The sequence below is a fragment of the Paraburkholderia diazotrophica genome (assembly GCF_900108945.1).
Classification (GTDB): Bacteria; Pseudomonadota; Gammaproteobacteria; order Burkholderiales; family Burkholderiaceae; genus Paraburkholderia; species Paraburkholderia diazotrophica.
On sequence record NZ_FNYE01000021.1, the window covers coordinates 1 to 57671 of the forward strand.

Below are 57671 nucleotides of genomic sequence, written 5' to 3' on the forward strand. Positions count from 1 at the left end.
CGGCTGATGGCCTCGCTCGGCTCGATGCTGCTGTACTGGTATCACTATTCGCACAACGGCAAGCGGATCGAAGTCGAAACCGACGACGATTCGATCGGCGGCCACTTCCTGCATCTGCTGCACGGCGTGGAGCCGTCGAAGTCGTGGGTCGACGCGATGCACGTGTCGCTGAACCTGTACGCGGAGCACGAATTCAACGCGTCGACGTTCACGGGCCGCGTGATCGCGGGCACGGGCTCGGACATCTATTCGGCCATCACGGGCGCGATCGGCGCGCTGCGCGGGCCGAAGCACGGCGGCGCCAATGAGGCCGCGTTCGAGATCCAGTCGCGCTACCAGACCCCGGATGAAGCGGAAGCGGACATTCGCCGCCGCGTCGACAACAAGGAAGTCGTGATCGGCTTCGGGCACCCCGTGTACACGATCTCCGATCCGCGCAACAAGGTGATCAAGGACGTGGCGAAGAAGCTGTCGAAGGAAGCGTCGAACATGAAGATGTTCGACATCGCCGAGCGGCTGGAATCTGTCATGTGGGACGTCAAGAAGATGTTCCCGAACCTCGACTGGTTCAGCGCGGTGTCGTATCACATGATGGGCGTGCCGACGGCGATGTTCACGCCGCTGTTCGTGATTTCGCGCACGTCCGGCTGGGCCGCGCACATCATCGAGCAGCGCATCGACAACAAGATCATCCGGCCGAGCGCGAACTACACGGGACCGGAGAATTTGAAATTCGTGGCGCTAAATAGGAGAAAATAGCGTCCGCTGTGCGCTCCGGGGGTGCGTGCAGCCCCCGGCGGTTGAGATGTTGCAGCCGCGCACTGTTTAAACTTTGAAATTCGATAGAAAGGTTCTCTCCCATGAAAAAACTGCTGATCGCTACCGTTATTGGCGCTCTGTCCTCGACGCTGCTGGTGACGGCGCCCAGCGCGTTCGCACAATCGACGACGACGCCTCACGCCAAGCCGAAGGCACCGGCGCCGAAGCGCCTGTTCAAGCGCAAGGCCAACCCTGCCAAGGAAGCGAAGGTCGACCCGGTGCCGGAAGGTGCGGAGAAGTGGTCGTGCAACGAGGGTCTGTCGTTCGACCTGAAGGGCGACATGAAGCGCGACCAGATCGTGACCGTCCACTGGGCCAACAAGAACTACAACCTGCCGCGTGAAAACACGACGACAGGCGCGGACCGATTCCACGACGCAGCAACCGGCATGGACCTCGTCGTGATCCCGACCAAGGCGATGCTGTTCTCGGACAAGGACAGCTCGCGCCTCGCCGACGAGTGCAAGACGGCGGCCATGGTGCAAGGCTCGCCGGCTCCGACGCAGTCGAACGCCATCAACAAGGCCCAGTAAGCGGGTCAAGGGTAATCAGGAAACCTCGATGTCCGCACCGATCTCCAACGTCCGCCCAAAACCGGACACAGTACTGGTCGATATTGTCGACTATGTGCTGAACGAAAAGCTCGAGAGCGATCTCGCGCTGGAGACCGCGCGCAACTGCCTCATCGATACGCTCGGCTGCGGACTCGAGGCCCTCTCCTACCCTGCCTGCACCAAGCTGATGGGACCGCTCGTGCCGGGCACGATCGTCCCGCACGGCGCGAAAGTGCCGGGCACGCAGTTCCAGCTGGACCCAGTACAGGCCGCGTTCAACATCGGCGCGATGATCCGCTGGCTCGACTTCAACGACACGTGGCTCGCGGCCGAATGGGGCCATCCGTCCGACAACCTCGGCGGCATTCTCGCGACGGCCGACTGGCTCTCGCGTACCGCGATCGCGAACGGCAAGAAGCCGCTCGTGATGAAAGACGTCCTGATCGCGATGATCAAGGCGCACGAAATTCAAGGCTGCATCGCGCTCGAAAACTCGTTCAACAAGGTCGGCCTCGACCATGTGCTGCTCGTGAAGCTCGCTTCGACGGTAGTGGTCGGCCAGTTGATGGGTCTCACGCGCGATGAGCTGATCAACGCAGTCTCGCAGGCGTTCGTCGATGGACATGCGCTGCGCACGTACCGCCATGCGCCGAACACGGGCTCGCGCAAGTCCTGGGCAGCAGGCGATGCGACGTCGCGCGCGGTGCGTCTCGCGCTGATCGCGAAGACGGGCGAAATGGGCTACCCGTCGGTGCTGACGGCAAAGACGTGGGGCTTCTACGACGTGCTGTTCAAGGGACAGCCGTTCAGGTTCCAGCGCCCGTATGGCTCGTATGTGATGGAGAACGTGCTCTTCAAGATTTCGTTCCCCGCCGAATTCCACGCGCAAACGGCCGCTGAAGCGGCGATGACGCTGCATGAGCAGATGATCGCGAGCGGCAAGCTTATCGAAGACATCGCGAAGATCACGATTCGCACGCACGAAGCGGCGATCCGCATCATCGACAAGAAAGGGCCGCTCGATAATCCGGCCGACCGCGATCACTGCATTCAGTACATGATCGCCGTGCCGCTCATTTTTGGGCACCTGACGGCCGCCGATTACGAAGACGCTGTCGCGCAGGACCCGCGCATCGATGCGCTGCGTAACAAGATGGAATGCGTCGAAGACCCTCAGTTCACGAAGGATTATCACGACCCGGATAAGCGCTCGATTGCGAATGCGCTGACGGTCGAGTTCAACGACGGATCGACGTTCGATGAAGTGGTCGTCGAATATCCGATCGGTCACAAGCGTCGCCGCGCCGAAGGCATCCCGCTGCTCGTCGAGAAGTTCAGGACGAACCTCGCGCGGCGCTTTCCGGCGAAGCAACAACAAGCGATCCTCGATGTGTCGCTGGACCAGGCAAAGTTAGAAGCGATGCCGGTCAATGAATACGTCGATCTGTACGTCATTTGAGTTCAGAAACGTAGCAACGTCATTTCCTCGAAACCCCAGGACAATTACCATGGCCCACAACCTCCACAAAACGCTCAAGGAATTCGACAGCGGTTCCGGCAAAGGCAAGTTCTATTCGCTGCCGCAGCTCGGTAAGGCACTGAACGTCAAGATCGACCGCCTGCCGGTTTCGATCCGCCTCGTGCTGGAATCGGTGCTGCGTAACTACGACGGCAAGAAGATCTCGGAAGAACACATCGAGCAGCTCGCGAACTGGAAGCCGACGGCTGCACGCGTCGACGAAATTCCGTTCGTCGTCGCGCGCGTCGTGCTGCAGGACTTCACGGGCGTGCCGCTGCTCGCCGACATCGCGGCTATGCGCGGCGTCGCGCAGCGCGCGGGCAAGAACCCGAAGTCGATCGAGCCGCTGGTTCCCGTGGATCTCGTCGTCGACCACTCGGTGCAGGTCGACCACTTCCGCGAGAAGGGCGCGCTGGACCTGAACATGAAGCTGGAATTCCAGCGCAACAACGAGCGCTACCAGTTCATGAAGTGGGGCATGCAGGCGTTCGACACGTTCAAGGTCGTGCCGCCGGGCGTCGGCATCGTTCACCAGGTGAACCTCGAATACCTCGCACGCGGCGTGCACAAGAAGGCTGACAACGGCGACGCCGTGTACTACCCGGATACGCTCGTCGGCACGGACAGCCACACGACGATGATCAACGGCATCGGCGTGGTCGGCTGGGGCGTGGGCGGTATCGAAGCGGAAGCAGGCATGCTCGGCCAGCCGGTGTACTTTCTGACGCCTGATGTCGTCGGCGTGCACCTGAAGGGCAAGCTGCGCGAAGGCGTGACGGCGACGGACCTCGTGCTGACCATCACCGAGCTGCTGCGCAAGGAAAAGGTTGTCGGCAAGTTCGTCGAGTTCTTTGGCGAAGGCACGCGCTCGCTGTCGCTGCCGGACCGCGCGACGATCGGCAACATGGCGCCGGAATACGGCGCGACGATGGGCTTCTTCCCCGTCGATGAAAAGACGATCGACTACTTCAAGGGCACGGGCCGCACGGACGCAGAAATCTCGGCGTTCGAAAACTACTTCAAGGCGCAGGAACTGTTCGGCATTCCCGACGCAGGCGACATCGACTACACGAAGGTCGTCACGCTCGATCTCGGCACGGTCGCGCCGTCGCTGGCCGGCCCGAAGCGTCCGCAAGACCGCATCGAGATCACCAACGTGAAGTCGACGTTCACCGACCTGTTCTCGAAGCCCGTCAACGAAAACGGCTTCGCGAAGAAGGCCGAAGACCTGAACGCGCAATACACGACGAGCAACGGCGTCAATGTGAAGAACGGCGACATCCTGATCGCCGCGATCACGTCATGCACGAACACGTCGAACCCGAGCGTGCTGCTGGCAGCCGGCCTGCTGGCGAAGAAGGCCGTCGAAGCCGGTCTGGAAGTCGCGCCGCACATCAAGACGTCGCTGGCTCCGGGATCGCGCATCGTCACCGAGTACCTGACGAAGACGGGCCTGCTGCCCTACCTCGACAAGCTCGGCTTCACGCTGGCTGCATACGGCTGCACGACCTGTATCGGCAACGCGGGCGATCTGACGCCGGAACTGAACGAGTCGATTACGAAGAACGACATCGTCGCGGCCGCCGTGCTGTCGGGCAACCGCAACTTCGAAGCGCGTATTCACCCGAACATCCGCGCGAACTTCCTGGCATCGCCGCCGCTGGTCGTTGCTTACGCGATCGCGGGCAACATCACGCGCGATCTGATGACCGAGCCGGTCGGCAAGGGCAAGGGCGGCAAGGACATCTACCTCGGCGATATCTGGCCGTCGAGCGAAGAAGTCAACGCGCTGCTGAAGTACGCGCTGGACGCCGACGCGTTCCGCACGAACTACTCGCAGCTCACGAAGAAGGGCGATCTGTGGAGCAAGATCGAAGGCGAAGAAGGCCAGGTCTACGACTGGCCGAAGTCGACGTACATCGCGGAGCCGCCGTTCTTCGGCTCGGACTTCTCGATGCAGCCGGCTTCAAGCATCGCTGCCGTGAAGGGCGCGCGCGCACTGGGCATCTTCGGTGACTCGGTCACGACCGACCACATCAGCCCGGCAGGCTCGATCAAGGAAGATTCGCCCGCAGGCAAGTGGCTGAAGGAGAACGGCGTGCAGAAGGCCGACTTCAACAGCTACGGCTCGCGCCGCGGCAACCACGACGTGATGATGCGCGGCACGTTCGCAAACGTCCGCATCAAGAACCTGATGATCCCGGCGAAGGCAGACGGCACGCGCGTCGAAGGCGGCCTGACGATTCACCAGCCGAGCGGCGAACAGCTGTCGATCTACGACGCAGCGATGAAGTACATCGACGCCGGCACGCCGACCATCGTGTTCGCGGGCGAAGAGTACGGCACGGGCTCGTCGCGCGACTGGGCGGCGAAAGGTACGCAACTGCTGGGCGTGAAGGCGGTTGTCGCGCGCAGCTTCGAGCGCATCCACCGTTCGAACCTGGTCGGCATGGGCGTTCTGCCGCTGCAGTTCAAGGGCTCGGATAGCATCCAGTCGCTGAACATCACGGGCGAAGAAACATACGACGTCGAAGGCCTCGGTGACGACTTCAAGCCGCAGCAGGAAGTCACGCTGGTGATCCATCGCAAGGACGGTTCGGAGCAGCGCGTCCCCGTTCTGCTGCGTATCGATACGCCGATCGAAGTCGACTACTACAAGCACGGTGGTATCCTGCCGTTCGTGCTGCGCTCGCTGCTCGCGGCGTAAGTCATCGCTTTGCAGGTGCTGCGTTCTCGTTGAGGACGCAGTGACTTTTGAGAGCCCGGTTATGCCGGGCTTTTTTTTCGTTTGTGCGGAGTGGGAAATGCGTGGGTCGGCCGATTTCGCCGAGAGCCGCGCATCGGCCTGGTTGTCGAGTCGACCGCCACATCATGACGAGCGCATCCGCTTTAGTTCATCGATACGCAGACGATAGCTGCGTAGCAGACAGGCTTTATCGCCACACACGTTGCGAGAATTGCGAAGCCATGCCCGTTGATCCGCTCGCAAGCGCGTCTTGTTAGCCGATTCTTTTATCTTTTGATGATAGAGCTCTGCCAATGTTTTATCGACGCTGGCAAGTTCCGCATCCCCGCAAACAAGCTGCGCCTGAACAGATATGAGCTTGCTGCAATCAAGGCTATGCATCAATGCTGCCTTCGTCTCGTGGCGGGTTTCCAGCAGCCCCGGCTTGCACAGCCCTTGCAGCGACTTGCAAGCGACGTTGCGTCCGACCCATGCCATGTCTTGTGCGCCATATTGCTTAACGAAACGATTGATGCCTGCGTGGCTTACTCCCCTTTGCATTGCGTTTGCCGCGATGATTTCGTTGCAAAGCGAGTCCTCGGCGTAGGTTCGCCCATCGCGCCGGTAGCAACTGTGAAAACCGAGCAGCGCAGTGCCGATCAGGCTTCGTCGTTCTCCTGAAGCGAACAGGATCGAAGCGCAAGCGGACGCGCATTTGGCCTTATCTGGAACCGTTGTATAGACGCGTATCTTGTCCATCGCATCGACAACGCGGAAAGCGGCCTCGACATTGCCCCCCGGGCTATTCAAAACAAAGACAACGAGTCCTTCTTCATCACGGTCAGCCATTTTGGCGACTGCGAGAAACTTCTCTGCATCACCTTCCTGAATCTTCCCTTCCCCGATAACCATCCTCAGCTCAAGTTGAGGTTGGTAATAGATCTTGAAGTCCATCCCGAGCGCAAGACCGGGAGACATAAGCGCAGTGAAACAAAGCCAGGAAAGCATTCGTTGAATCAAACCCGGCGCCGCTGTGTCCTTGAGCGTTGGGTGTCCGATGCTGCCCATACAGTTCTCCTCGGAATGTCACTGGCTGGCAAGCTCGCCCTACCGCACTATCCGCGAAAGTGACGACGAGCGGAGGTTGTCCGTGATCGTCCTCACGCGGGATCGCGAGACTGAATGGCCCGGACGTGCCGGTCGCTGCTGCCGGAAGCGTTCAGAGTACGCGTGACGGGCCAGAAGGCCTATGATGACTTCATCGGCCCCGGCAAACGACCGCCCCATGAACCGTATCCTGATCATTATCGGCGTGCTGTGCATTCTCGCCGGCCTCGGCTGGCGCTGGCTCGCGCGCATCCCGTTCGGCCGGCTGCCTGGCGACATTCACATCGTCCGTGACGGGCTCGACCTGCATTTCCCGATCGTCACATGCATCGTGATTTCGGTCGTGATATCCGTGCTGCTCTGGTTCTTGCGGCGTTGAGGGCGTGCTAGCCCGAGAGCAGCGGGAAGCGGAACGCGATCACGGATAGCCTCTCAACCGGGGTCATACCCGCATCGCCAGCGCTGACGAAAAAAGCGAAACACTTCTTCTCGGCCTGTCGAATTTGATAGTCTTCGTTCGTCGTCTCTAACGCAGCATGCAGCGTGCGGTTTTGCCTGCGCATCAAGCCAACACCGACAGGAGATTTGCCATGAAGATTCAAAAGATCACGCCGTTTCTCTGGTACTCCAACGAAGCCGAGGAGGCCGCTGCGTTCTATGCGGGTATCTTTCCGGACTCGCGCGTCATCCGGGTCACTGGGGTGCCGAGCGCCGGTTCCACGAAGGTCGTCGAGTTCGTACTCTTTGGACAGCCCTTCATCGCGATGAGCTCCGGGCAGCCCGAGCCGTTCAACCAATCGATATCCCTGCTGGTCAACTGTGACGATCAGGCAGAACTCGACCGCTATTGGGACGCCCTTCTCGAAGGCGGCGGCTCGCCCCAGGCGTGCGGCTGGCTGAAGGACCGCTACGGCATTTCGTGGCAGGTCGTGCCAAACGATCTCATCCCGATGATCGCAGACCCTGATCCCGTCAAGGCGAAGCGTGTTGCAGAGACCATGATGACGATGATCAAGTTCGATGTCGCCGCGTTGAAAGCCGCCTATGCAGGGACGGCGGGCTGACAAACAACAAAAGCCCTCTACATCGCGTGTGAAAGAGCGTCGGCCGGCTTTGCCCACTCCAGCCGACGCTCGTCGCACAGGTTTAGCCGCAAGCGCCGACTACCGCTGATAAAACGCCACCCGTCCCATCACCCGCTCGACATAGCGCCGCGTCTCCGCATACGGCGGAATCCCGCCGCCGAACTTCCGCACAGCCCCCTCGCCCGCGTTATACGCCGCAAGCGCCAGCGACACATCGCCGTACGTCGCAAGCAACGCATCGAGCAAACGCGCGCCCGCCAGAAGGTTCTGCCCAGGATCGAACAGATCGTCCGCACCCCGCTGTCTGCCTGTTTGCGGCATCAATTGCATCAAGCCCGTTGCCCCTTTCGGCGACACAGCAAATGGATTGCCACCCGACTCGACATCGATAACGGCCATCAGCAGCGCTCTGTCGACGCCCACACGCTTCGCAACATCATCGACGAGCGGCGTCCACGCCAGCACCTTCGACAACGCACCGCGCGCGCTCGTTGGCTCCGCATACGACGTATCGAGTTCGATCACCAGTGACTGCCCGGCCGCGTCGCCGCTTTTCAATCCGCCGATCACCATTTCGACACGTCCGGCCGCTCGCGCTTCGTCAGCGTCAGCCATCGCGATGTTCAACAGCAACGCGAGCAATATGACACGCGGCATCAACGCGCCGTCACCGTAGCCGCATCGTTGGCCGCGTCCGCGCGAAACGGCGATTGCATCCGCACGATCGCCTCGGACTCCAGCGCAATCGGCCAGCGCTGGCTCTGCCATCCATCGACAAGCGTAGTCCGGCACAAGCTGTCGGGCCGTCGCGGCGAACCATATGCATCGACGTTCGCATCAGCGGGCTCGCGCGAAAACAGGCCATTCGCCGCGACGTTGCCGATCACATTCGTCGCGTAGTACATGATCTTGTTGACCAGAGGCACGACCAGATCGAAGCAGTAGTGCACGCGCAGCTTTAGCAGATTCGCATCCTGCACATTCACATCCGATTCCGCGCCAGGAGAGGTATCGCGATACATCAGCGTGTCGTTCGGAATCTCTTCGTGCGCGGCGCCTTCGTCGGGATAGAAGCGCGTGCGCGCGAAGTCACGCGTCATCGCCGCAGTCGGGCTGATAATCGCAATCGACGACGCCTTCGTCACCGCGCTTCGTGCCGCAAGCATGGCCGACTGCACGCCCGACGCGTCAGCATGCCGCGCATACAACGGCGCGAGACCGCGAGCGAGACCCGCTTGCATCGCTCGCATCGATCCATGATTCACCGCGCCTTCGCGCGCCGCTTCGAGCACGGCGACATCGAGCGTCGACTTCGCCTGATACAGCAGCACGAACTGCACGGTCGCGAAACCGAAGAACAGCAGCAGCGGCGCGACGATCAGAAATTCCGTCATCGCCTGACCCGTCATGCGTCGCTTGTCCGCGTATTCATACATCACGGCAGCGCCCTCCATGCGAGTCTGTCGCCGATACCGATACCGCACACATGCGCTGCATCCGCGTTCATCTCCAGCACGCTGCGCGCGCGCCAGCAAAACAGCAGGCGCGCGCGTTGCACGTTCCGATGGATCGCCAGCACGCAATTGCGATCGTCGATAAAGACCACATCGATAGGAAAACGCATGCCGAACGTATGCACCGCATTGCACGGTTCGAGCCACAGCGCTTGCGCCGCATCGAGGCATGAGCGGCCGAGCAATCCACGCATGCGCTCGAACGCGTGTTCGGCCACGTCGAGCGCGATGCGCGTCGCCTCGCCGCGATGAATCAGGCGCGCGCGCTTCATAGCAAGCCCTCCTGCATGAACTTCATCGCGATCGGAAACCGAGGCATGATGAACGCGTTGCAGCGAGCAAGCACCGCGCAGCAGCCGGTCGATGGCGGACTGCTCGATGGGCTCGTCGATCAAATGAGAGCGCTAATGGCCGAACTCGACCGTTCCCGCGCGCGCTGGACATTCAGGCGATAAGCGGCGGTACCGACGGGCGACGCGACGCGCGCGACAAAGACGACCCGACCACAAAACGACCAGTGACTGAATGACAAAAGGCCCGCAGAATGCGGGCCTGAAACTCCGCGAATCACGGTGGAGACGATCAGAGAACCGTGTGCGGTCAGCGCGGCTGGTTCATGCAACCTCGGGGAAAGCTGCTCACCCGCGCTAATGACCAGTATAGAGCGGGATTTTGTCTGTGCAGGAGAAAATGCCTGTCTCTGTGCTAACAAGTATTTATTGCTGCACGCGGGATGATAGGCACAACGCGCCCACTCGCCCGTCATGCCTGCGACGTCAACAATCCGCTGAGCTGTTCGTTCAGATGATCGATCGCTTCCGCCACGAATGGAAGCAGCGCGACGATACTCAGCGCATCGCGCTCGAACGCCGCGCGCTCCAGACGGCGCGCCAGCGAGATCTCGCGGCGGCGTTGCAACATGCCCAGCGAACCGGCGAGACGATGGGCGGCGCGGCCCAGGTCGTCCCATGCTTCGCTATGGCGGGCCGCCATCATGAACACGAGCGTTGCGCGATTCGTCTCGATCAGCGCACACGTCACGTCGCGCGCAACGACGTGATCGCCTAGCGCGAGGGCATCGATTTGCGCGCGCAACGTGCAGTCGAATGCAGTGCACATCGGAAGCGGCGTCATTGCTGCGCGGCCGTGATGCCACAACGCCGCGCGAAATCGACCAGCTCGACGAGCGTCTCGACGCCCACCTTGTTCATCAGCCGGGTCTTGTGACTGCTGACCGTCTTGTTGCTGATGAAGAGCGCATCGCCGATCGACTTGTTGGACATGCCTTTGGCCAGCATCTGCAAGATCACGAGCTCCTTGTCGGACAGCATGTCGAGCTTGTCGGCTTCCGCAACGGCATGCGCGGCCCCGGAACCGTTCGCGCAAGGCACGACGGGAAACACGCTATAGCCCGACAACACCGCCTCCACGCTGCGCATGATTTCCTTTACGTCCTGCGATTTGCTGACGAAACCCTGCGCGCCTGCCCGCATCGCGCGAGTAACGAAAGTGGCGGCATCGTGACTCGACAGAATCAGCACGCGCATGCCGGGATGCGCGGTTTTCAGACGGGAAAGAACATCGAGGCCATTTATTCGCGGAATATCCAGATCGAGAATAGTGAGATCCGGCGAAAATTGACGCGCCATTTCCATTGCCGCCTGACCGTTGTCCGCTTCAAATACTTCCTGCGTACCGAGCAATTGCAATAGATGAGTCTTGATAACAAGGCGAAATGCAGGATGATCGTCCACGATTAATATAGAAGCCAACTCCCATTCTCCAGATATCTCTTTGATCGCGCGCTCGTCAATTTCGCGGACTCCTGACAAATCTCCGCACGCCTCTTTACGGGAAGATTCTAATTCATTATTGACGCATCGCGTCTGCGGAATATTCTGCATTCTTGATTGCGTATTCAATTCGAATGAATATCGAGAACGCCAATAAATACCGCGCGCATAAAAAACTAAATCAATCGGGCAAATTCTGGCTCCCGCGGATAAGCGCGCGCGCGTCGGGTCCGAGGCAGCGCGTCGCACTTCAGGTAAACCCGCTTGAATTTAACTAACTCGTCAATTAAGCTTGCGTCTCATGAACCCGAAACGTCCACCGGCCAAACCGCGCGGCCGGCGCCCCGTCGTCGAGAATTTCGACGTGCGCGAGCATCTGCTCGACACGGCCACGCGCCTTTTCTCCGAGCGGGGCATCGCGGCGACCACGGTCGCGCAGATCGCCACGGCCGCAGGCGTCACGTCCGCGCTCGTGCACTACTACTTCACGAATCGCGAAACGCTGCTCGATGCGATCGTCGAAGAACGGCTCGCGCCGTCCATCAGCTTCGTGTGGAGCGTCGCCGGCGACGAGTCGAACGCCGATCCGTTCGTGATGGTCGACGATCTCGTCACCCGTCTTTTCGACGTCACGCGCCGCATGCCGTGGCTGCCGCCGCTGTGGCTGCGCGAGGTCATCAACGAAGGCGGCATGCTGCGCGAGCGCATGCTCACGCGCGTTCCGTTCGACAACATCAAGCGCTTCGGCGCGCGCATCATGCAAGCGCAGCAGGCAGGCGACGTGAACGCCGAGCTCGACCCGCTGCTGATGTTCAACTCGATCCTCGCGCTCGTGATGCTGCCGCAAGCGGCCGCGAAGGTATGGCAAAGCATTCGCGGCTTCCCGCCGATCGAGCGCGAGACGTTGCAGCGGCACGCGACGGCGCTGCTGCTGGGCGGCATGCGTCCGCCCGCAACCACTGCCGACAAGGCGCCTAACGTCCGTACCGCGCGCAAGACCGCGCGGCGCGCCACCACGAGGTCCAGGTCATGATGCCGTCCCGTTCATCCGCGAGCACGCTGCGGCTATTCGTCGTGATCATCGCGTTCGTCGCATGCAGCGCGCTCGTTGCATGCTCGCATCGCAACGACAACACATGGCAAGGCTACGTCGAAGGCGAATTCGTGTATCTCGGCTCGTCGCAATCGGGCAAGCTGACGCAACTCGATGTGGCTCGCGGCGATGAGATCGCCGTGAATGCACCCGTCTTCGCGCTCGAATCCGTGGACGAAGCGGCCGCTCTGCAACAGGCGCAGCAACAGCTCGCCGCGGCCCGCGCGCAGCTCGCCGACATCCAGACGGGCAAGCGCCCGCCCGAAATCGACGTGACGAAAGCGCAGCTCGCGCAGGCCATTGCGAATGCGCGCAAGGCGACGCTGCAACTGACGCGCGACGAAGCGCAGTATCGCGTAGGCGGCGTTCCGAAGGGACAGCTCGACGATTCGCGCGCCGCCGCCGATGCCGCCAACGCCCAGGTCCGCGAGCTCACGCATGAAGTCGACGTCGCGCGTCTGCCTGGGCGTTCGCAGCAACTGGCCGCGCAGGCAGCGCAAGTCGACGCGGCGCAGGCCGCCGTCGCGCAGGCGCAATGGAAGCTCGACCAGAAGCGCGTGAACGCGCCCGCGCGAGGCCGTGTGTACGACACGCTGTATCGCGTCGGCGAATGGGTGCAGGCGGGCAGCCCCGTCGTGCAGATGCTGCCGCCGCAGAACGTGAAGGTGCGCTTCTTCGTGCCGGAGACGCTGGTCGGCTCGCTCCAGCCAGGCCGCGCGCTGGCTATTCATTGCGACGGCTGCGCGTCGGACGTGAACGCGAAGATCACCTATGTATCGAGTTCGTCCGAGTACACGCCACCCGTCATCTACAGCAACGAGAGCCGCGGGAAGCTCGTGTTCATGATCGAAGCGCGACCTTCCGTCGACGATGCGCCGCGCCTGCATCCCGGCCAGCCCGTTTCGGTGAGCTTGCGATGAATACGCAGAACGCAAGGCTCGCCATCGACGTGCACAACCTGAACAAGCACTTCGGCGACAGGCACGTCGTCAACGACGTGACGCTTCAGGTTGCGCGCGGCGAGATCTTCGGCTTTCTCGGGCCGAACGGCAGCGGCAAGACGACATCGATCCGCCTGATGTGCGGACTGCTCACGCCGGACTCCGGCAGCGGCACGTGTCTCGGCTACGACATCGTGCGCGAGAGCGCGCAGATCAAGCGCAACGTCGGCTACATGACGCAGCGCTTTTCGTACTGGGACGACATGACGATTCGCGAGAACCTCGATTTCGTCGCGCGCATCTATCAGATGAAGAACCGCAAGGAGAAAGTCGACCGCGCGCTCGAAACGCTCGGGCTGCAAACGCGCGCGGGCCAGATGACGGGTGCGCTGTCGGGCGGCTGGAAACAGCGGCTCGCGCTGGCCGCGTGCATGTTGCACGAGCCGAGGCTGCTGCTGCTCGACGAGCCGACGGCGGGCGTCGATCCGACCGCGCGCCGCGACTTCTGGGAAGAACTGCATCGACTCGCGGCGCAAGGCATATCGGTGCTCGTGAGCACGCACTACATGGACGAAGCGGAACGCTGCCACAAGCTCGCGTATATCGCGTACGGCAAGCTGCTCGCACAGGGCACCGCGCAGCAGGTGATCGAATCGCAGGCGCTCGCCACGTGGGCGATTCATGGCGAGCGCCTGACCGAGCTATCGGAACAGTTGCGCAACACGCCGGGCGTCGATCAGACCGTCGTGTTCGGCTCCGCGCTGCATGCGAGCGGCCACGATCACGCGGCGCTCGAAAAAGCCATCCGGCAGGCGACGTCCGGCATGTCCGTGCATATCGAGCCGATCGACACGGGCCTCGAAGACGTGTTCATCTACATGATGAGCCGCTCGACTGACAACTACGCACACCCGGGCAAGCCATCGTGAACCGCTTCTTTTCCGTCACGCGCTGGTGGGGCATCGTGCTGAAGGAATTCATCCAGTTGAGGCGCGATCGCATCACGTTTGGCATGATCGTCGGCTTGCCGATTCTTCAGCTTGCATTGTTCGGCTTCGCGATCAACACCGACCCGAAGCATCTGCGCACGGCCGTCATCGTCAGCGACGACAGCCCGTTCTCGCGCAGCTTCGTCGCGGCGATGCAGAACTCCGACTACTTCGACATCGTCGAGACGCTGCCTAACGATGCAGCCGGACGGCATGCGCTCGCGCAAGGCAATGTGCAGTTCGTCGTGTCGATACCCGTCGATTTTTCGCGGCGGCTGTTGCGTGGAGAGCGGCCCGCGCTGCTGGTCGAAGCCGACGCAACCGATCCGACGGCAACGCAAGCGCCCCTCGCCGCGCTGCCCGGTCTCGTGCAATCGGTCGCGGACAAGGACATCACGGGACCGCTTGTGCATCTGAACGGCGCGCCCGCCGCGTTCGACGTGCAGATCCACAAGCTGTACAACCCCGAAGGCATCACGCAATACAACGTCGTGCCAGGGCTGATGGGCACGATCCTCACACTGACGATGGTCATGATGACGGGCCTCGCGATGACGCGCGAACGCGAGCGCGGCACGATGGAAAATCTGCTTGCGACACCCGTTCTGCCGCTCGAAGTGATAGCGGGCAAGCTGGTGCCGTACATCGCAATCGGACTCGTGCAGTCGTCGATCATCCTCGCGGCGGCGCGCTACGTGTTTCATGTGCCGTTCGTCGGCAGCCTGATTGCGCTCTACGTGGCAGCGCTGCTTTTCATCGCGGCGAACCTCACGGTCGGCATCACGCTATCGTCGATTGCGCAAAACCAGTTGCAGGCGATGCAGCTCACCGTCTTCTATTTTCTGCCGAGCCTGCTGCTGTCGGGCTTCATGTTTCCGTTCGCGGGCATGCCCGTGTGGGCGCAATGGATCGGCAATCTGCTGCCCCTCACGTACTTCAATCGCCTCGTGCGCGGCATTCTTCTGAAGGGCAACGGCTGGGTGGACCTGTGGCCTTCCGTGTGGCCCGTCGCGATCTTCACGGTCATCGTGCTGGCGATTGCAGTGCGCTTCTACCGGCGCACGCTCGACTAGGAGGACTCGATCATGAAACGCTGCGTCCTCATCGCCGCGCTGCTGCTGTGCGGTTGCGCCGTCGGTCCGGACTTTCATGCGCCGTCCGCGCCCGACGCGCAGACTTATACGCGCGAAACGCTAGCTGCGTCGACGCAGGCAGCAGGTGCGACGCAAACGCTCGTCGCCGCCGATCACGCGTTGCCGACATGGTGGACGCAATTTCATTCCGACGCGCTCAACCGTCTCGTCGATACGGCACTACAGCGAAGCCCGACGCTCGACGAAGCGCGCGCGAAGCTCGTCGAAGCGCGTGAAAACTATGTCGCGCAAGCGGGCGCGACGCAGTTTCCCTCGATCGACGCGAAGCTTTCCGGCGCGCGCCAGAAGGTCGACCCCGCTGCGTTCGGCATTCCGAACGTGCCGAATCCCGGGCCGTTCACGCTGTTCAGTGCGTCGGTGAGCGTGTCGTATGTGCTCGATGTTTTCGGCGGCAACCGGCGCGCACTCGAAGCACTGCTCGCGCAGGTCGACTATCAGACCTATGAACTCGATGCCGCGCGTCTGACGCTCGCGGGCAATGTCGTATCGACGGCGATCCGGCGCGCGTCGCTGCAACAGCAGCTCGCGCTGACGGAGCAACTCGCCGATGCACAGGCGCAGCAGCTGAAGATTATCGAAGGACGTTATGCGGCGGGCGGCGTAGCGGAGCTCGATGTGCGCACGCAGCGCACGCTGCTCGCACAGACGCGCGCACAGCTTGCGCCGCTCGCGACGCAACGCGCGCAGGCCGATCATCAACTGGCGATTCTGCTCGGCGTGGCGCCGTCGAACGCTGATTTCGACGACATCACGCTCGATGCGCTGCATTTGCCCGATACCGTGCCCGTCACGCTGCCGTCGACGCTCGCGCGCGAACGCCCCGATATCCGCGCATCGGAAGCGCTGCTGCATCAGGCGAGCGCGAACGTCGGCGTTGCGACGGCGAATCTTTATCCGCAATTCGTGGTGTCGGCGGGTGCGGGTTCCGAGCGCACGCGCATCGAGGATATCGTCAACGGCATGAATATCTGGAACATCGGCCTGAGTCTGACGCAGCCGATCTTTCACGGCGGCGAACTGCACGCGAAGAAGCGCGCGGCGCAGGCCGCTTACGATGCGGCTTTCGCATCGTACCGGCAGACCGTGCTGCAGGCGCTGCAACAGGTCGCCGATACGCTGCATGCATTGAACGACGATGCGCACGAACTGCAGGCGCGCGACGACGCGGCATCGGAGGCGCAAGCGAGTGTGAAGATCGCGCAGGCGCGGTATGCGGCGGGTGGTGTCAGCCAGTTCGGCCTGATCGATACGCAACGGCAGGCGTTGCAGACAGCGATCGACCGGACGCGAGCACAGGGCGATCGTCTTGCGGATACGGCGGCGCTGTTTCAGGCGTTGGGTGGCGTGACGCCCGTGGCGCCTGCGGATCAGGCGGCGAGGCGGTGACGCGGAGCGCAGACCGCTATCGCGTACACCACCCACGCCGCGCCGTCATCGTCGCTTGATAAGGCGAATGACGAACAGCAGGATAACCGCGCCGACAAACGCCGTGGCAATCGAGCCGATCCATCCGTTGCCCAGTGAGATGTGCAGCACGCCCGACAGCCAGCCGCCGATAAACGCCCCCGCAATCCCCACGACGATATCGATCAGGACGCCGAAGCCGCCGCCATCCACGAGCACGCTGGCAAGCCAGCCCGCCACGCAGCCGATGACCAACCACGCAATGATTCCGTGTTCCATAGTGTTCCCAGGTTTGTACTGCCGTTATTGGAACGAGTCCACGACGATGCCGTAACCCGCTTTCGTTGACGCCACTCATGGGGTCAGCGTGGGTTGTACAGCAGCGATCAACCTGGGTTGTGAACGTTTGTCAAAGCGTGGGGTGATGGGAGCGGATGGCGGCAAGCAAACCTACACCGCCACCGCCCGCGCCGCATTCCTGCCGCGCAGCCATTCGAGCGCCAGCAGCAGACAAGTGGAAAACACAATGAGGATCGTTGCGAGCGCTGCGATCGTCGGGCTGATGTTCTCGCGAATGCCTGTGAACATCTGACGCGGCAGCGTCGTCTGATCGGCGCCCGCGAGGAACAGCGTGACGACCACTTCATCAAACGACGTCGCGAACGCGAACAGCGCGCCCGAGATCACGCCCGGCGCAATGACGGGCAACGTGATGTTGAAGAAGGTCTTCACGGGGCTCGCGCCGAGCGACAGGCTCGCGCGCACGAGGTTGTAGTTGAAGCCCTGCAACGTCGCGGCCACCGTCGTCACGACGAACGGCACGCCCAGCGAAGCATGCGCCATGATCAGCCCGATATACGTATTGGCCAGCCCCAGCGGCGCAAAGAACAGGTACATGCCGACGCCGACCACCACCACGGGCACGATCATCGGCGAGATCAGCACCGCCATCAGCAGCGCCTTGCCCTTGAAATTCGCCTTGGTGAGCCCGATCGCCGCGAGCGTGCCGAGCACCGTGGCGAGCACCGTCGCGGACGGCGCGACGATAAAGCTGTTCTTCGCGGCCATCCGCCATTCGTCGGAAGCGATCAGGTTCTGATACCAGCGCAGCGACCAGCCCGGAATCGGATAGACAAGGAACGTGCTCGACGAAAACGACAGCGGCACGATCGCGAGCACGGGCAGGATCAGATACAGCAGCGTCAGCACGGCAAGCCCGCGCAGCGTGAAGTACCACACGCGCTCGATCATCGACGTGTGCGGCGCGAACATCGGTTTGGCCAGTTTCATCGCATGCTCCTTGCCGTCAGCCGAGGCTCACTTGCGAACGCGTGAAGCGTCCATAGATCACATACAGCACGAGCGTCGCCGCGAGCAGCAGACCGCCGAGCGCGCACGCCATGCCCCAGTTGATCGTCACGTTCGTGAAGTACGCGACGTAGTAGCTGACCATCTGGTCGTTCGGTCCGCCGAGCAGCGCCGGCGTGATGTAGTAGCCGATCGCGAGGATGAACACGAGCAGCGCGCCCGCGCCGACGCCCGGATACGTCTGCGGCACGTACACGCGCCAGAACGCCGCGAACGGATGCGAGCCGAGCGAGATCGCCGCGCGCTGATAGCTCGGCGGAATCGACTTCATCACGCTGTAGAGCGGCAGGATCATGAACGGCAAGAGGATGTGCGTCATCGAGATATAGACGCCGACGCGGTTGAACAGCAGCGCCAAAGGATCGTGTATCAGCCCCGCGCCGAGCAGCGCCTTGTTGACGAGCCCTTCGCTTTGGAGAATCACGATCCACGCGGCGACGCGCACGAGAATCGATGTCCAGAACGGAATCAGCACGAGGATCATCACGAGATTCGCGCGCCGTTCATTGAGCGTCGAGATCCAGTATGCAAGCGGATAGCCAAGCAACAGCGCGAACACGGTGACGGCAAAGCCGATCACAAACGTGCGGCTGAACACGGCGAGATAGATCTGTTGCTCGGGGTCGGTCGGAATGATGTGGCCGAACGCGTCCTGCTTGTGATCGAGCGCAGCGAGCAGATAGAACGGCGAATACGTGCCGCCGTTCTTCGCGATTGCCTGCCAGTACTTCACGTCGCCCCAGCGCTCATCCGTTTCGAGAATCTTCGCCTTGATCTGAGCAGGCGGCAGCGCGTGGCCGGCATCGTCGTTCAGCGGCATCGCTCGCGCCGTCTTCGCGACGAGCGAACGATAACCGGGGATCTCCGTGTTCAGACGGCGCGCCAGTGCGCCCATTGCTTCGCCGTCGGCGATGGCCGTCAGATCGGTGGCGAGCGCGGCATATGCCGCATCGGTGGGCGCGGACTTGCGGTCCCAGTCGCGCAGCACCGTCACGGTATGCGGCAGCGCCGTCGCGATCTCCGGGTTCTGCACGGCGCGCGTGAGCAGCGCGCCGATCGGCACGACGAAGATCATCAGCAGAAAAATCGCGAGCGGCGCGATCAGCAGCAGCGCCATCGCGCGCTTCTTCGCTTCCGCGGCCTTCAGCTCGCGCTTGAGTTTGTTCGACGACTCGGGGGCCGAGTCGGCGGCGATCGTCATCGTCGTCACACGTTTCTCCATGTCTGACGTCACTTCAGTACCGCGGCGATGCGGCCGCTTTCAACAGAAGCCGCACCGCATTCTCCCGTTGCTTACTTCGACGCCCACGACGCGAAGCGTTGCTCCAGCTCGTCGCCGTGATCGGTCCAGAACGTGAGGTTTTGCAGCACCGCGTTCTTGCCGTTGGTCGGCGAGTTCGGCAGATTCGAGAGCGTCTTCGCATCGAGTGACTTGATGGCCGATTCGTTCACCGGGCCGTACGCGATGTGCTTCGCGTATTCCTGCTGCGGCTTCGACGAGATCGTGTACGCGATGTACTTCTCGGCCAGCGCCTTGTTCGGCGTGCCCTTCGGCATTGCCCAGTAGTCGAGGTCGTAGATGCTGCCGTTCCACACGACCTTCAGGTTCTTGCCTTCCTTCTGCGCGGCATCGATACGGCCGTTATAGGCCGTCGACATCACGACGTCGCCCGCCACGAGGAATTGCGGCGGCTGCGCGCCCGCTTCCCACCACTGGATATTCGGCTTCAGTTCGTCGAGCTTCTTGAATGCGCGGTCCTGGCCTTCCTTCGTCCCGAGCACCTTGTAGACGTCCTTCGGTGCGACGCCGTCGGCCATCAGCGCGAACTCGAGGTTGTAGCGCGCGCCCTTGCGCATGCCGCGCTTGCCCGGGAATTTCTTCGTGTCCCAGAAGTCGGCCCAGCTTGCCGGCGCCGTCTTCAGCTTGTCGGCGTTGTACGCCATCGCCGTCGACCACACGAAGATGCCGACGCCGCACGTCTGCGGTGCCTCGGGAATCAGATCCGACTTCTTGCCGAGCTTCGACCAGTCGAGCTTTTCATACAGGCCTTCGTCACAGCCGCGGCCCAGGTCGCCCGATTCCACTTCGACGACATCCCAGTTCACGTGCTTCGCCTCGACCATCGCCTTCACCTTGGCCTGCTCGCCGTTGTACTCGACGGCCGTCACCTTCGTGCCGTTTTGCGCTTCGAACGGCTGGTTGAAGGCCGCCTTCTGCGCATCGCCGTTCGCGCCGCCGAAGTTCACGACCGTCAGTTCCGCCGCGTTCGCCTGATTCATCGCCGCCGCGCCGAGTGCGAGGACGAATGCGCCGACAGGCACGGCACAGCGCGATTGCACGATCTTCTTCATGGTGGTTCCTCTTCCGTGTGTGATGGTGTGATGAGTGTTGCTTACGACGTGGACGTTCTTCTCTTTCTCGTCAATGCTGATGCTCACGCGAATACGCGCAGATGCTCCGGCGCGAATTCGAGCGCAACGGGCACGCCTGGCGCGAAGCCTTCGAGCGCTTCCGTGCCGAGCGGCACCTTCACGAAGCACTCGTCCTGTTCCGGCAGACGGCAGCGCATGCGCACGTGGTCGCCGAAATAGATGAGGCCGCGCGCTTCGCCTGCCACTGCATTCGCGCCCGCCTTCGACGCGCCCGCCGCGAGCTTCATCCGCTCGGGCCGGATGCACGCGATGCCTTGCGCGCCCGCTTTCGCGCCACCGATATTGCGCCCGACGAGCCGCGTGCCGTCGATCAGGTGAAACTCGCAGTAGTCGCCGTCGACATTCGCAACCGTGCCGCGCAGGCGGTTGCTGTCGCCGATGAAGTTCGCGACGAACTCGTTGCACGGCGATTCGTAGAGGCGGTCGACGGTATCGAGCTGTTGCACGATGCCCTTGTCGAACACGGCGACGCGATCGGACATCGTCAATGCTTCGCCCTGATCGTGCGTCACGTAGACGAACGTGACACCGAGCTTTTCGTGCAGCGACTTGAGTTCGATTTGCATGTGCTCGCGCAACTGTTTGTCGAGCGCGCCGAGCGGCTCGTCCATCAGCACGAGCTTCGGCTCGAAGACGAGCGCGCGGGCCAGCGCGATGCGCTGCTGCTGGCCGCCCGACAGTTGCGCCGGATAACGCTTCGCGAAGCCCTCCATGCGCACCATCTTCAACGCGTTGTTGACCTTGTGCGCGCGTTCGTCGGCGGCCAGCTTGCGCACGGTCAGCGGATACGCGACGTTCTGCTCGACGGTCAGATGCGGAAACAGCGCGTAGTTCTGAAACACCATGCCGATGTTGCGCTTGTGCGGCGGCACGTTGTTGAGCAACTGGCCGTCGAGCCAGATCTCGCCGCCCGTCGGAAACTCGAAGCCCGCGAGCATCATCAGGCAGGTCGTCTTGCCGGAGCCGGACGGCCCGAGCAGCGTGAGGAATTCGCCCTGATAGATGTCGAGATCGAGTTGCTTGACGACGAGCGTCTCGCCGTCATAGGTCTTGCGCACACCCCGAAAGCTGACGATTACGTCTTCGGTTCTCATCGTGTCCGTCTCCATGGCCTGCCGCCGCATGTACGGGTTTCTACCCAGATGGTTCTACTCATCGCGCAGAATCGCATCGATTGCGTGATCCACTATAGCCGCTTACGGTTCTACAATAGGGAACCATTTCATAATTCCGGATAGAACCACTTGGACACTGTGATCCTGTCGGACTGGCTCGCCGCGCGGCTCGACCGGACAGCCGCCGAACCCGTCTACCGGCAAGTGCTCGGGCTGATGCAGCAGGCCATTCTGACGGGCCAGTTGCCGCCCGGCGCGAAGCTGCCCAGCTCGCGCACGCTCGCCGGCGATCTGGGCATCGCGCGCAACACGGTGCTGCACGTCTACGACCAGCTCACGGCCGAAGGCTATGTGATCTCGACGACGGGCAGCGGCACCTATGTCGCCGACACGCGTCCGGATACGACCGCCGTCAACGCGCGCAAGGCGCCACGCGCAGCAAGTGGCCCCGTCGGCGTCGTCGCGGGCACGGAGCCAGCGCAATCCGGCGCGCCGGAGCGCGGCGGCCTGTCGATGCGTGGCTCGCGGCTCATCAGCAAGGCGGGCGTGTCGGCGAGGCAATGGGGCGCGTTCATGCCGGGCGTGCCGGATGTCTCCGAATTCCCCGCGCGCACTTGGAGCCGCCTGCAGTCGAAGCTGTGGAAGCAGGCGAACCCCGATCTGCTGACGTACGCGCCGGGCGGCGGCTATCGTCCGCTGCGGCGGGCGTTGTCGGATTATCTGCGGGTCGCGCGATCGGCGAAGTGCACGCCTGACCAGATCATCATCACGACGGGCATCCATCAATCGATCGATCTCGCCGTGCGATTGCTGACCGACGTCGGCGATCGCGCGTGGGTCGAGGAACCGTGCTATTGGGGCGCGCGCAGCGTGCTGCAAGCGTCGGGGCTGACGCTCGTGCCCGTGCCCGTCGACGACGAAGGGCTCAATCCGAGCGAACAGGATCTGAAGTCGCCGCCGCGCATCGCGCTCGTTACGCCGTCGCATCAGTATCCGCTCGGCATGGTGATGAGCCTCGCGCGCCGCCGCACGCTGCTCGAATACGCGCGCCAGCACGGCGTGTGGATCATCGAGGACGATTACGACAGCGAGTTCCGCTATGGCAGTCGGCCGCTCGCGTCGCTGCAAGGGCTCGACGACGCGGGCCAGGTGATCTACGTCGGCAGTCTGGGGAAGATGCTGTTTCCGGGCTTGCGGATCGGCTACATGATCGCGCCGGAACATCTCGTCGACAGGTTTCGCACGGGCCTCGCCGAGCTGTATCGCGAAGGACAGCTGATGCAGCAGGCCGTGCTGACCGAGTTCATCATGGACGGCTATCTGACGTCGCACGTGCGCCGCATGCGGGCGCTGTACGGAGAGCGCCGCCAGATCCTGATCGATGCGATCACTGCGCGCTTCGGCGACACGCTGCCCGTGATGGGCGACGAGGCGGGGCTGCATCTGGTGCTCGGCCTGCCCGATCATGCGGACGACCGCGAAGTGACAGCGGCTTCCTACGACGCCGGCGTGATCGTGCGGCCGCTCGCGTCGTATTACAACAGCGAGACGCCCGAGCGACGCGGTCTGCTGCTCGGCTATGCGTGCGTGCCGAACGACCGCATCGGCCCCGCATTCGATACGCTCGCGCGCGTGATCGAGCAGACGGCGTTGAAGACATCAGCAGTGCCGACGCGCGCCGCCTGAGGTGAGGCTGGGGGGTGCGCGGTGGTTTGTGCGGGTGCTTCGTGTGCTTCGTGCGCTTCGTGTGCTTCGTGTGCTTCGTGTGCTTCGTGTGCTTCGTGTGCTTCGTGTGCTTCGCGTGCTTCACGCGCGCAAATGTGCGTATGCGAGCACGCTGCTAACCGCCGCCCGCATGCTCGCGAAGCGCCGCCGGCACTCGGCCGGCGACGCCATACGCACGTGAACGCGTCGACGCCTTATTTAAGGCCGAAATCGACTCGCGTCGTCGCGCCCTTGTCGCTGATCCCCGACGCGTCGAGCTTCGGCGCGACGATGAACACGCGGCTGCTGTCGATCTTGCCTTCGAAGTACTGCTGCACCGCCTGCGCGCGCCGCTGCGCGAGGTCGCGCAAGCTCGCATCCGTCACGGGCGCATGCTCGGCGAGCGCGGCCTTCATCTCGTCATCGGGCAGCGTCTTCGTCAGGCCCACGAAATTGCGCGGCTTCTTGAAGTCCGCATCCTTGTAGGCCTTGGTCAAGTACTTGTCGTATTCCTTGTCGTCGACCTTGACGCTCATCGGGTCGACGCTCTCACCGTTGCCAACGACGTCCTTGATCTTCTGCTGACGCACGAGCCGGTCGACATACGCGGTGCGCAGCCCGGGCTGATCGACAGCCGGATCGACACGCCCGATGATTTCGATGCGCACCGACGGCTTGTCGGCGAGCGCCTTCACGATCGTGTCGAGCTTCTTCTGCGACGCGTCGGAAAGCGCTGCTGACCCGGCATCGAACTCGACATACCCGAGTTCCTCGCCATTGCCGCCAAACGCGTGCGCGAGCAGCGAGAACGGCGCCGTCACGGCCTTTTGCAGCAGGTTCAGCACCGCATGCCAGATCAGCCCGCCGATGCTGAACTCCGGATTGTTCAGCGAACCCGACACGGGAATGTTCACGTCGATCTCGCCGCGCGAGTTCTTCAGCAGCGAGATCGCGAGCCGCACGGGCAGCTTGGTCGCCGTGTCGTTGTCGACGTGATCGCCGAATGTCAGCTGGTCAATGAAGATGTGGTTGTTCGCCGTCAGCTGGTCATTCGCAAGCTGATAGTGCAGATCGACGTTCAGCTTGCCCTTCGTGATGGGATAACCCGCGTACTTCGCCGAGTACGGCGTGAGGTTGGTCAGTTCGATGTCGTGCGCAGTTGCGGTCAGATCGAGCGACGGCTTCGCGATCAGCGGATTGACCGAGCCGCGGATCGTGATCGGTCCATTGGCCGCGAGTTTCGCCGACACATCGACGGGCGCCGACTGCTTCGAGTCCGTGCCGAACGCGCCGACCGTCCCGTGAATCGCGACCAGGTTCGCCGAGTAGTTCGGCTTGATGAAGTTGTCGGTGTAGTTGACGCGGCCGTTCTGCAAGACGAGCTGGCCGAAGTGCAGGCGCACGGGGTTTTGCGGCGTCCCCGTCACCGTCACGGCCGCGCTGGAGGCAGCCGATGCCGCAGCCGGCGCTGCCGCCGACGTAGCCGCCGATGTCGCAGCCGGCGCAGCGGCAACGCGCGCTTCCGATGCGGCAGGCGGGCTCAGCGGAATCGGCTCACGACCCCTGGCGTTCTTCTCGCGCGTGAGCGATTGCGGTTCGCCCGGCTGCTGCGCGACCACGTCCTTCAGATTGAGCTTGCCCTGCGCATCGAGCAGCACACGTCCGTAGAAGTTCGTGAACGTGACCTTGGCCGCATCGACATCCGTGCCGCGTGCGTCGTAGTTCGCCTTCAGGCCCGTGAGCGCAAGCGAGCGCCAGCCCGCAAACGGGTCCGACGTCGCCTTGTCGATCATCCGCACGTCGACGAGCGCCGCGTCGCCGTGATACGTCGCGCGCACGCCCTTCGACTTCTCTTCCTGCGCCATCGACACTTCGCCGTTCGCGTTGAGCAGCGCGCTCGCGACGGTCGCGTTCAGCTTGTTGCCGAAGTACGGTTCGAACGCGGCGGCATCGAGCCGGTTCGCGTTGATCTTCAGCCCGAGCTTGAGCGGCGTCGCCGTCACGTCGCCCGTCACGCCGAGCGTGCCCTTGCCGTTCACCGTCGCCTGGAGCTCGACGGGCAGCGCGCGGCTCATATCCTCGCTGATCTTCTGCACTTTCAGCTGCAGCGGCGTCACGACGATCTTGATGGGCCGCGCGGTCGTGTTGTCGGTGAAGGTGGCCGACGAGTTCTTGAGATTCAGCTCGCCGATGCTGTAACGCCAGGCCGGCCCTTCCTGCGATGCCTTCTTCGCAGCGTGGATCACGGTTCGCGCATGCACCTCGTCCTGCGGCGGAGCGGCGAGCGCGGCAAGGTCGATCGTGCCGTCTTTCAGGCGCTGCGCATCGACGGACAGGCCCGTCAGGTCCACGCCGTCGATCTCCGCCTTGCGGCCCGTCAGGTCCACGTGCTTCACGCTCGCCTTGCCGTCCGCGATCGCGATGGCCGGCTGCTTCTCGCCCGCCGCCGCCACCTTGACCGATTGCAGACCGATCTGGCTTTCGCCGATCTGCAGATCGATGGGCTCTTTCGACCAGTTCGCCGTCAGCTTCGTCTGCACGCCGATCGTGCCGTCGACCAGCTTGGCCGCCGTCACCGTGTCGAGATACGGCTGCGCGAGGGGCAGCGACAGCGATTTCAGATCGATCTTCGCATCGGCCGTCTTCGCGGCGAGCGTCAGGTTGCCCGTCACGGCAAGCGCACTCTTCGGCTGGTTCTTGAGGCCACTGTTGACGCTATAGCGCGCGGGCATCTTGCCGAGCGTCGAGAAATCGTCGAGCGATACAGTGAGATTCGCCAGCCCCGCCGACACGGGCCGCGACGCCGCGTCGTCCTGCACGTCGACAGTGCCGTTGGAGAGCGCGAAGCGCTTGATCTGCAAGTCGATGGGCGGCGCGGCCTTCGCTGCTTCCGGCTTCGCCTGCGTGCCGGACGCGGGTGCGGGTGTCGATGCGGGCGCGGGTGCGGACCGGTTCGGCGCGCCGGCTGCGGGCGCCGGGGCGAACGTATGCTGCACGCTCAGGATGCCGTTCTTGTCGCGCGAGAGATGCACGTCGGGCGCATCGAGACGGATATCGTCGAAGTGATAGACGCTCTTGAGCGGCTCGAGCGTCGCCGCCGCCACATGCAGCGAGCGCGCCGCGAAGAACGGCGCCTTGTGCTCGTCGAGCACGTCGATGTCGGCGAGATCCGTCGTCCCCGTGATGCGCAGCGTCGGCGCATCACCCGCCATCACGAAGTTGACTTTCAGATCGCTCGACAGCTTGCCCGCCTGCACGGTGACGGGCAGCTTCGCGGGCGAATAGGACAGCAGCTTCGGCACGTCGAGACCCTGGAAGCGCAGCGACACTTCCGACTCGCGTGACTTCGCGAACGGCTTCGTGCGGCCATCGATGGCAAGCGGGCTGCCGTCGATGCGCGCGCGCAGCAACGGCTCGACGAAGATATCGGTTTTCGAAGGCAGCGTCGCGATGAACGGAATGCCGAGCTTCCATTGATCGACGACGTGCGTGACGCCGAGCAGGCGGTCGTCGAAGGTGATCTTGCCGTTCTCGATCCGGATGTTCGAAACCGAGAACTGCGCGGGCTTGCTCTCGGGCTTCGACGGCTGCTTCGCGAACTTCTCGATCAGGTCGCTGAAGTTGAAGCGCTGCGCGTCATAGCGAACGATCGTGAAGCGCGGCGAGTCGAGATGCACTTCGTCGACGATGGGCGCGAGCCGGAAAATCGAGCTCCACGATGTGCGCACGATCAGCCGCTCGATATCGACGAAACTGCCGTTGCCGCCGCGTTCGCCGATATGCACGCGGTCCGCTTCGAAGTTGAGCGTGTACGGATTGAGCGCGATGCGGCCGATGGTGGCGGGGCGATCCAGTTGTTCGCTGAGTTGCTGCTCGGCGATGTGGCGAATCAGCGGCGGCGCGGCGAAAAAGCCGAGCAGGCCGAATATGGCCACCACGATGAACAGGATGAGGACGATCCGCCGGGCGCGTCGTCCTTGCGCGACTTCGCGGACGGTTTGAATGGAAGAAATGAGTGTTGCTTTGGTGGGACTTGCCATGCTCGGTCGCGGGTAGTGCGGCGCAAAGCTCGCCGCTGTGACGAAGATCCAGTTTGCCCAAAGTATAAGTCGTGTACTCCGGGCAAAGCATCAAATGTCATGTGAATGCCGACCGTTTGCAGGCAAATAAAGGTGAGAAAGTGTAAAGCCGCGGATGCCCGTCGAACAAAGGGAGATGTCCACCAGGGTTGGCGCTTTAGCTGCCGGCTGGAGTTGGTGCTTTCGCACTTACCAGCCCCATGCAGAGCACTTGCCCTGGTCCCGTGCAAATCTGTCGGCCAGAGTTGCCGGTTCAACGCCTTGCCCTGGTCCCATGCACGATCATTGCGATCATGCGGCCGCCACCTTCATTCGCTATTGACGCACGACGGCGGGCGGCGCCCAGGTCCCATCGCTCGCTTCCGGCTTCGGCGCATAGAGACGCAGCACGAGCTGGAAATCGCCGCGCGGGGCGGGCAGCCAGTTCGCTGCCTTGCGCGGCCGCACCGATGACACCGTCACGTCGATCGAGCCGTCGCGATTGCGCCGCACGCCCGCCCTGTCGCCGACGGCCGCATGCGCGGGCGCGCTTTCGCCGAGCGCCCCGTCCTTCGTGTAGGCCGTGACCGACCAGAAGCCGCGCACGGGCGGCACCTGCCTCGGTGCGAAATGCATCACATAGCGGTTCGCGCCGTTCAGCGCGTGGCCGTCGCTATCGAGCGACACGCTCGCGCGCACTTCGTCGTCCTTCGTACCGATGCCCGGCTGTGCATAAGACGCATACGCGCGCAACGCATAGTCGGGACCGTAGCTGCCGACGCCATCGCCGAACCAGCTCCAGCCGTTGCCCATCAGCATGTTGGTCGGCGGCGTCGCGACGCGCGCATGGCCGTCCGCGAGACCGCCCGCGATCGCACCCGTCGCCGACGACGGCAACTCGACAGGCTCGTCCGGCTGCACGCCGAGGTCCGCGAGAAATTTGAGTGCGTGCGGATCGGCGGGCGAAGGCGGATTGTCGGGCAGCAGTTGCGCGACGCGATCGAAGAAGCCTTTCGCATCGAGCGCGCCGACCTGGTCGGCGGGCGAGCCCGATGCACCCGTATCGGCGGAGAGGCTGCGCGGCGCGACGGAAGCCGCGGACGCGTCACCCGTATAGACGCTCAGCGGCGCCACGCGGATGCCGCGCTGCACCTTGCGCACCGCCGTCAGGTCGTGCGCGCCGCTGGTCTGGATACGCACGTCGAGCCACACATTGCGGGTCGGCGCGTCGATGCGCTTTACGCCCTTCGGCAGATCGCCCTTCCAGTCGGGCTTCGCGAACGCGACCATCTGCGCCTTGACGCCCGTCGCGCGGGAGGCGCCCTGCGAAGCCGTCGTCGACCACAGCACGTTGGTCCACATGTCGAGCGCGCGCGCGTCGACGTAGCGCCCCGGCGACGCAGGCAGCGACACGATCACCGGCTCGTCGCCGACGTCGAGCCATGCGGTCGAATCGAGCGTATCGATGCCGGGCGTCGCCGGATTGTGCGCGCCGACGGGCGGCAGCGCCGTCGCGTGGCGCACCGTGTTGATGGGCGCCTGGCCCGGGCCCATACCGACGGCGGCATCGCGCGCCGTGCCCATCAGCACGAGCGGATACGCAAAAACGTAGGAATCGGCAACCTCGTCCTTGATCCATCCAGTAGGCTTGGGCGCCACGGTAGGAGTCGACGAGCAGCCGGCAAGAAGTGCAACGCCTGCGAGCGCCGCGCAGGCAAGGCGAAACGGAAACTGTTCTCGGCGATTTTTTATCATTCGATGAACCGCGGTCCTGGATGTATCTCTCGGGCCAGGACCGACTAGGTCCGCCGAGCCCCCGCTCGCGTCAACCCGCCGCATTGTCCTGACATTGCTTTTCTGAGATCGGGTTTTATCTTATCCGCGACGCGGCGGCAAGCTATAAGGCACGAACGTGAACGTTGCGTTGCATTTTGAGATACGGTTGCGGTTTTGGGCGCGCTTTTAAACGCACTTTCGAGCGTCACCGTCCTGAGCGTCACCGTCGCCGCCTTTTACCCGGAGCCGAGTCATGTACATTCCCGCCCATTTCGAAGAGAACCGTCTCGAAGCTCTCCATCGGCTGATCGCCGACTATCCGCTCGGATCGCTTGTCACCGTCGGCCCGAACGGGCTCGACGCAAACCACGTGCCGTTCGAATTCGATGCCGGCAAAGGCCCGCACGGCACGTTGCGCGCGCACGTCGCGCGAGCGAATCCCGTCTGGCAGGAAGTGGCCGAACGGCCGGATGCGCTCGTGATTTTCCAGGGACCGAGCGCGTATATTTCGCCGACGTGGTATCCGAGCAAGCACGAAACGCATCGCCAGGTGCCGACGTACAACTACATGGTCGTGCATGCGCATGGCCCGATCGTGGTGCGCGACGACGAGGCGTTCGTTCGCGGCCTCGTCGCGCGGCTCACGCGCAAAATGGAAGCGGGCGAACCGGTGCCGTGGAAAATGGGCGACGCGCCCGCCGACTACATCTCGCAGATGCTGGGCGCGATCGTCGGCATCGAGATCGAGCTCACGAAGCTGACGGGCAAATGGAAGCTGAGCCAGAACAAGGCTTCCGCCGACCGGCGCGGCGCCGCCGACGCACTCAACGAACGCGACAGCGACGAGCAGCGCGCCGTCGCCGACGCGATGCTGGCCGCGCCGCCCAATCTCGATTGACGACATCGCAACAACCGATTCTCGACAGTCCTTGACCTTCCCATCATGGGAAGGTCGATACTGGCTCCATCAAGCACTTATGCGCCGTAACTGGAGCCCCGCCGCCATGACCGATCTCGCCACACCGCGCGCCGCCGACACTTCTCGCGTCGACGCGAAAACCGCCGAACTCGACATCCGCGGGATGACCTGCGCGTCATGCGCGCTGCGGGTCGAGAAGGCGCTCGCGAAAGTGCCGGGCGTCTCGGCCGCATCGGTGAATCTGGCGACGGAAAAGGCCAGCGTCGAGGCCGACGCCTCCGTTGCCGTCGATACGCTGGTCGCCGCTGTGCGTAAGGCGGGCTATGACGCGCAAGCCGTGGAGGAAGCGCCGCTGTCCGCAAGCGATGCCGCAGCCACGAGCACCACGAGCGCAGAACTCGCGATCGGCGGCATGACGTGTGCGGCGTGCGCGCTGCGCGTCGAAAAGGCGCTCGCGAACGTCCCGGGCGTGACATCGGCGTCCGTCAATCTCGCGACCGAAAAGGCCGCCGTGACGACCAACGGCGCGGTCGGCATCGACCAGCTGATTGCGGCTGTCACGAAAGCCGGCTATCAGGCGACACCGCTCGCGACGGACGCTGCCGACGCCGGCACCGCGCCCGCCGCTCGCGACAAGGACGCCCTCGCGCGCCAGGCCGTGCGCCGCGAGCTGGGCGCCGTCGTGCTCTGCGCGCTGCTGACGCTGCCGCTCATCGTCCCGATGATCGTTGAACCGCTTGGCCTCGACGCGATGCTGCCCGCCTCGTTGCAACTCGCGCTCGCCACCGTCGTCCAGTTCGCGTTCGGCGCGCGCTTTTACCGCGCCGCGTGGAAAGCCGTTCGCGCCGGCTCGGGCAACATGGATTTGCTGGTCGCGCTCGGCACGTCGGCGGCGTATGGCGTGAGCGTCTATCAGATGGCGCTCCATCCCGGCGACACGATGCATCTCTACTTCGAAGCGTCGGCCGTCGTCATTACGCTGGTGCGCTTCGGCAAGTGGCTCGAAGCGCGCGCGAAGCGTCAGACCACCGACGCAATCCGCGCGCTCAACGCGCTGCGGCCCGATCGCGCGCGCATCGTCGTCGGAACGCAGGAGCTCGAGGTGGCGCTTGCGCAGGTGCGCGTCGGCATGATCGTCGCGGTGCGGCCGGGCGAGCGCGTGCCCGTCGACGGCGCCGTGCTGCAAGGCCGCACGCATATCGACGAATCGCTGATCACGGGCGAAAGCCTGCCCGTGCCTAAGCAGCCGGACGACCGCGTGACGGCGGGCTCGATCAACGGCGAGGGCGCGATCACGGTGACGACGACGGCCATCGGCGCGGAGACGACGCTCGCGCGGATCATCCGGCTCGTCGAGACGGCGCAGGCGGAGAAGGCGCCGATTCAACGGCTCGTCGATCGCGTCAGCGAAATCTTCGTGCCGGCGATTCTCGCGATCGCGCTCGTCACGCTGACGGGCTGGCTGCTGACGGGGCACGACGCGGAAACGGCCATTCTCAACGCGGTCGCGGTGCTGGTGATCGCGTGTCCATGCGCGCTCGGTCTCGCGACGCCGACGGCGATCATGGCGGGCACGGGCGTCGCCGCGCGTCACGGCGTGCTGATCAAGGATGCGCAGGCGCTCGAAATCGCGCATCAGATCCGCGTGGTCGCATTCGACAAGACGGGGACGCTGACGGTCGGCCAGCCGTCGGTGACGGCTTTCGACGCGGCGCCGGGCATCGACCGCGCGCAAGCGCTCGCGCTGGCGGCCGCCGTGCAGCGGCATAGCGATCATCCGCTTGCGAAGGCGGTCGTGAAATCCTTTGAGGCAGCACCGGATGCGCAGGCCAGCGCGACCGTGCTGCCTGCGTCAGGCGAAGCGCGCGCCGTCGCGGGGCGCGGCGTGGAAGCTGACATCGGCGGGGAAACCGTCGCGATCGGCAGCGGCCGCTGGCTGCGCGAACTGGATGCCGCGCTGCCGCCCGCGCTCGCCGAGCGGGCACGCGAACTCGAAGCGCAAGGCAATACCGTGTCGTGGCTGATAAAGCGCGGCAACGCGGACGCATCGACGGATGTCCTCGCACTGATCGCGTTCGGCGATACGTTGAAGCCGGGCGCGCGCGCCGCCGTCGAACGCCTGTCGCGGATGGGCGTGACGAGTGCGCTCGTGACGGGCGACAACGAAGGCAGCGCGAAAAGCGTCGCGGCCGCGCTCGGCATCGACGAAGTGCACGCGCAGGTGCTGCCGTCCGACAAGGCGCGTGTCGTGCACGACCTGAAGATCCGCACGTCGAGCGTCGTCGCGATGGCGGGCGACGGCATCAACGATGCGCCCGCGCTCGCCGCCGCCGACATCGGCATCGCGATGGCGACGGGCACCGATGTCGCGATGCACGCGGCGGGCATCACGCTGATGCGCGGCGATCCGGCGCTCGTCGCCGATGCGATCGACATCTCGCGGCGCACGTGGCGCAAGATCCGGCAGAACCTGTTCTGGGCGTTCGTCTACAACCTGATCGGCATTCCGCTCGCGGCGTTCGGGCTGCTGAATCCGATGATCGCGGGCGCGGCGATGGCGTTTTCGAGCGTCAGCGTCGTGACGAACGCGCTACTGCTACGAACGTGGCGTTCGTCGCGATGACTCGCGGCGACTCTGCGGCTAAAGGCGGCGAGCGTCTCCAGGCCGTGCGGCCACGCGTCGTCATCGTGCGCCGCGCCTAGAACTCGACGTCGAGTTCGTCGATTTCGTCGGCTTCCTTCTGCGCGTCGGCGATCCACTGCTGCATCTCGGGCAGCGCGAGAATGCGCTGCCCATACGCGACGATGTCGGGATCGAGTTGCACATCGTAGGTCACGAAGCGCGTAACGACGGGCGCGTACATCGCATCCGCTGCGCAACGCTCGCCGAACAGATACGGCCCGCCATATTGCTCGAGGCACTCGCGCCAGATCGTCACGATACGTTCGATATCGGACTGCGCGCGCGCCCATACCTTGAAGCCCGGAAAGTGCGCTTTCAGATTCATCGGCAACGCCGAGCGCAACGAGCCGAAGCCCGAATGCATTTCACCGCAGATTGCGCGGCAGTGCGCGCGCGCCTTACGGTCCTTCGGCAGCAGCCCTGCTTCGGGCCGCACTTCGTTCAGATACTCGGCAATCGCGAGCGTGTCCCACACCTTGATGCCGTCGTGCACCAGACAGGGCACGAGAATCGACGGCGACAGCAGCAGCAGTTCGGCGCGCGCGGCGGGATCGTCGATGGGGACGACGACTTCTTCGAACGGCAGGCCGCTGAACTTCGCGAGCAGCCAGCCGCGCAGCGACCACGACGAATAGTTGCGGCTGCTGATCGTCAGCGTGGTGTTAGCGATCGTCTTGGCCATGTCTCGCTCCTCAATGGAACTTCGCACCGTTCGCTGCTCCTTGCGGTGCGCGTCGCGATGCACGATGCCGTGCGTGCGCGCACCAACACGCGGCGAAACAGGCACCTTGCGCAAAGCGGTGCAAGTGCTATGCCAATGATAGCGGCGCGCGTTTTGTTAAATATCGCTCCGCCGGGCCTGTAGCGGACGCCATTGGCATATGACTTGCCTCTCATCCCGCTCAGTGTGTTCAATTCTGCTGATGCGCGAAGGCCATGAATCCGTTCGCTTATCCGGCGTACCAGGCGTTCGCCAACCTGATGCTGCCTCTACGGCACAACGCTTCGCTCTTGCGCGGCGCGCTCGACGCGTGGCCCGACTACGCCGGCACGCCACACGGGCGGACGCTGCGCGCATCGGCCGATCTGCTGTCGCTTGCGGGCCTCACGCATGCGCGCCCGCGCTTCGGCATCGATTCCGTCGATGTGTTCGGACAGGCCGTCGATGTCGTCGAAGAAGCGGCGCAGTCCACGCCCTTCTGCACGCTGCTGCATTTCCGCAAGCGCGCTTCGTACGATGTGCCGCAGCCGCGCGTGCTGATGATCGCGCCGATGTCGGGCCATTTCGCGACGCTGTTGCGCGGCACGGTGCGCACGATGCTCGCCGAGCACGACGTCTACATCACCGACTGGCACAACCCGCGCGACGTGCCGCTATCGGCGGGCCGCTTCGGCTTCGACGAGTTCGTGCAGCACGTGATCGATTTCACTGAGACGATCGGCGCAGGCGCACATCTGCTGGCCGTGTGTCAGCCGACCGTCGCAGCGCTCGCCGCCGTCGCGCTGATGGCCGCCGACGATCATCCCGCGCAGCCCGCGAGCATGACGCTGATGGCGGGCCCGATCGACACGCGCGTGAACCCGACCCGCGTGAACGAGCTCGCGAAGAGCAAGCCCATCGAGTGGTTCGAAAAGAACATGATCAGCTCGGTGCCCGTCGGCTTTCAGGGCGCGTTCCGGCGCGTGTATCCGGGCTTCGTGCAGTTGAACGCGTTCATGTCGATGAACGCCGGGCGTCACATGGAGGCGTTCGAAACGATGTATCACGAATGCGCGAAGGGCGACCCCGACAAGGCCGACGCGATCCGTTTCTTCTACGAAGAATACTTCGCGACGATGGACCTGACCGCGGACTTCTACCTGGAAACCGTCGATACCGTCTTTCAGCGGCATGCGCTGCCGCTGCGCGAACTCGAAGTGAAGGGACGGCGCGTCGAGCCCACGAAGATCCGGCGCACCGCGCTGCTGACGGTGGAAGGCGAGCGCGACGATATCTGCGCGGTCGGACAGACGCTTGCCGCGCAGGACATGTGCGACAGGCTGCGCCCGTATCTGAAGACCCATCATGTGCAGACGGGCGTCGGCCACTATGGGGTGTTCAACGGACAGCGCTGGGAACAGCAGGTGTATCCGCGCATCCGCGCTGTCATTCACGACAACGAGCCGCGCGCGGTGCCTTCGGGTGCGCACGGCGCGCGAGTGTCGTTGACGCTCGGGGCCGCTTCGGCATCGCAAGTGGCATGGCCTGCGGGCACGACGCCCGCTGCCGCCGAAGCCGCCGATGCCGATCAGTCTTCCGACGAGACCGCTGCGGAATGAGCGCAACTGCCTCTGTCGTCGGGTCGCGTGCCGATCGTCAGGATGTCGGACGGATCATCTGGAACATGTCGCCGATCTGCGCGTAGTCGGCGCGATAGCCCGCGCGCATGATCGGCTGCGCGGCGTGCGTGTCGAACAGGCCGTCTTTCAGATACTCGCTGCGGATATGCACGCCGACCACCTGGCCGAGCGCGAGCCAGTTGTCCATCGGCTTGCCGTCGAGATCATGCAACTGGACGACTTGCAGCAGCTTGCATTCGAGCGCCGCCGGCGATTCGCCGACATGCGGCACCGACACGTTGCGTCCCGGCGCGGGCGTGAGGCCCGAAAGCCGAAACTCGTCGATGTCGGGCGCGACGGGCGCCGACGTGCGGTTCATCTGCTCGGCGAGCGGACGCGTCGCGAGATTCCAGACGAACTCGCGCGTCTCTTCGATATTGCGGATGCTGTCTTTGCGGCCTTCGCTGCAAAAACCGATGATGGACGGAAACGTCGCAAAAGCGCCGAAGAAGCTGTACGGCGCGAGATTCAACTGGCCGCTTGCCGCGCGCGTCGAGACCCAGCCGATCAGTCGGGGCGCAACGATCGCCTTGAACGGATCGTGAGGCAGGCCGTGACCGGCAGATGGGTCGTAGAAATAGACGTCCGACATGATGTCGCTTCCTTTGTTTCGCTTGGGTTTTGCTCGCTTGCGCCTGGTTTGCTTGCGTCTGGTTTGCTTGCGTCTGGTTCGCTTGCGTCTGGTTCGCTTGCGTCTGGTTCGCTTGCGTCTGGTTTGCTTGCGTCCGGTTCACTCGCTTCCGGCTCTCTTGCATCTGTTCGCGATGCTCAGCGGCGCGGCGCTCCGCCGCCGCTCAGCGTTATCCGTGCTTCTGTCCATTCGACTGGATCACGCGTCTGCGTCCTGCTTTCACTTTCGCGGCCTGCGCGTCGTCCCAGTCGTAAAAGCCCGCGCCGCTGCGCACGCCGACGCGTCCCGCACGCACCTGCTCGCGCAGCAGATCGAGCACCTCTTCGTCTTTCGCGAGCGCCGGCATCAGATGGCTCGCGATATCGACGAACGTATCGAGGCCGCCCATATCCGCGCCTTCGAACGGCCCGACGATGCCCCAGCGCTTGCCCAGCGACCCCTTCATCACGCGGTCGACGACTTCGGGTGTCGCCGCGCCCGAGCGCACGATGTTCAGCGCTTCGCGCAACACCGCGAACTGCAGACGGTTGCCGACGAAGCCCGGAATCGCTTTCGTCAGCACGACAGGCTCCATGCCCGTCGCGTTCATCAGCGCGACGGTCGCATCGATGACGTCTTGCGTCGTGTCGCTGCCCGGCACCACTTCGACGAGGGGAATCATATGCGGCGGATTCCAGTAGTGCGCGATCAGAAAGCGTTCTTTCGCGCGCAGCGGCACCGAGAGCTGATCAGGTGGAAAGCCGCTCGTGTTGCTCGCGAGGATCGCGTCGTCGCGCAGTAGGTCCGTCAGCGCCGCATAGAGGCGATGCTTCAGTTCGAGCACTTCGGGAATCGCTTCGATCACGAAGTGCGCATCGGCCATTATGTCGAGCGACGCACTCGTTTCGATGTTGGCAAGCGCCGCCGCTTTCGCCTGCTGATCGATACGGCCGGCGTCGATCAGTTCATCGAGCACCGCTTGTGCCTTCGGCGCGACGCTGGCGAGCCGCGCGGGGTCGACATCGTTGACGATCGTCCGATGTCCGTGCAGCGCGCTCTGCGTCGCGATGCCGACGCCCATCAATCCCGTTCCCACCACGCCTACGACTGGCTTGCTCAATCCTTATTCCCCTTGCCGGTACGGTTCCGCTGGTCAAAGCACGAAAGCATAGCGCAGCGCACGTTTTTCCGACGCCGGATACGACAGGGCCGGCGCGCTCTTGCGAGCGGCCGGCCCTGTTTTCCCGTCGCGGCATCTCCAACCGATGCCGTTCAGGCTGACGTCAACGCGTTAGTAGTAACGCGGCGGCGGCGGACGGTGGCCGTGATCGCGATCGTGGTACGGATCGCGGTCATGCGGGTGATGACGCATCCAGTCGTCGTGCGCCCAGTAGCGGTGGCCGTCCCAGTAGCGGTCGCCGTGCCAGCCGATGTTGATCTGCACGCCCACCGGCGTCATGTGCGGCTGCCCGTAGACGGGCGCGTGCTGCGCAAAGGCGCTGGTTGCGCCGAGCAGTGCGCCGCCCGCAAGCACTGCCGCGATGATCGAACGCGATGTCTTGTTCAAGGCCTTCATGACTATTCTCCCTATCGAGTTTCGTTGCGAGCGACGGCTGAATCGACCGGGTTGGTTTGAGATTCGCGCCCTTCGCTTGAGAACCACTTTAGCGGCGCAGACCTTTCATAGACGTGAGCACTTGTAAGCGCACATTTCAAAAGCGGGACACCCCAACAGGCGAGCGTTGCGGCGGACAAGCCCTGATTTCGCAAGGCTAAATGCGCTTCCGATAGTGGTTCTGGCCGACCGGGCGCGAATCGTCCGTTACATCCATTTCGGCCCCGAAATAATGGACGACGGATTACAACGTTGCGCGCAACACCGAACTGGCGTGGCCACGGGACGGGGCTCACGCTAGTCGGAAAAGGCGCAAAACAAAAAAACCCGGCGTAGCCGGGTTCCTTTGAGTTGCTCGCCGCTTCTGGATGGCGGCGACATGCGCAGTGCAACGTCTTTTTCTTCGACGGCTGGCCGATCAATGATCAATCGGTCAGGCGGATGCCGAATAGCGTTGATTGCGACTTGCGAACACGCTCCGCTTCGCGATGACGTGCTTCGTACGAGTAGTCCGAATCCAGAGGCAAGTGGGGCGACGCGAAGAGGTCGCTAACCTTTTGGAACAGCGCGAAAAGATAGTTCATGGCGACTCCCGGTTGATGATGGTTGAGCTAGGGTTTTCCCTTAATGAGAAGTATAGGGTTTTCCCTAGGCAAAATCTAGTGCAATGCAGCAATTTATTGGCGCGGTCTTTCGCCATAGGACGTTTGATGGAATGTTGCGTCGCGTCAGGCCGACCAAATCAGGCCTGCAGACCCGCCCCCGTTTTTGCGAGACATCGATGTATGAATGCAACAGCCTGCCGGGCGTTGGCGGCGCGGGAGCGGAGTAGACCGTTAGATGCGTTTTTGCGGCTGCAGACGGCTTGGTGGTGCACGCGAACGTCCGTCATGTCATTCGCGCGAGAATCGCCGGTCTCGAAACAGGAGGAACGGGACGAATTGCCGGCCGCCCATCGACGCGCAGCCGGCGTCGACGCTTAGTGAGCGTGCGCTGACTTGCGTCGCTGAGCATGCTGGGCATGCGCGACGTGCGCATCCGCGGGCTTTGCCGGCGCGGTCGCGGCAGCGGGCGAAGCAGGCGCGGGAGTCTGCGCGCTAACAGGAAGGCTCGTCGTCGACGAATCCGTGCCGAGCAGCGTCGCGAGCGTGGCCTGCTGGTTCAGCATCATCTGCTCGATGCGCTGTTCCTGTGCCGTCGACTGATGCGCGAGGCGCAACAGCAGCAACGTCTGCGCGATACCGATCGCGATCGTCATCAGCAGCGCGCAGACCACGATAGTCAGCAGCCATTTCATGCGCCGCGAGTGATCGCTGTCGGCACGGCGCTGGTCGGCGATCACGCCATACAGCGCATCCACGGTATCGGCGAAGGCGGTCGCGCGTGCCTGATCCAGTTCGGGCGTGGCGCGCGGCGCCTGGTGGCGCGATGTCGTTGCGACGTACGGCGCGCGCGTCGGCGGCGTGGCTGGGCGCGTCGCGTTCGTGCCCATCGCGTCTGTCGCGCCAATCCCGCTGTTTCCGTCGATTGCCCCGCTTCCATCGCCTGGTTTCGCCGACGCATCGGATGCCGTCACATCGCGCGCAACCGTCGCGGCTTTGGCGCTCGCAGCGACGGGGCGCTGCGCCGCGCCGCCGGACGCCAACGCCTTCGCACCTTCCTTCTGCTCGGCAGATCCCGCCACCGTTGCGGATGCCTGGCGCAGCGCCGCCACGCTGCGCATCACGCTCGCCGTCGCCAGCGACGCAGTCTGCGACGACGTATCGCCCGTCACCTTTGCAACGCTCGCCGACGTCGCAGGCTGCGCCGCCATGTCGTCTTCAGCCGAAGCAGCATTCGACGCTTGCTCAACAGCACTGCTTGCTGCCGCAGCCGATTCCGGCAAGCCCGCTTCCGTTTCGATCAGCATTTGACCGGCATGCGGATCATCGGCTGGCGCCTGTTCTTTCGACGACGACGACGCCGCGCGCGTGCCGCGCAGCCCTGCTTTCGCTTCCGCCGGACCCGCCGGAAAGCCGCCCCCATCCGCCGCGCCCGCCGCTGCCAGCACGACATCGGGCAACTCGAAGCCCGCCAGCGTGCCTTGCCGCACGTCGATGTTCATCGCATGCTGCTCGGCGCGGGCCGTATCGTCGGGGAACAGGTCGAGCGTGCTGTCGTCGCGCACGGCATCGCTCAATTGCGCGAGACGCTGCGCCGAGCGCGCCGCCCGCGCGAGCTTGTTTTCCGTTTCGGGAGAGACAGCGGACGCGCGCCGCTTCTGCGAACGGACGCGTGCCGGGCGGGAAATCGTGGAATCTGCGGAGTCTGCCATGAAGGAAAGCGGGAAAGGCAGCGTTCGTCGCCTGTCAGGCGCCGCTACAACATGCCGTCAGCGTGTTTTAGAGCCCGCATTGTCTCATGCAAAAGGGGACACAGAAATGGATCGCGGGCCTTTTTGCGACGGGCTTCGCGTGCGAGCGGCGCGCGCCGCTGATCCGCTCGACGCAGCCCCGCGTCCGCTGATCCCGCTTAAGCCGGCTCCCCGTTTTCGCGAAAGTCCTTCACGGCCGGCAGCGCTTTCAGTTGCTCGCAAATCGCCGTGTACTCCGTCATCGACACGCGACTCAGCGTAATCACCACTTCGTCGAACTGCGGATCGTCGTCGCTCTGCTGCATCACGAAGTGCTTAACGCGCGGGCTCGCCGGACCCAGCGCTTCGTGCAGCGAATGGAACGTCATCGAGCCGCGCTCGACGACAAGCATCAGCTGGCAGCGCTGCTTGACCGTGATGAAGCGTTTTTCGATCGGCTGGACGCCTGCGAGGATGATCAGAACGATGATCGTCGCGGCGATCGACGCCGTGTACAGTCCGCCGCCCACGGCGAGTCCGACGGCCGCGACGGACCAGAGACTCGCCGCCGTTGTCAGCCCGCGGATGATCGAGCCGCGCAACAGGATCGAACCGGCGCCGAGGAAGCCGATCCCGGAGACGACCTGTGCCGCGACACGCGACGGGTCGAGCACGACGTGCTCGGTGCCCAGGACGTCCGCGAAACCGAACGCCGAGACGATCATGAAGAGCGCCGAGCCGACGCACACGAGCATATGTGTGCGCAGCCCCGCGGCCCATGAAAGCCGCTCGCGTTCGAAGCCGATCACGCTGCCCAGCACCGCCGCGAGGACGAGCCGTGAGATCAATTCGACATCGCTAATCATGTTCTTCTCCTTGGCACATTGACGCCGCCGCGTGCGGTTGCCTGTTCGCGAGATGAGCATCACGCGCTGTTTGCTATGCTGGAGCCCTCGGCGCGCATGCGGCCCGCATGCACTTCACATCACGCCCACCACTCCATTCACCGAATTCCCCAACCATGAACCCGATCGCATCCACGCCCGAACTTGCAGCCGCGCTGCGCGACCACTTCGCGCACGTCATCCTGCCGATCTGGCGAGGGCCCGGCTTCAACGCGGCGCTCGGCCTGCCGTACGAAGCCGTCGCAGCCGATGGCCAGACGCCGCTGCCCGTCGTCCGCTATCGCGCGATGGCGTGCGCGCGGCAGATGTTCGTGTTTGCGCTGGCCGGAGAAATGGAGCATGCGCTGCGCCTGTTCGAATCGCTGATGCGGATCTTTCAGGACAGCAGGCATGGCGGATGGTTCTACAGCGTCGATGCGCAGGGCGCGCCGCTCGACACGACCAAGGATCTCTACACGCACGCGTTCGTTGTGTTCGCATGCGCCGAATACGGGGCGCGCTCGGGCAACCGCGATGCGCTCGACGTCGTGCATCGCGCATCGTCGCTGATCGAAGACCGCTTCGCCGCCGACGATGGCCTGCTGCACGCCGCGCTCGCCGCCGACTTCTCGACGAAGGGCGAGATGCCGCTGCAAAACCCGCTGATGCATCTGACGGAGGCCTGGCTCGCGGCGCGCGCGGCCACGCAGGACGCTGCGTTCGATACGGCGATCGCGAAGCTCGGCGATGCGATTGCGCGCACCTTCGTGCACGAGCCGACGGGCTGCATCGCCGAGCTGCCTATTGGCAAAACGGGCAAAGCCGGCAGCGCGGGCAGTGCAGACAACAGGCTCGAGCCAGGCCATCAGTTCGAATGGTTCTGGCTCGTGCAGCAGGCAGGCGATGTGCTCGCGGGCTCGGGCCTGCGCGAAGCGCTGGCGCGCGCGTTCATGTTCGCGCACGAACGGGGCGTCGATGCAGCCACGGGCGGCGTGCATGCCGCGCTCGACGAGGCGGGCGGCATCAAGGACTCGACTCAGCGCATCTGGGCGCAGACGGAATATCTGCGCGCGCTGGCCGTGCACGGCGACGCCGCCATCCGCGCGCTGCTGCCGCAACAGATCGAGCGCTTCCGCCCGCGCTTTCTGCACGCGCAGGGCTGGGTCGAATGCAAGACGCTCGCGGGCCAGATCGCTCGCGCGGACATGCCGTCGACGACGCCCTATCACCTCGCCACCGCTTACGCCGCATTGCCGTCCGCATAACGGACGCTATTTCATAGCGGCTGCGCGTGAGAAGAGCAGCAAAAACGAAGCCCGCGAAGCAAGTCGCTTCGCGGACTTGTCATATGGGACCTGCGATCTGCGCCCTACACGCTAACGCATACGCTCAGGCGCCGACCGGCTCGCTATACCCGGGCGCGATCGCATGTCGCGTGCGCCGCGACGTGAACACGGCATCTGAAATCTCGAACGCGGACACGGCGTCCTTCAACTGTCGCGTCTGCTGATGCAGCGACGCGGCCGCAGCCGCCGCTTCCTCGACGAGCGCTGCGTTTTGTTGCGTCATCTGGTCCATCTGCACGACGGCCTGATTGACCTGCTCGATGCCCGTGCTCTGTTCGTGCGACGACGCACTGATCTCGGCCATCATCTGCGTGACGCGCGAGATCGAATCCGACACGTTGCGCATCGCTTCGCCCGCGCGTTCGACGAGCACCGATCCGCCCTGAATCTCGGCCACCGATTCGCTGATCAGTTCCTTGATCTCCTTCGCCGACTGCGCGCTGCGCTGCGCGAGCCCGCGCACCTCGCCCGCGACGACGGCAAAGCCGCGGCCCTGCTCGCCCGCGCGCGCCGCTTCGACGGCCGCGTTCAACGCAAGGATGTTGGTCTGGAACGCGATCCCATCGATCACCGTGATGATCTCCGCGATGCGGTCCGAGCTTTGCGCGATGCCGTGCATCTTCGTCACGACCTCGTTGACGACATCCGTGCCGCGCGAAGTCGCGTCGAGCGCCGTCTCGGCGAGCGTGTTCGCTTCGCGCGCGTGCTCGGCGTTCTGGCGCACGGTCGCCGTCAGTTCCTCCATGCTCGACGCCGTCTCTTCGAGCGACGCCGCCTGGTTTTCCGTGCGCGCCGACAGATCGGCGTTGCCCGTCGCGATTTCGTCCGCGCCGATATGAATCGAATCGGCCGCTTCGCGCACGGTCTTCACGGTGCGCGCGACGCTTGCCTGCATATGCGAGAGACCCGAGAACAGACGGCCGATTTCGTTCGTGCCGCGCTCCGCGATCGGCTGGTTCAGGCGGCCTTGCGCGATGCGCTCGAAATGGCGGCCCACTTCTTCGAGCGGCCCGACGACGCCACGGCGCAGCACCACATGCACGCCGATCGTGCCGCCCAGCAGCAGCGCAAGAATCACGAGACCGACCACGCGGAACATCGTCTCGCGCGCATCGATTGAATCCAACGACGCACGGCCCGCCGCATCGCCGAATTGCGTGAAGTTGTGCAGTTCCGTCAGATACGCGTCCTGCATGCCTTGCGTCGGCTGATCGAGGAACGCCTGGATGTTGTTGGTGTCGAGATACTGCGCGAGTTCGCCGAGCGCCGTATGCAGCTTCTGGTACTTCTCGTTGAGCGCAGCGGCGTGTGCGCTGTTTTCGTCGTTGAGTTTCGGCGCGTTCATGAATACCGCGAACGAACGCTCTGCGGCGGCGATCTGCTCGCGCGCATGCTGAACGATGTCGGTCGGTTCCGCGCCGCCGCGCACCATCCGCGTGCCGGCACGCGAGAGATTGATGCGTGCGTCCATCAGATGCTGCGTCGTCTCGTTGACGGCGTTCACCTGCCGAAGCGCGACGTTCGCCAGATCGTCGACGTCATCATGCGTGCGCGTCATCGACCAGAAACCGAGGCCCGCCGTCACCAGCTGGAAAATGCAGAAAGCGGCCAGAACACATAGCAGGCCGGATGCGACCTTGATCTTGCTGAACATCGAAACACCTGAATAGCTGAGAGGACGGGAGTGCATCCGGGTTTACGGCAGTGCCGGCCGTCGCCTTGAGCGTTCGCCTGAAAAATTACCCGTACGTGCGAATAGTGAAAGGCACGCCGTGACGTCACATCGAATTACGCAATAATTGCCGGGCAATCTTTTCGAATTCTCTTGACGCGCCGCATTCATGCTTCCTAGAGTGGGGACATCGCCATGCGGGCCACGGCCCGAAGGAACGACGATGACTGATCTACTCGACCGGGCGCGCGGCGCACTGCACGCCCAGCCATTCAGCGTATTGCTCGGCACCGAACTGATGTACGTCGGCGCGAACGAACTGACGCTGTGTCTGCCGATCCGCGATGAATTGCGGCAACAGCATGGCTTCGTGCATGGCGGGGTGATCAGCTATCTCGCCGATAACGCGCTGACCTTCGCGGGCGCGCTGGCCCTCGGGCCGAGGGTCGTGACGGGCGAGTACAAGATCAACTATCTGCGGCCCGCGGTGACGGGCGTGCTGATGGCGCGCGCGGAAGTGGTGTACGTCGGCAGGCAGCAGGCGACGTGTCAGTGCAACGTGTTCGTCACCGATGGCGACAGGGAACGGCTGATCGCCGTCGCCCAGGGCACGATCAACCGGATCGGCGACGGCACGGAAGACGAACCCTTGCGCGCGGACGAAAGACGTCATCGCGAATGAAAAGAAAAAAGCCGTCCGGACATCGTGTGTCCGGACGGCTTTTTCTCTTCATAGATGATGCTCTGTATGCGCAAATGAACGGGCAACGCGCCGTTCTATGAGTCAGGACTCAGCGCGAATCACTCCGCCGCATACGTCTTCTGCTGCTGCTCGCCGAGACCCTCGATGCCGAGCCGCACCGTCTGCCCCGCCTTCAAATATACGGGCTCGGGCTTCACGCCCATGCCGACGCCCGGCGGCGTGCCCGTCGAGATCACGTCGCCCGGTTGCAGGCTCATGCACTGCGACAGATACGACACCAGCTTCGCGACGCCGAACACCATCGTCTTCGTGCTGCCGTTCTGATAGCGATGGCCGTCCACTTCGAGCCACAGCTTCAGGTTCTGCGGATCGGGCACTTCGTCGCGCGTGACGACCCACGGACCGATCGGGCCGAACGTATCGAAGCCCTTGCCCTTGTCCCATTGACCGGCGCGCTCGATCTGCCATTCGCGCTCGGACACGTCGTTGATCACGCAGTAGCCCGCGACATAGTCGAGTGCATTCGCTTCGTCAACGTACTTCGCTTCCTTGCCGATCACGACGCCCAGTTCCACTTCCCAGTCGGTCTTCTTCGAGCCGCGCGGAATTTCGATGTCGTCGTTCGGACCGATGATCGCGCTCGTCCACTTGTTGAAGACGACGGGCTCAGTGGGTACGGGCAGATTCGATTCGGCCGCGTGGTCCGCGTAGTTCAGGCCGATGCACACGAACTTGCCGATTTTGCCGACGCACGGCCCGATGCGCGGATTGCCTTCGACTACCGGCAGCGACGCCGGATCGACTTCGCGCAGTTTCGCGAGCGCGGCGTCCGTCAGCGTGCTGCCGTCGATGTCGGCGACCACTTTCGACAGATCGCGAATTTTGCCTTGCGCATCCAGCAAGCCCGGCTTTTCCTGGCCTTTCGGTCCATAACGAAGCAATTTCATCGCTGCAGTTTCCTCAGTTCAGTGATTCATCAGGTTCATCGATGCCTACGCTGCGCGGCTCAGTTCGACCAGCCGCCGTCGATCACATGCGCCTGGCCCGTCGTGAACGCCGATTCGTCCGACGCCAGATACAGCGCCAGCGCCGCGATCTCTTCCGGCTTGCCCACGCGGCCCATCGGCTGACGCGCGACGAACGCCGCGTGCACCGCTTCGACCGTCGAGCCTTGCGCCTTCGCCTGTTCCGCGATGCGTTCTTCGAGCGAAGGCGAGTGTACCGTGCCCGGACAGATCGCGTTGCAGCGTATGCCGCGCGTGACGAAATCGGCGGCGACGGACTTGGTCAGTCCGATCACGGCCGCTTTCGACGCGCCATACGCGAAGCGATTCGGCACGCCCTTCACGCTCGACGCCGCCGACGACATGTTGATGATCGAGCCGCCGCCCTTCTCCAGCATCGCGGGCAGAAACGCGCGGATCGTCCGGTACATCGCCTTCGCGTTCAGCGCGAAAGCGAAGTCCCAGTCTTCCTCGCTCGCTTCGAGAATCGAGCCCGCGTGCACGTAGCCCGCGCAATTGAACAGCACGTCGATTGCGCCGAGCTCGTCGGCGAGCGCCTTGATCGCCGCGCCGTCGAGCACGTCGAGCTTGCGCGCTTCGACGGGCTTGTCCTTCAGCGCGTCGATGCGGATGTCGGTCGCGATGACGCGCGCGCCTTCACGCGCGAAAAGCTCGGCCGTCGCGAGGCCGATGCCTTGCCCCGCGGCGGTGATCAAGGCCGTCTTGCCGGCCAGTCTTTGTATCATCTACGGCTCCCGTTGGATTGGCGTTTGAGTCATACCGGGTATTGCAGCGGCTGCTCACCGGCGCGATCGTGGAAATGTCGTCGAGCGGATTCAGAGGCTCGATTCAAAGGCCGCATTCAGAGGCCCGATTCAGAAGCGCGATCCACAGGCCCGATTCAGAGGCGATAGAACGCGGCCGCGTTGCCGCCGAATACGTCATCGCGCTCCGCGTCGGAGAGTTGCGCGAGCAGCAGCGTCGCGATCGAATGCCACAGCAGATAGTCGCCGTTCAGGTTCAGCACCGGCCAGTCGCTGCCCCACATCAGGCGCTTCGGCCCGAATGCGGCAAGCAGATGATCGACGTAAGGACGCAGTGTCGCTTCCGTCCATCCTTGTGCCGCTTCCGTCGCGAGGCCAGACAGCTTGCAGTGCACGTGCGGCGATTGCGCGAGCCGCGTGATGCCTTCGGCCCATGCGTGCCAGCCCGCGCTGCCTTCGCGGATCGCCGGCTTCGCGCCGTGATCGACGACGATGCGCAACTGGTCGAAGCGCTTGATAAACGTCTCCAGCGCATCGACGTGGCGCGTGAAGATCAGCGCATCGAAGGCGAGATCGTTCGCGATCAGCGCATCGATAGCCGGCTTCAGCGCGGGATCGGCGATCCAGTTGTCGTCGGGCAGGTCTTGCAGCATCGGCCGCACGCCCTTGAACTTCGGCTCCCGCGCGAGCGCTTCGATCAGCGCGGGCGCATCGGCGTCGAGCATCGGCACCCATCCGACGACGCCCGCAATCGACGCCTCGTTGCGCGCGAGTTCCAGCAGATAGCGCGTTTCTTCGACGGTCGGCGCGGCCTGCACGACGACCGTCCGCGTAACGCCCGCCTTTTCACGCAGCGGCGCGAGATCGGCGGGACCGAATGTGCGATAGAGGGGAGCGAGATCGGGCGTGAGCCAGCCGTAGTCGCCGCGCTCCGGGTTCCAGTAATGCTGATGTGCGTCGATTTGCATGATGTCGTTGAGCAGCTAGTTCTTCGGCACGGGCGCGCGCGGATCGAGCAAGTCCTTGTCGCGCAGCGCCTGCCACAGTTCAGCAGGTATCGGTCGATCGAACGACGCGACGTTCTCGCGCAGTTCGTCCGCATTGCGCGCGCCCGTCAGCACGGTCGCGACGGCAGGATGCGCATACGGAAACTGCAACGCAGCGGCAGCAAGCGGCACGCCATGCACCTTGCACACCGCTTCGAGACGCGCGACACGCGCGATGACGTCATCGGGCGCTTCGCCGTAATTGAACTTCAGATCGCCTTCGACGCCCCGCGCGAGAATCCCCGAATTGAACGCACCGCCGAGCAGAATGCTGACGTTGCGCCGTTCGCATTCGGGCAGCAGATCGTCGAGCGTCGCCTGTTCGAGCAGCGTATAGCGGCCGGCGAGCAGCGCGCAGTCGATGTCGAAATCGCGCATCGCATCGAGTATCGCCGCGCCTTCATTGACGCCGAGGCCGACCGCTTTCACGACGCCTTGCGAGCGCAGATCGTCGAGCGCGCGAAAGCCGCCGCCTTGCGTCAGCTGCTGCCAGTAATGCGCGTTGCTTTCGCCGTGAGTAAAGCGGCCGATGTCGTGCACGAGAAGAATGTCGATATCGACGATGCCGAGCCGCTGCTGGCTGTCTTCGAACGAACGCAGAATGCCGTCGTGCGTGTAGTCGTAGATCGCTTCGAACGGCAGCGGGTTTTGCCAGCCTTCGCTGCCGTCATACGGATTCTTGCGCGGCACGAAGCGGCGCCCGACTTTCGTCGACAGCACGAATTCGCCACGCGGATAGCGGCGCAACGCATCGCCGAGACGATGCTCGGCTTTCGTGTGGCCGTAGTGCGGCGCGGTGTCGAAGAAGCGCACGCCCGCGTCCCACGCGGCCTCGACGGCGCCGAACGCCTCGTCGTCGGACAGATCGCGATAGAGCCCGCCAAGCGGCGCCGTGCCGAGACCAAGGCCCGTCACTTGCAGCGCGCGTGCGCCGATGCTGCGGCGCTTGCACACGTTTGAACCCGGCGCGTTCGTCATTGCGTGTGTCTCCTGTCGGCTGGAGTTAGTGCTTTAGCACTTACTGCAGCCCCATGCAGAGCTGTCGATCCAGAGTTGGCGCTTGTGCCGTACTCTGATCCCATGCACGGCTCAAGTCGTGCGCGTGAAGGAACCGATGCAGCGTTCACCGCTCCGTCAAACCAACGACCCGCTGAGCCGAAGCCGCATGGAAGGGCAAGCACGCCGGCCCGACGGGCTCGAAGGTCTTGTACGTAAGAATAAACTCCTGATGTCCGAGCGACTCGGATTTCGACGCCACGCCCTGCGCGACGGCGAGCGTGACATCGAACACCTCGCGGCCCACTTCGTCGAGCGTCGCGCGGCCTTCAAGGATACGCCCCGCATCGACATCCATGTCGCCGGACAGATTGCGATACGTGTTCGGGTTCGCGCAGACCTTGATGACGGGCGAGATCGCCGAGCCGACCACCGATCCGCGCCCCGTCGTGAACAGGATCACATGCGCGCCGCACGCGATCAGCTCCGCGATTTCCGCGTTGTCGCTGATGTTCGGAAAGCCGAAGCGCGGCTCGCCGTCGGGCACGACGTCGAGCAGGTAGAGACCGCCCGTCGGCGGCACGTCGCCGGGCTTCACGATGCCGACGATCGGCGATGCGCCGCTCTTCGCATACGCGCCCAGCGACTTCTCCTCTTGCGTCGTGAGTCCGCCGTCCGCATTGCCGGGCGCGAAGCTGCCGTGACCGAGGATCGAGTAATAACGCGCGGCCTTCGCCACGCACGCGACGATCTCGTCGCCCAGATCGTCGCGCGCCGCCCGGCTCTTCATATGGAACTCGCAGCCGACCAGTTCGCCCGTCTCCTCGAAGATGCAGGTCGCGCCCTGCTCGATGAAACGATCGAACGCGCGGCCCACGGCGGGATTTGCGGTGATGCCGCTCGTACTGTCCGAGCCGCCGCAGATCGTGCCGATCACCAGCTCGGACAGCGCCATCGGCACTTTCTGCTGCTGCGCAAGTTCGCTGCGCGCGTTGCGCACCCAGTCGACGCCATATTGAATCGTGCTGCGCGTGCCGCCCTTTTCCTGGATCGTCAGCACGTGCGCGGGGCGTCCGCTCGCGCGCACGACATCGGCCAGATAGTGCTTGTTCATGCTCTCGCATCCGAGCGAGACGAACAGGACGGCGCCGACGTTCGGATGGGTCGTCAGCTGCTCCATCATCTTTTCGGCGTAGCTGTTCGGATAGCAGCCTGGAAAGCCAATCAGATGAACGGGCGGCGCCTGTTCCGCCGAAGAATCGTCGAATGCATCGAACGAAGGACGAAACTGCGCGACGATCTCGCGCGCGACGTGATGCGCGCATTCGACGAGGTACGCCACCGCGACCACGTTGCGGATGCCCTTGCGTCCGTCGCTGCGCAAATAGCCTTGCAGCACGGCGCCGTTTTCTGCTGCTGAAATGGGGGTCATGAGTTCCTCGCCCGTGTCAGTGATGGACGAATGCGTGGCCTGCTTCGTGTGTGTATGTCGGCAGGTAATCGCTTTCGAGGTTGTGCGTATGCAGATGCTCGCCACGCGCGACGTCGGCCGTCACATGGCCGATCTCGGCGCCGTAGCGCAGCACCTTTTCGTCGGCGCGCAACGGGCGGCGCGCGACCTTGTGGCCGAGATCGATCGTCTTCGCGAGCGTCACGCGCTCGCCTTCGATATCGATCTGCGTTCCTGCCTGCAGCCGCACGGCGGCGATCAGGCAGTTGTCGTCGGGATTCAACAGAATCAGGCGGGGATCGGTCATGCCATTCTCTTCATTCATCAATGAACGTATTATTCATATTCGAACTTTGGCAAGTCAACCAATGGCGGACCGATCGGCATGGGTGTTTTCCCTGGCGCGCCGTGCCCTGTGTGTCAGTCCGTTGGCAGCCGATAATCGATGCAACTGTTAAAACACCAACCGATTTCCGACGATGGACGTGGAAGACAAGGAAGACGCCGACCGTTATCGCGCCCCTGCGCTCGACAAGGGGCTCGACATACTCGAACTGCTCGCCGAGCAGAAGAGCGGCCTGACGCGCGCCGAGATCACGAAGCTGCTGGGACGCAACGCCAGCGAGATGTACCGGATGCTGGAGCGGCTCGTCGCGCGCCAGTACGTCGTGCGTTCGGCGGGCGGCGACCGTTATTCGCTGAGCCTGAAGCTCTATGCGCTCGCGCATCGTCATCCGCCGATGAACCGGCTGATCTCCGAAGCGTTGCCGCTGATGCAGCGCTTCGCGGCGCAAGCGGAGCAGTCGTGCCATCTGGCCGTCTACGATCGCGGCAATCTGCTCGTGATCGCACAGGTGGACGGCCCGGGCACGTGGGGCATTTCGGTGCGCCTGGGTGCGCGCGTCGGTCTGATCGACACGAGTTCGGGACGCACGATGCTCGCGTTCCAGACGCCCGAGCAGCGCACGCACATGCTTGCCGAGCACACGAAGGTCAAGGGCGAAGTGACCGTCGATCACGACGCGCTGGAAGCCGCGTGCGCGAAAATCCGCGCGGCCGGTTTTTCGCAGAAGGACAGCCAGCAGATTTTCGGCGTGACCGATCTGACGTTTCCGCTGCTGACGGCATCGGGCCAGGCGATTGCGGCGATGACGTGTCCGTACCTCAAGCGTATCGACGAATACGTCGCGCCGTCGCTCGACGAAGTCACGCAGATGCTGCGTGAGACGGTGCAGGGCCTGTCGATGTTTGCGCAGCCGGAGATGCGCGCCGAGCCGTGAGCGACCGATGCGCACGCTGCCGCGCGTCGCGCGCGCATTCGATTCGAATGGGCAAACACGTTGCGTTAGAATGTCGGCCCTTTTCCGAATCGACGACTTTCGCCGCATGCGTTCTCGCGCATGCGCGCTCACTGATACGCAATGGCCAAACTTCTGTCCGACCTCGAATTCCAGCGTTTTTCCGAACTCCAGCAGAAGCAGGCAAGCTTCACGATCACAAGCGACGAAGCCGATGAACTGCGCGACATCGTGGCTCGCGCGCAGCAGAAACGCGACGACCGCGCCGCCGCGATGCAGCAGATCGAAATCTTCATCGCGCAGTTCGACATCACGCCGGACGAACTCTTTTCGGCCGATCAGATCGGCGACGCGGCCCGCAACTTCGGCCTGATTCCCGCCGCGAAAAAAGAGCGTGTGCTGCCGCCGACGGTGACGTTCAACGGGAAGCCGTATCAATGGACGCGCGCGCTGCCCGACGAAGTGCGCGTGCCGCTCTTCGAAGCGTTCACGGCAGGGCAATCGGTGAAGACGTTCATCGCGACGCCGAAGGACGCGATGCGCTGCGCCGCGACGATCGCGCGTCTGGAGCGCGAAACGGGCGCGATCTACGCGCCCGAGTGGCTGGAGGAACTGTCGGTGTCGCGCGAACAGGTCGACGCGGCGGCGGCGAAGCTCGCGGCTTGATGGGCTTGATTTCGGATTTCCGCTGACGCGATGAGCTCGCGCTCAACGCTCACGTCAGCGCGTGCCAGAGCATGAACGCGACGCGCCGTAGGCTGGCGCGACGCCTCGTTGTTTATCCTTCTGCCCCTCTCCGTTCTCCTCCGGCTGATCCAGCGCCATCCTGAAGCCCACGACGCCCGGGTCTTCCGTCCGCATAGTCGTGAAGCCGACGGCCGTCGCGAGCCCGATCATCGCCGAGTTCTCGCGCAGCGCCTCGCCGATGAGCCAATGCGTGCCGCGCGAGCGCGCATACGCGATGATGCGCTCCATCAGCAGACGCCCTAATCCCTTGCCCTTCTGATCCGAACGCACGGCCATCGCGAACTCGGCCGTCTCGTTGTCGGGGTCCGCGACCGCGCGCACGACGCCGAGCGTGCGGATCGAGCCGTCATCGTTTTGCGTCGTCGCGATCAGCGCCATCTCGCGGTCATAGTCGATCTGCGTCATGCGCGCGAGCTGCGAATGGTCGAACCGGCCGACGGCGCCGAAGAAGCGCAAGCGCAGATCGTCGGGCGTCATCGACTCGACGAAGTCGCGATGCGCGTCCTCGTCTTCAGGACGGATCGGCCGCACGGTGATGCGCTGGCCGCGCCAGTCGAGCGTTTCTTCATAGCGGCGCGGATACGGCATGATCGCGAAGCGCGTGCGGTTCGCCGACAGCCGCAGACGCGGCCCGACGATGGCCACGCCGTTTTTCATCACGCGCAGCGCGAGCTTGAGCGAAACGATCTCGCGGATCTCCGACACTGCCTGCGAAATCGACGTCAGCGCGTTAAGAACAGGCTCGGGCGCAACCTCGCGTGCATACGCCGAATTCGACAGGATGTCGTCCGACAGAACCGGGTTGAGGGGCGGCAGGCCGAACACGCACATCGGCCGCGCCTCATCGTGTTCGGGCGGCGCGGTGAAGCGGAACACGGGGCCGAAGTTGTCGTCGTCGCGCAGCTCGACCGTGATGTCGACGACGGCATCTTCGCGCGCGTCGTCGGGCACCGTGCGCAGACTGAAGTGTGCAAGCAGCCGCGCCGCCTCGTCGCCGTCGAGCTCCGTCACGCCCGACGACAACGCCGCGCACGCCTGTGCCTGGGCCGCGTCGATGGCTTCCGGCACGCGCGACGGCTGGCCCTCGGGCGTCTGCATCAGCAGCTCGCGCACGAGCCGGTACTCGACGAGACGCTCGAACGCGCGCGCAAGACGCTGCGGCGTCGTGTGCACGGGAATGCCGTGCTCGTGCAACGCATCGCGCGTCTCGCGCTTCAAGCCGCCGAAAAAGCACGCGAGCAGCCCGCGATACGCGTAACGCTGATTCGCGATCAGCGCCTGCGCGACTTCCTCGACGGGCGCGCTGTGCGTCGACGCATGCACGACGAACGCGGTGCCCGTCGAACGCTGGTCGGCCAGCACCTTCAGCGCCATGCCGAAGTGCTCGGCACGCGCGTCGCTGCCGAGCAGCAGCGGATTGCCTGGCCTCGCGCGCGGCAACGCCTGTGCGAGCGCATCGACGGCACCAGGCGGACACGGCGCGAGCGTGTCGCCGGCGGCCTTGAAGGCGTCGGTGGCGAGCGTCGCGACGCCGCGGTCGCTCGTGATCAGCGTCGCCGTCGCGCCCGCCGCGACGCGTCCCACGCCGAGCGTTTCGATTTCATCCAGCAGATCGTCGAGCGCATCGACGCGCACCACGCCCGCGCGGCGAAACGCGGCGGTGTACAGCGCATCGGCGGGGTCGCTGCGGCCCGAGCGCAGCGCGAGCACCGGCTTGTTGCGCGCCGCCGCGCGCGCCGCCGACATGAACTTGCGCGCCGCCTTCACGGAATCGACTTCGAGCAGGATCGCGCGCGTGCCGGGGTCGCTCGCGAGATAGTCGAGCACGTCGCCGGCATCGACGTCGGCTTCGTCGCCGAGCGCCACCGCGTGCGAAAAGCCAAGGCCGCGCGCATGCGCCCAGCCGAGCACCGCGTTCGTCAGCGCGTTCGACTGCGATACCCACGCGACGCCGCCCGAGCGCACCGTCACGGAAGGCGCGCCGAGATGCGCCTTGAGCGCGGGCGTCACGATGCCGAGGCTGCCCGGCCCGACGACGCGCAGCAGATGCGGCCGCGCGGCTGCAAGCGTGTGCCGGACGTCGGCGCGGCCGTCGTCGTCGCGCGCCTCGCCGACGATGATCGCCGCGCGCGTGCCGTGGCCGCCGAGCGTGTGGACGATGCCCGGCCACGTCGACGGCGGCGTGCAGACGATGGCCACCGTCGGCGCATCGGGCAGATCGCCCGCGTTGCCGACGCACGCATGGCCGTCGAGCATGTCGTACTTTGGATTGACGGCCCAGACGGGGCCGTCGAAGCCGCCTTCGATCAGGCGCTTCCAGACCATCGCGCCTGTGCTGCCCTCGCGATTCGAGGCGCCGATCACGGCGACGGATTTCGGTCGAAACAACGCGTCGAGATTGCGTACGGTCACGGTCGCTCCGCGAGTGAGATGGGCGCGCGGCAAGTTCCGCTAATGCGCGCGATTTCATCAGGATAGGCGAAGAGCAGCGACACAGTGATGTCCGTGCGGGCGCGATGCCGCGCGTCGTGCTCTATCGCCGCCGATTTGCGTTCGATATCAGCGGATGCCTTAGGAGCCAGAGCCTGCATTCCGCCGATGCGGCACCCGGCCGCGCCTTTTCCGATGCGGCCCGCGTCCGCTTACGCGCCGCCTGGCGCACATGTAGAATCGCCCCACGCTCGCGGCGCGGCTCTGCGTTGACGCGCCGTGCCCGTGCGTTCAGGTTGCACTCAACTGGCAGCCGCCGGCCAGGGGAAGCGCGCCCGCAGGCAGTCCGCCGGAAGCGGGACATAAAAGAATGATGAGACTGAAGGAAAATCCATGCGGCGTCTGCCCTCGCTGATCGCGTTGCGCTTTTTCGAAGAGACGGCCCGACACTTGAGTTTCAACCGCGCGGCCGTCGCGCTATGCGTCACGCAGGGCGCTGTCAGCCGGCAAATCAAGATTCTCGAAGAATCGCTCGGCGCGAAGCTGTTCGAGCGCGATCACAAGGGCATCCGTCTGACGACGGCCGGACTGCGACTGCTGCCGTGTGTGTCCGAAGCGTTCGATACGCTCGAGCGCGGCACGCTGCTCGTCACGACGGCCAAGGGCCGCCGGCGGCTCGTGCTCTCCGTGCCGCCGACCTTCGCAACGCAATGGTTTTCACCGCGCCTGGGCTCACTCGCGATCGAGTTGCCCGACGTCGTGCTTTCCGTGCGCACGGAGCCCACTGACGACTGTCACTGCAACATCCGCTTCGGCCACGACGCGCTGCCCGACGCACATTCAGAACGGCTGATGATCGAGCGGCATACGCTGGTCGGCGCGCCGCGGCTCGCGGGAGAACCGCTCGGCAAGCTGCTCGAAACGCTGCCCGCCTTGCACGTGCTGCACAACGACGCGCGCCTGAACCTGTGGCCGGACTGGCTCGACAAGGCCGGCCTGCCCGCGCGTTACGCCGAAAACGGCATCGAGTTCTCGACGCTCGAACAGGCGATCCATGCGGCGCGCAAAGGCGTGGGACTCGCGATCGTCGATCGCAACATGATCGTCGAGGAGCTGGACGAAGGCAGTCTTGCGCCGATGTCGGACGTCGAGGTCAGCGGCCCTTATGGGTATTGGCTCGATATCGCTCTGCGCCACGAAACGCTGGAACACGTGCAGGCGTTTGCCGGCTGGCTGCGGGAACAGGTGCTGGAAATGTCGTAAAGCGCGGTCGTAACGCGCGATGCGTCTAAAGCAAAAAGCCGTGTTCGTTCTGGCGAACACGGCTTTTGCCATTCAGCGGCGGCAAATTGTACAAATTGCGTACGGATCTCGCACAAATCGTGCGCGCCGTTACATCGCTTTCCTGAACGGCGCGCCCGAATGCTCGCGCAGTTCGTTGAACACGATCTTCGGCCACGCCTTCTGCGCGACTTCGATTTCGGAGATGTGCGACGCGAGGTACGTCGGCGCTTCGGCGGCGTCGTATGCGATACGCGGCGAGTACGAATCGCAGAAGCGGCGCAGCTCGGCGGCATCGTCGCACGTCACCCAGCGCGACATGCGGTAGCGCGCGGGCGACATCCGCACGTCGACCTTGTATTCCGTCGATAGCCGATGCGACACTACTTCGAATTGCAGTTGCCCGACGGCGCCCAGAATCATCAGGCCGCCGACGACGGGCCTGAACACCTGGATCGCGCCCTCTTCGCCCAGTTGCTTGAGCGCTTCGCCGAGTTGCTTCGCGCGCATCGGATCGACCACTTCGACCGTCTGAAAAATTTCCGGCGCGAAGAACGGCAAGCCGACGAATTGCAGCAGCTCGCCTTCCGTCAGCGTATCGCCGAGACTCAGTGTGCCGTGATTCGGAATGCCGATGATGTCGCCCGCGTACGCCTCGCTGACTGTCTCGCGGCGCTGTGACAGGAACGTCACGACGTTGTTCGCGCGAAAGGTCTTGTTGTTGCGCGTGACCTTGAGCGCCATGCCGCGCTCGAACCGGCCCGAGCAGACGCGGATGAACGCGACGCGATCGCGGTGCGCGAGGTCCATGTTCGCCTGCACCTTGAACACGACGCCCGTGAACTTCGGCTCGTCGGGCTGCACGGGACGCTGCACCGTCATCCGCGCGGACGGCGGCGGCGCGAGATCGACGAGCGCGTCGAGAATTTCCTTCACGCCGAAGTTGTTGATCGCCGAGCCGAACAGCACGGGCGACTGCTGGCCCGCGAGAAATTCGTCGCGATCGAAGCTGGGCGTCGCGCCCGTGATCAGCTCGATCTCTTCCTTCGCGCGCACCCACGCGTGGCCGAAGCGGCGCTCGCCTTCTTCGTCACCGGGCGCGCGCACGGTCTCGACTTCGCCGCCGAGCGTGTCCTCGCCCGCGCGGAATACGCGCACCTGATCGTTCTGCACGTCGTAGACGCCCTGAAAGTCCTTGCCCATGCCGATCGGCCAGGTGAACGGCACGGCCGACACGCCCAGATGCTGTTCGATTTCGTCGAGCAGATCGAGCGGCTCGCGCACTTCGCGGTCGAGCTTGTTGATGAACGTGACGATGGGCGTCTTGCGACTGCGGCACACTTCGAGCAGCTTGAGCGTCTGCGCTTCGACGCCGTTCGCGCCGTCGATCACCATCACGGCGGCATCGACGGCCGTCAGCACGCGATACGTATCTTCCGAGAAGTCTTCGTGGCCCGGCGTATCGAGCAGATTGATCACGCAATCGCCGTACTCGAACTGCATCACCGAGCTTGCGACGGAAATGCCGCGCTGCTTTTCGATCTCCATCCAGTCGGACGTCGCGTAGCGGTTGCTCTTGCGGCCCTTCACGGTGCCCGCGATCTGGATCGCGCCCGAAAACAGCAGCAGCTTTTCGGTGAGCGTGGTTTTACCCGCGTCCGGGTGGGAAATGACCGCGAAGGTACGGCGGCGTTTGAGTTCGGAGACTGACATGGGGTGTGGCGGTTAATGAGTTCGGGCAGGTTCGGGCTGAGCCTGTGGCCGGAGCGGCGGCTTTGGGCTTGCGGCTTTGGGCTTGCGGCTTTGGGCTTGCGGCTTTGGCTTGCCGCTTCGGCCCGCGCCGGGCTTGGCCGACGGACCGCTTCAGAGCAAGCGCAGCCGGTTGCGCGGTCGGCCGGTACGCCGCGCGGCATATATCGAGGCAGTGGCAATAGTTGCCGGTTGCCCATGCGTCGAAGCAACGGACGGAATGATACACGTGACAACGCGCGAAGGCGGGAAATCAGGCGGATAGGCCTATCGACAGGCCGCAAAGAAAGCAAAAAGCCCGAAGCCCCACGACGGGGCTTCGGGCTTGCAACAAGACAATGAATCGATGCGTGTGAACCGCTACGCGCCGCTCGCCTGGTTCAGCGTCAGATGCTTGGTCTCGGGCGCCCACGCAATCGACACGATCATGCCGACGAGCAGCACCGCGGCCAGCGCGAGCATCGTCGAATGAAAGCCGAGCCGTGCGATGCCGAGCGGCAGCAGGAACGTGCCGACGGCCGAACCGAGCCGGCTGCACGCGATCGCGAGACCGACGCCGCACGCGCGCACTTCCGTAGGGAAGCACTCGGGCGGAAACACGCCGACGAGATT

Annotated in this window: 51 protein-coding genes (1 of these 51 running past the window's edge); 20 read left to right on the plus strand and 31 right to left on the minus strand. The window is 64.1% G+C overall.

What is annotated here, in order from left to right:
• From BMW76_RS24010 to acnA, 4 genes are all read left to right on the plus strand, one after another.
• Nucleotides 1-759: citrate/2-methylcitrate synthase (locus tag BMW76_RS24010; protein WP_281248546.1), on the plus strand; the 759-nt coding region annotated here is incomplete at its 5' end.
• 101 nt (nucleotides 760-860) lie between these two features.
• A complete protein-coding gene (locus tag BMW76_RS24015) occupies nucleotides 861-1352 on the plus strand; it encodes a hypothetical protein (RefSeq protein WP_090869703.1) in 492 nt (163 codons plus the stop codon).
• A gap of 28 nt (nucleotides 1353-1380) precedes the next feature.
• Nucleotides 1381-2832, plus strand: coding sequence for a bifunctional 2-methylcitrate dehydratase/aconitate hydratase (locus tag BMW76_RS24020; RefSeq protein ID WP_090869705.1), 1452 nt, complete (start codon nucleotides 1381-1383; stop codon nucleotides 2830-2832).
• Nucleotides 2833-2881: 49 nt separating this feature from the next.
• Complete coding sequence (gene acnA / locus BMW76_RS24025) at nucleotides 2882-5599, plus strand: aconitate hydratase AcnA (protein WP_090869706.1); 2718 nt, start codon at nucleotides 2882-2884, stop codon at nucleotides 5597-5599.
• A gap of 162 nt (nucleotides 5600-5761) precedes the next feature.
• On the opposite strand, the gene BMW76_RS24030 is transcribed toward acnA, so the two are convergent.
• The gene (locus BMW76_RS24030) at nucleotides 5762-6685 is read right to left on the minus strand and encodes an ATP-dependent Clp protease proteolytic subunit (protein ID WP_090869708.1); all 924 of its coding nucleotides are present in this window, start codon (nucleotides 6683-6685) and stop codon (nucleotides 5762-5764) included.
• 217 nt (nucleotides 6686-6902) lie between these two features.
• Between BMW76_RS24030 and BMW76_RS24035 the strand changes: the two genes are divergently transcribed.
• A complete protein-coding gene (locus BMW76_RS24035) occupies nucleotides 6903-7103 on the plus strand; it encodes a DUF2905 domain-containing protein (RefSeq protein ID WP_090869710.1) in 201 nt (66 codons plus the stop codon).
• A 7-nt stretch (nucleotides 7104-7110) separates the two neighbouring features.
• Here BMW76_RS24035 and BMW76_RS40465 read toward each other — a convergent pair whose 3' ends face one another.
• Nucleotides 7111-7326, minus strand: coding sequence for a hypothetical protein (locus tag BMW76_RS40465; RefSeq protein ID WP_143062302.1), 216 nt, complete (start codon nucleotides 7324-7326; stop codon nucleotides 7111-7113).
• On the opposite strand from BMW76_RS40465, the gene BMW76_RS24040 reads away from it, so the two are divergent.
• On the plus strand, nucleotides 7315-7788 hold the full coding sequence (locus tag BMW76_RS24040; protein WP_090869712.1) for a VOC family protein: 474 nt from the start codon (nucleotides 7315-7317) through the stop codon (nucleotides 7786-7788). The genes BMW76_RS40465 and BMW76_RS24040 overlap by 12 nt on opposite strands.
• Before the next feature lie 99 nt (nucleotides 7789-7887).
• On the opposite strand, the gene BMW76_RS24045 is transcribed toward BMW76_RS24040, so the two are convergent.
• The 5 genes from BMW76_RS24045 to BMW76_RS24065 all read right to left on the minus strand — a co-directional run bounded on the left by BMW76_RS24045 (nucleotide 7888) and on the right by BMW76_RS24065 (nucleotide 11095).
• On the minus strand, nucleotides 7888-8466 hold the full coding sequence (locus BMW76_RS24045; protein WP_090869714.1) for a lytic transglycosylase domain-containing protein: 579 nt from the start codon (nucleotides 8464-8466) through the stop codon (nucleotides 7888-7890).
• Complete coding sequence (locus BMW76_RS24050) at nucleotides 8466-9245, minus strand: TadE family protein (protein WP_090869916.1); 780 nt, start codon at nucleotides 9243-9245, stop codon at nucleotides 8466-8468. The genes BMW76_RS24045 and BMW76_RS24050 overlap by 1 nt, the downstream gene beginning before the upstream one ends.
• Entirely contained in the window at nucleotides 9245-9595 is a 351-nt protein-coding gene (locus BMW76_RS24055) for a DUF192 domain-containing protein (RefSeq protein ID WP_090869716.1), read from the minus strand. The genes BMW76_RS24050 and BMW76_RS24055 overlap by 1 nt, the downstream gene beginning before the upstream one ends.
• A 490-nt stretch (nucleotides 9596-10085) precedes the next feature.
• Entirely contained in the window at nucleotides 10086-10457 is a 372-nt protein-coding gene (locus BMW76_RS24060) for an Hpt domain-containing protein (RefSeq protein ID WP_090869718.1), read from the minus strand.
• Entirely contained in the window at nucleotides 10454-11095 is a 642-nt protein-coding gene (locus BMW76_RS24065; protein WP_090869719.1) for a response regulator transcription factor, read from the minus strand. Before BMW76_RS24065 ends, BMW76_RS24060 begins: the two co-directional genes overlap by 4 nt.
• 322 nt (nucleotides 11096-11417) lie before the next feature.
• Between BMW76_RS24065 and BMW76_RS24070 the strand changes: the two genes are divergently transcribed.
• Genes BMW76_RS24070 through BMW76_RS24090 form a run of 5 tightly spaced genes read left to right on the plus strand, consistent with a single transcriptional unit; the run spans nucleotide 11418 to nucleotide 16679 of the window.
• Entirely contained in the window at nucleotides 11418-12149 is a 732-nt protein-coding gene (locus BMW76_RS24070) for a TetR/AcrR family transcriptional regulator (RefSeq protein ID WP_090869721.1), read from the plus strand.
• A complete protein-coding gene (locus tag BMW76_RS24075) occupies nucleotides 12146-13129 on the plus strand; it encodes an HlyD family secretion protein (RefSeq protein WP_090869723.1) in 984 nt (327 codons plus the stop codon). The genes BMW76_RS24070 and BMW76_RS24075 overlap by 4 nt, the downstream gene beginning before the upstream one ends.
• Complete coding sequence (locus tag BMW76_RS24080; protein WP_090869725.1) at nucleotides 13126-14079, plus strand: ABC transporter ATP-binding protein; 954 nt, start codon at nucleotides 13126-13128, stop codon at nucleotides 14077-14079. Before BMW76_RS24075 ends, BMW76_RS24080 begins: the two co-directional genes overlap by 4 nt.
• Nucleotides 14076-15212, plus strand: coding sequence for an ABC transporter permease (locus tag BMW76_RS24085; RefSeq protein WP_090869727.1), 1137 nt, complete (start codon nucleotides 14076-14078; stop codon nucleotides 15210-15212). Before BMW76_RS24080 ends, BMW76_RS24085 begins: the two co-directional genes overlap by 4 nt.
• A gap of 12 nt (nucleotides 15213-15224) precedes the next feature.
• Complete coding sequence (locus BMW76_RS24090) at nucleotides 15225-16679, plus strand: efflux transporter outer membrane subunit (protein WP_090869729.1); 1455 nt, start codon at nucleotides 15225-15227, stop codon at nucleotides 16677-16679.
• 45 nt (nucleotides 16680-16724) lie between these two features.
• Here BMW76_RS24090 and BMW76_RS24095 read toward each other — a convergent pair whose 3' ends face one another.
• The 5 genes from BMW76_RS24095 to BMW76_RS24115 form a co-directional block, all read right to left on the minus strand.
• A complete protein-coding gene (locus tag BMW76_RS24095) occupies nucleotides 16725-16976 on the minus strand; it encodes a GlsB/YeaQ/YmgE family stress response membrane protein (protein WP_090869731.1) in 252 nt (83 codons plus the stop codon).
• Nucleotides 16977-17147: 171 nt separating this feature from the next.
• Nucleotides 17148-17987, minus strand: a complete 840-nt coding sequence (locus tag BMW76_RS24100) for an ABC transporter permease (RefSeq protein WP_090869733.1) — start codon at nucleotides 17985-17987, stop codon at nucleotides 17148-17150.
• Nucleotides 17988-18003: 16 nt separating this feature from the next.
• Nucleotides 18004-19266: an ABC transporter permease gene (locus BMW76_RS24105; protein WP_090869918.1), complete on the minus strand. Its 1263-nt coding sequence runs from the start codon at nucleotides 19264-19266 to the stop codon at nucleotides 18004-18006.
• A gap of 92 nt (nucleotides 19267-19358) precedes the next feature.
• Nucleotides 19359-20417: an ABC transporter substrate-binding protein gene (locus BMW76_RS24110; protein ID WP_090869736.1), complete on the minus strand. Its 1059-nt coding sequence runs from the start codon at nucleotides 20415-20417 to the stop codon at nucleotides 19359-19361.
• 83 nt (nucleotides 20418-20500) lie between these two features.
• Nucleotides 20501-21592, minus strand: coding sequence for an ABC transporter ATP-binding protein (locus BMW76_RS24115; protein ID WP_090869920.1), 1092 nt, complete (start codon nucleotides 21590-21592; stop codon nucleotides 20501-20503).
• Between the two features lie 150 nt (nucleotides 21593-21742).
• Here BMW76_RS24115 and pdxR point away from each other — a divergent pair, with 150 nt between their 5' ends.
• On the plus strand, nucleotides 21743-23299 hold the full coding sequence (gene pdxR / locus BMW76_RS24120) for a MocR-like pyridoxine biosynthesis transcription factor PdxR (RefSeq protein ID WP_090869738.1): 1557 nt from the start codon (nucleotides 21743-21745) through the stop codon (nucleotides 23297-23299).
• A gap of 233 nt (nucleotides 23300-23532) precedes the next feature.
• On the opposite strand, the gene BMW76_RS24125 is transcribed toward pdxR, so the two are convergent.
• Together BMW76_RS24125 and BMW76_RS24130 are read right to left on the minus strand one after the other, a co-directional pair.
• Nucleotides 23533-27357, minus strand: coding sequence for a DUF748 domain-containing protein (locus tag BMW76_RS24125; RefSeq protein ID WP_090869740.1), 3825 nt, complete (start codon nucleotides 27355-27357; stop codon nucleotides 23533-23535).
• A 354-nt stretch (nucleotides 27358-27711) separates the two neighbouring features.
• Complete coding sequence (locus BMW76_RS24130) at nucleotides 27712-29130, minus strand: DUF1254 domain-containing protein (protein WP_090869742.1); 1419 nt, start codon at nucleotides 29128-29130, stop codon at nucleotides 27712-27714.
• Between the two features lie 274 nt (nucleotides 29131-29404).
• Between BMW76_RS24130 and BMW76_RS24135 the strand changes: the two genes are divergently transcribed.
• Nucleotides 29405-30049, plus strand: coding sequence for an FMN-binding negative transcriptional regulator (locus BMW76_RS24135; protein ID WP_090869745.1), 645 nt, complete (start codon nucleotides 29405-29407; stop codon nucleotides 30047-30049).
• A 106-nt stretch (nucleotides 30050-30155) separates the two neighbouring features.
• A complete protein-coding gene (locus BMW76_RS24140) occupies nucleotides 30156-32693 on the plus strand; it encodes a heavy metal translocating P-type ATPase (RefSeq protein WP_090869747.1) in 2538 nt (845 codons plus the stop codon).
• Nucleotides 32694-32769: 76 nt separating this feature from the next.
• On the opposite strand, the gene BMW76_RS24145 is transcribed toward BMW76_RS24140, so the two are convergent.
• Nucleotides 32770-33423, minus strand: coding sequence for a glutathione S-transferase family protein (locus BMW76_RS24145; RefSeq protein ID WP_090869924.1), 654 nt, complete (start codon nucleotides 33421-33423; stop codon nucleotides 32770-32772).
• 266 nt (nucleotides 33424-33689) lie between these two features.
• Between BMW76_RS24145 and BMW76_RS24150 the strand changes: the two genes are divergently transcribed.
• Nucleotides 33690-35072 (plus strand): polyhydroxyalkanoate depolymerase, encoded by a 1383-nt coding sequence (locus BMW76_RS24150; protein WP_090869749.1) that lies wholly within the window; start codon nucleotides 33690-33692, stop codon nucleotides 35070-35072.
• Between the two features lie 37 nt (nucleotides 35073-35109).
• Here BMW76_RS24150 and BMW76_RS24155 read toward each other — a convergent pair whose 3' ends face one another.
• The 6 genes from BMW76_RS24155 to BMW76_RS24175 form a co-directional block, all read right to left on the minus strand.
• Entirely contained in the window at nucleotides 35110-35724 is a 615-nt protein-coding gene (locus BMW76_RS24155; RefSeq protein WP_090869751.1) for a flavin reductase family protein, read from the minus strand.
• A 208-nt stretch (nucleotides 35725-35932) separates the two neighbouring features.
• A complete protein-coding gene (locus tag BMW76_RS24160; RefSeq protein WP_090869753.1) occupies nucleotides 35933-36862 on the minus strand; it encodes a 3-hydroxyacyl-CoA dehydrogenase family protein in 930 nt (309 codons plus the stop codon).
• 171 nt (nucleotides 36863-37033) lie between these two features.
• Entirely contained in the window at nucleotides 37034-37318 is a 285-nt protein-coding gene (locus BMW76_RS24165; RefSeq protein WP_090869755.1) for a hypothetical protein, read from the minus strand.
• A 464-nt stretch (nucleotides 37319-37782) separates the two neighbouring features.
• Nucleotides 37783-37941 carry a hypothetical protein gene (locus tag BMW76_RS41265; RefSeq protein WP_012403599.1) on the minus strand — a complete coding sequence of 53 codons (159 nt, stop codon included), beginning with the start codon at nucleotides 37939-37941 and terminating at the stop codon, nucleotides 37783-37785.
• Between the two features lie 395 nt (nucleotides 37942-38336).
• The gene (locus tag BMW76_RS24170) at nucleotides 38337-39671 is read right to left on the minus strand and encodes a hypothetical protein (protein WP_090869757.1); all 1335 of its coding nucleotides are present in this window, start codon (nucleotides 39669-39671) and stop codon (nucleotides 38337-38339) included.
• A 197-nt stretch (nucleotides 39672-39868) separates the two neighbouring features.
• On the minus strand, nucleotides 39869-40555 hold the full coding sequence (locus BMW76_RS24175; protein WP_090869759.1) for an MgtC/SapB family protein: 687 nt from the start codon (nucleotides 40553-40555) through the stop codon (nucleotides 39869-39871).
• A gap of 155 nt (nucleotides 40556-40710) precedes the next feature.
• On the opposite strand from BMW76_RS24175, the gene BMW76_RS24180 reads away from it, so the two are divergent.
• A complete protein-coding gene (locus BMW76_RS24180; protein ID WP_090869761.1) occupies nucleotides 40711-41838 on the plus strand; it encodes an AGE family epimerase/isomerase in 1128 nt (375 codons plus the stop codon).
• Nucleotides 41839-41962: 124 nt separating this feature from the next.
• On the opposite strand, the gene BMW76_RS24185 is transcribed toward BMW76_RS24180, so the two are convergent.
• Nucleotides 41963-43573, minus strand: a complete 1611-nt coding sequence (locus BMW76_RS24185) for a methyl-accepting chemotaxis protein (protein ID WP_090869763.1) — start codon at nucleotides 43571-43573, stop codon at nucleotides 41963-41965.
• A 241-nt stretch (nucleotides 43574-43814) separates the two neighbouring features.
• On the opposite strand from BMW76_RS24185, the gene BMW76_RS24190 reads away from it, so the two are divergent.
• Complete coding sequence (locus BMW76_RS24190; protein WP_090869765.1) at nucleotides 43815-44273, plus strand: PaaI family thioesterase; 459 nt, start codon at nucleotides 43815-43817, stop codon at nucleotides 44271-44273.
• Between the two features lie 119 nt (nucleotides 44274-44392).
• Here BMW76_RS24190 and BMW76_RS24195 read toward each other — a convergent pair whose 3' ends face one another.
• From BMW76_RS24195 to BMW76_RS24220, 6 genes are all read right to left on the minus strand, one after another.
• Complete coding sequence (locus BMW76_RS24195) at nucleotides 44393-45241, minus strand: ureidoglycolate lyase (RefSeq protein WP_090869766.1); 849 nt, start codon at nucleotides 45239-45241, stop codon at nucleotides 44393-44395.
• Between the two features lie 59 nt (nucleotides 45242-45300).
• Nucleotides 45301-46044, minus strand: a complete 744-nt coding sequence (locus BMW76_RS24200) for an SDR family oxidoreductase (RefSeq protein ID WP_090869768.1) — start codon at nucleotides 46042-46044, stop codon at nucleotides 45301-45303.
• A 155-nt stretch (nucleotides 46045-46199) separates the two neighbouring features.
• A complete protein-coding gene (locus BMW76_RS24205; protein ID WP_090869771.1) occupies nucleotides 46200-47030 on the minus strand; it encodes an amidohydrolase family protein in 831 nt (276 codons plus the stop codon).
• A 15-nt stretch (nucleotides 47031-47045) separates the two neighbouring features.
• A complete protein-coding gene (locus BMW76_RS24210; protein WP_090869773.1) occupies nucleotides 47046-48086 on the minus strand; it encodes an aldo/keto reductase in 1041 nt (346 codons plus the stop codon).
• A gap of 145 nt (nucleotides 48087-48231) precedes the next feature.
• On the minus strand, nucleotides 48232-49536 hold the full coding sequence (locus BMW76_RS24215) for a UxaA family hydrolase (protein ID WP_090869775.1): 1305 nt from the start codon (nucleotides 49534-49536) through the stop codon (nucleotides 48232-48234).
• 16 nt (nucleotides 49537-49552) lie between these two features.
• Nucleotides 49553-49861, minus strand: a complete 309-nt coding sequence (locus BMW76_RS24220) for a UxaA family hydrolase (RefSeq protein ID WP_245763353.1) — start codon at nucleotides 49859-49861, stop codon at nucleotides 49553-49555.
• A gap of 172 nt (nucleotides 49862-50033) precedes the next feature.
• On the opposite strand from BMW76_RS24220, the gene BMW76_RS24225 reads away from it, so the two are divergent.
• Entirely contained in the window at nucleotides 50034-50834 is an 801-nt protein-coding gene (locus tag BMW76_RS24225) for an IclR family transcriptional regulator (protein WP_090869778.1), read from the plus strand.
• Between the two features lie 141 nt (nucleotides 50835-50975).
• Nucleotides 50976-51518: a hypothetical protein gene (locus tag BMW76_RS24230; protein ID WP_090869780.1), complete on the plus strand. Its 543-nt coding sequence runs from the start codon at nucleotides 50976-50978 to the stop codon at nucleotides 51516-51518.
• 54 nt (nucleotides 51519-51572) lie between these two features.
• Here the strand turns inward: BMW76_RS24230 and BMW76_RS24235 are convergent, their stop codons facing one another.
• Complete coding sequence (locus BMW76_RS24235) at nucleotides 51573-54011, minus strand: bifunctional acetate--CoA ligase family protein/GNAT family N-acetyltransferase (RefSeq protein ID WP_090869782.1); 2439 nt, start codon at nucleotides 54009-54011, stop codon at nucleotides 51573-51575.
• A 411-nt stretch (nucleotides 54012-54422) separates the two neighbouring features.
• Here BMW76_RS24235 and BMW76_RS24245 point away from each other — a divergent pair, with 411 nt between their 5' ends.
• Nucleotides 54423-55292 carry a LysR family transcriptional regulator gene (locus BMW76_RS24245; RefSeq protein WP_090869786.1) on the plus strand — a complete coding sequence of 290 codons (870 nt, stop codon included), beginning with the start codon at nucleotides 54423-54425 and terminating at the stop codon, nucleotides 55290-55292.
• 129 nt (nucleotides 55293-55421) lie between these two features.
• Here BMW76_RS24245 and BMW76_RS24250 read toward each other — a convergent pair whose 3' ends face one another.
• Entirely contained in the window at nucleotides 55422-57023 is a 1602-nt protein-coding gene (locus tag BMW76_RS24250; protein ID WP_090869788.1) for a peptide chain release factor 3, read from the minus strand.
• 396 nt (nucleotides 57024-57419) lie between these two features.
• Nucleotides 57420-57671, minus strand: partial view of an MFS transporter gene (locus BMW76_RS24255; RefSeq protein ID WP_090869790.1) — the end only. 1155 nt of this gene lie beyond the right edge of the window; 252 of the gene's 1407 nt are visible here — the last part of the coding sequence; the start codon falls outside the window, past its right edge; it ends in the stop codon at nucleotides 57420-57422.

Coding starts and splice junctions, on each gene's coding strand:
- BMW76_RS24150 (WP_090869749.1), top strand. CDS start 33,690: ATGAATCCGTTCGCTTATCCGGCGTACCAGGCGTTCGCCAACCTGATG.
- BMW76_RS24015 (WP_090869703.1), top strand. CDS start 861: ATGAAAAAACTGCTGATCGCTACCGTTATTGGCGCTCTGTCCTCGACG.
- BMW76_RS24035 (WP_090869710.1), top strand. CDS start 6,903: ATGAACCGTATCCTGATCATTATCGGCGTGCTGTGCATTCTCGCCGGC.
- BMW76_RS24165 (WP_090869755.1), bottom strand. CDS start 37,318: ATGAAGGCCTTGAACAAGACATCGCGTTCGATCATCGCGGCAGTGCTT.
- BMW76_RS24050 (WP_090869916.1), bottom strand. CDS start 9,245: ATGTATGAATACGCGGACAAGCGACGCATGACGGGTCAGGCGATGACG.
- BMW76_RS24155 (WP_090869751.1), bottom strand. CDS start 35,724: ATGTCGGACGTCTATTTCTACGACCCATCTGCCGGTCACGGCCTGCCT.
- BMW76_RS24055 (WP_090869716.1), bottom strand. CDS start 9,595: ATGAAGCGCGCGCGCCTGATTCATCGCGGCGAGGCGACGCGCATCGCG.
- BMW76_RS24040 (WP_090869712.1), top strand. CDS start 7,315: ATGAAGATTCAAAAGATCACGCCGTTTCTCTGGTACTCCAACGAAGCC.
- BMW76_RS24045 (WP_090869714.1), bottom strand. CDS start 8,466: ATGCCGCGTGTCATATTGCTCGCGTTGCTGTTGAACATCGCGATGGCT.
- BMW76_RS24020 (WP_090869705.1), top strand. CDS start 1,381: ATGTCCGCACCGATCTCCAACGTCCGCCCAAAACCGGACACAGTACTG.
- BMW76_RS24215 (WP_090869775.1), bottom strand. CDS start 49,536: ATGACCCCCATTTCAGCAGCAGAAAACGGCGCCGTGCTGCAAGGCTAT.
- BMW76_RS24125 (WP_090869740.1), bottom strand. CDS start 27,357: ATGGCAAGTCCCACCAAAGCAACACTCATTTCTTCCATTCAAACCGTC.
- BMW76_RS24180 (WP_090869761.1), top strand. CDS start 40,711: ATGAACCCGATCGCATCCACGCCCGAACTTGCAGCCGCGCTGCGCGAC.
- BMW76_RS24110 (WP_090869736.1), bottom strand. CDS start 20,417: ATGAAGAAGATCGTGCAATCGCGCTGTGCCGTGCCTGTCGGCGCATTC.
- BMW76_RS24185 (WP_090869763.1), bottom strand. CDS start 43,573: ATGTTCAGCAAGATCAAGGTCGCATCCGGCCTGCTATGTGTTCTGGCC.
- BMW76_RS24135 (WP_090869745.1), top strand. CDS start 29,405: ATGTACATTCCCGCCCATTTCGAAGAGAACCGTCTCGAAGCTCTCCAT.
- BMW76_RS24080 (WP_090869725.1), top strand. CDS start 13,126: ATGAATACGCAGAACGCAAGGCTCGCCATCGACGTGCACAACCTGAAC.
- BMW76_RS24220 (WP_245763353.1), bottom strand. CDS start 49,861: ATGACCGATCCCCGCCTGATTCTGTTGAATCCCGACGACAACTGCCTG.
- BMW76_RS24195 (WP_090869766.1), bottom strand. CDS start 45,241: ATGAAATTGCTTCGTTATGGACCGAAAGGCCAGGAAAAGCCGGGCTTG.
- BMW76_RS24170 (WP_090869757.1), bottom strand. CDS start 39,671: ATGGCAGACTCCGCAGATTCCACGATTTCCCGCCCGGCACGCGTCCGT.
- BMW76_RS24140 (WP_090869747.1), top strand. CDS start 30,156: ATGACCGATCTCGCCACACCGCGCGCCGCCGACACTTCTCGCGTCGAC.
- BMW76_RS24200 (WP_090869768.1), bottom strand. CDS start 46,044: ATGATACAAAGACTGGCCGGCAAGACGGCCTTGATCACCGCCGCGGGG.
- BMW76_RS24060 (WP_090869718.1), bottom strand. CDS start 10,457: ATGACGCCGCTTCCGATGTGCACTGCATTCGACTGCACGTTGCGCGCG.
- BMW76_RS24190 (WP_090869765.1), top strand. CDS start 43,815: ATGACTGATCTACTCGACCGGGCGCGCGGCGCACTGCACGCCCAGCCA.
- BMW76_RS24245 (WP_090869786.1), top strand. CDS start 54,423: ATGCGGCGTCTGCCCTCGCTGATCGCGTTGCGCTTTTTCGAAGAGACG.
- BMW76_RS24115 (WP_090869920.1), bottom strand. CDS start 21,592: ATGAGAACCGAAGACGTAATCGTCAGCTTTCGGGGTGTGCGCAAGACC.
- acnA (WP_090869706.1), top strand. CDS start 2,882: ATGGCCCACAACCTCCACAAAACGCTCAAGGAATTCGACAGCGGTTCC.
- BMW76_RS24100 (WP_090869733.1), bottom strand. CDS start 17,987: ATGAAACTGGCCAAACCGATGTTCGCGCCGCACACGTCGATGATCGAG.
- BMW76_RS24250 (WP_090869788.1), bottom strand. CDS start 57,023: ATGTCAGTCTCCGAACTCAAACGCCGCCGTACCTTCGCGGTCATTTCC.
- BMW76_RS24230 (WP_090869780.1), top strand. CDS start 50,976: ATGGCCAAACTTCTGTCCGACCTCGAATTCCAGCGTTTTTCCGAACTC.
- BMW76_RS24030 (WP_090869708.1), bottom strand. CDS start 6,685: ATGGGCAGCATCGGACACCCAACGCTCAAGGACACAGCGGCGCCGGGT.
- BMW76_RS24090 (WP_090869729.1), top strand. CDS start 15,225: ATGAAACGCTGCGTCCTCATCGCCGCGCTGCTGCTGTGCGGTTGCGCC.
- BMW76_RS24205 (WP_090869771.1), bottom strand. CDS start 47,030: ATGCAAATCGACGCACATCAGCATTACTGGAACCCGGAGCGCGGCGAC.
- BMW76_RS24095 (WP_090869731.1), bottom strand. CDS start 16,976: ATGGAACACGGAATCATTGCGTGGTTGGTCATCGGCTGCGTGGCGGGC.
- BMW76_RS24075 (WP_090869723.1), top strand. CDS start 12,146: ATGATGCCGTCCCGTTCATCCGCGAGCACGCTGCGGCTATTCGTCGTG.
- BMW76_RS24210 (WP_090869773.1), bottom strand. CDS start 48,086: ATGACGAACGCGCCGGGTTCAAACGTGTGCAAGCGCCGCAGCATCGGC.
- BMW76_RS24070 (WP_090869721.1), top strand. CDS start 11,418: ATGAACCCGAAACGTCCACCGGCCAAACCGCGCGGCCGGCGCCCCGTC.
- BMW76_RS24225 (WP_090869778.1), top strand. CDS start 50,034: ATGGACGTGGAAGACAAGGAAGACGCCGACCGTTATCGCGCCCCTGCG.
- BMW76_RS41265 (WP_012403599.1), bottom strand. CDS start 37,941: ATGAACTATCTTTTCGCGCTGTTCCAAAAGGTTAGCGACCTCTTCGCG.
- BMW76_RS24130 (WP_090869742.1), bottom strand. CDS start 29,130: ATGATAAAAAATCGCCGAGAACAGTTTCCGTTTCGCCTTGCCTGCGCG.
- BMW76_RS24175 (WP_090869759.1), bottom strand. CDS start 40,555: ATGATTAGCGATGTCGAATTGATCTCACGGCTCGTCCTCGCGGCGGTG.
- BMW76_RS24105 (WP_090869918.1), bottom strand. CDS start 19,266: ATGACGATCGCCGCCGACTCGGCCCCCGAGTCGTCGAACAAACTCAAG.